Raw genomic sequence first — 57,115 nt, 5'->3', positions numbered from 1 at the left:
GCGCCGGGCTGGACGCGATCCCGGCGATCGTGCGGCAGACCGCGGACGACTCGATGCTCCGGGACGCGCTGCTGGAGAACATCCACCGCGCGCAGCTGAACCCGCTCGAAGAGGCGGCGGCCTACCAGCAGTTGCTGGACGAGTTCGAGGTGACGCACGAGGAGCTGGCGAGCCGGATCGGCCGCAGCCGACCGGTCATCACCAACACGATCCGACTGCTGAAGCTGCCGCTGCCCGTGCAGCGCCGGGTGGCCGCGGGCGTGCTCTCGGCGGGCCATGCCCGCGCGCTGCTCGGGCTGGAGGAGTCGGGGGCGCAGGAGGACCTGGCGACGAAGATCGTCGCGGAGGGGCTGTCGGTGCGGGCCACCGAGGAGGCCGTCACGCTCGCGAAGAGCGAGGCCCCGGCGAAGCCGAAGGCCGCTCCCCGCAAGCCGATCCAGGCGCCCGGTCTTCAGGACCTGGCGGAGCGGCTGTCCGATGCGTTCGACACCCGGGTGAAGGTCGACCTCGGCCGTCGCAAGGGGCGGATCGTGGTCGAGTTCGGCTCGGTGGACGACCTGGAGCGCATCGTCTCGCTGATCGCGCCCGATGCGACAAAACGGACACGTTCAACGGACAACCTCTAACCCCAGGTACTTACGTCACGGTGACGAAGGCGTTCGGGGCGGGTCAGCGCCCGCCCCGGGCCACCGCTCGCTCGACCAGTTCGGCGAAGGCCTCCCCCAGTGATCGGCCCGCCGCCTCCAGCGCCATCGGCAGCAGCGAGGTCTCGGTGAGTCCGGGCGAGACGTTCACCTGGATGAAGTTCACCGCCCCGTCCTCGCCGACGATCGCGGTCGTGCGGGACACGTCGCGCAGACCGAGCAGCCGGTGCGCGGCCACCGCGAGCGCGCCGACCTCCTCGGCCGCGGCGGGGCTCAGCCGGGCCGGGGCGTGGAACTCGGTGAGCCCTGCGGTGTAGCGAGCGGTGTAGTCGTAGACCCCGCACTGCGGGCTGATCTCCACCGCGGGCAGCGCCTCGGGACCACCCGGCCCCTCGAGCACGCCCACGGCCACCTCCACCCCCGGCACGAACCGCTCGGCGAGCACGGTGTCCCCGTAGGCGAGGCAACCCACCATCGCCGCGGGCAGCTCGGCGGCCTCGCGCACCACCTGGGTGCCCAGCGCCGAGCCGCCCTGGTCCGGCTTGAGGATCAGCGGCAGGCCGAGCCGCTCCACCAGTGCGTCCAGCACGGCCTGCGCGCCCAGTTCGCGGAACGTGCTGTGCGGCAGCACCACCCAGTCCGGGGTGTTCAGCCCGACCCTGGCCAGCTCCGACTTGGCGGTGGGCTTGTCCCACGCGCGACGGCAGGACCGCGAGTCGGTGCCCACGTAGGGCACGTCCAGCATCTCCAGGATCGACTGCACGGAGCCGTTCTCGCCCTCGCCACCGTGCATGGCGACCACCACGGCGTCCGGCCGGTTGGCGCGCAGCCGGTCGAGCAGTCCGCCGTCGGCGTCCCACTCCTCCACGGTGAGCCCGGCGGTGCGCAGCGCGGCGGACAGCCGCCGACCGGAGCGCAGCGACACGTCACGCTCGTGCGAGAGCCCACCCGACAACACGGCAACCCAGCGATCCGACATGCCGGTCACCGTAATGGAGGATCAGGCGGTGTCCGGAGTCGGCGTCTGCGGCCCACTCAGGTTCCGGCGGTGCACCGTGCCGAAGGTGCTCAGCAGCTCCATCTCGCCCTCCAGCACGGCCGCCAGGCGACGAACGCCCTCGCGGATGCGCTCCGGGGTCGGGTAGCAGTACGACAGGCGCATCTGCCTGCTGCCGAAGCTGTCCGCGTAGAACGCCGTGCCGGGCACGTACGCCACGCGCTGGGTGACCGCCCTGGGCAGCATCGCCTTGGTGTCCAGGCCTTCCGGCACGGTCAGCCACACGTAGAAGCCGCCGTCCGGCTTGGTCCAGGTGCAGCCCGAGGGCAGGTGCTGCTCCATCGCCGACAGGGTGGCGTCCCGGCGCTCCCGGTACGCCTCCTGGTAGGTCTTGATCTGGCCCTTCCAGTCGTGCTGGGTCAGGTAGCGGGTCACCACGGCCTGGGTGAACGCGGGCGGGCACAGGGTCGCCGACTCGGCGGCCAGCACCAGCTTCTCGCGCACCGCGTGCGGGGCGAGCACCCAGCCCACCCGAAGTCCCGGCGCGAAGGTCTTGGAGAACGAGCCCAGGTACACCACGTTGTCGGCCTCGACCGAGCGCAGCGCCGGGTAGGTCTGCCCGTCGAAGCCGAGCAGGCCGTACGGGTTGTCCTCCACCACGAGCACGTCGTGCTGGGCGCAGATCTCCAGGACCTCGGTCCTGCGCTGCACCGAGAGCGTGACGCCTGCGGGGTTCTGGAAGTTCGGGATCGTGTAGAGGAACTTCACGCGGCGCCCGGAGGCGGCCACGGCGGCCAGCGCGGCCCGCAGCGCCTCGGGCACCAGGCCCGCGTCGTCCATCTCCACGTGCACGACCTGCGCCTGGTAGGCCGAGAAGGTGCCCAGCGCGCCCACGTACGACGGGGCCTCGGCCAGCACCACGTCGCCCGGGTCGCAGAACACCCTGGTGACCATGTCCAGGCCCATCTGCGAGCCCACGGTCACCACCACGTCGTCGGGGTGCGCGCGGATGCCCTCCAGGGCCATGACCTCGCAGATCTGCTCGCGCAGCTCGGGCATGCCCTGCGCGGAGCCGTACTGCAGCGCGGTGAGGCCCTCGGTGGCCATCAGTCGGCCGATGTCCGCCGACAGCGCGTCCAGCGGCAGGGCGGCCAGGTAGGGCATGCCACCGGCCAGGGAGACGACCTCGGGGCGGCTCGCCACCGCGAAGAGCGCTCGGATCTCAGATGCCGTCATGCCCGCGGTGCGCGCCGCGTAGCGGCTCAGGTGCGGGTCAAGGCTGCGGGCGCCCTGCTGGGCGGGCTGAGAACCGGGGGCTGTCACCGTCGCACTCCATCCGGAGGGTATAGATCAGTCGAGTGTAACCGCCGTCCCGATCGGGGCCGCCTGCTTCCGACGCTCGTCACATCGGCCTATGCTGGTCCGGGTTCCCGTGGGTGACACGGGCGGTGAAGTCTGCTTGCTGTCCTTGCTCAGGGAGGTCTTGTGTCGCGGCGCGTCGTGGGCGTCACACTGGACAACCTGGAGCACCTGCCCAAGCGGTGCCGCAAGTGCGTGTTCTGGGAGCTCGCGCCGCACCTGAAGGAGCAGGCCGAGGAGTACGGCCAGACCGACTTCGAGAAGGAGGCCTGGATCTCCAGCGTGCTGCTGGAGTGGGGCTCCTGCGGCCGGGTCATCTACGTGGACGGCGTGCCCGCCGGGTACGCGCTCTACGCCCCGCCCAGTGCCGTGCCCAGGGCTGTGGCCTTCCCCACCGCCCCGGTCTCCGCCGACGCGGTGCTGCTGACCTCCCTGCACGTGCTGCCCGAGTTCGCCGGTGGCGGGCTGGGCCGGGTGCTGGTGCAGGCGGTGGCCAAGGACCTCACCAAGCGCGGGGTGAAGGCCGTCGAGGCCTTCGGCGACGGCTCGATCGACGAGCCCAACGGCTGCGTCATCCCGGCGAACTTCCTGCTCTCCGTGGGCTTCAAGACGGTGCGCCCGCACCCGCGCTGGCCCAGGCTGCGCCTGGAGCTGCGTACCGCGCTGTCCTGGAAGGAAGACGTGGAGGCCGCGCTGGAGCGCCTGCTCGGCACCGTCACGATCACCGGGGTGGGCAGCTCCGAGCCCACGCTGCGCCCGGCCTGAGCACGAACAAGGCCCCCGCGCCGCAGCACGGGGGCCTTGTCGACAAATCTACCTACTCGGCCTTGGCCAGCTCGTGCTTGAGCAGGTCGCCGAAGGTGAAGGTGCCGGTCGGCTGGTCGTTCTCACCCAGCAGGTACAGCCGCTTCACGGCCACGAGGATGCCCTCGGCCACGGTGTCCCGGAAGGTCGGGTCGGACAGCAGCGCCCGGTCCAGCTCGTTGGTCAGGTAGCCCACCTCGACCCGCACCGCCGTGCAGCGGGTGGACCGCAGGATGTCCCAGGTCCTCGGGTGCGAGCGGCAGTCCGGCATGCCGGTGCGGGCGACCAGCTCGCGCTGGATGAACCCGGCGAGGGCCTCACCCACCGTGGAGGTCGTGCCGTTGCCGGTGCCGAAGTGGAAGCTGGCCAGGCCGCGCGCGTTGGGCGAGCGGTTGGCGTCCACGTGCAGGGACAGGATCAGGTCCGCGCCCGCCTCGTTGGCGAAACGGGCCCGCTCCGACTCGGGCGGGCACTGGTTGGGCCCGCGGGACAGCAGCGCCTCCATGCCGGTGGCCTGCATGCGGCCCTCCAGCCTGCGCGCCAGGTCCCAGACCAGGTCGGCCTCGCTGAGGCTGCCGACCACCACGCCGCGGTCCCGGCCGCCGTGGCCCGGGTCGATGACGATCCGCTTGCCGCGCAGCCTCGGACCGGCCCTGCGGACCTGCTCCTGCTCGCGCAGGAACACCGGCCGCCCGCCACGCACCTTCGGCTTGAGCTGGCGCAGCGCGCGCACCGTCTCGGCCCCGCAGATGCCGTCCACGGTCAGCCCGTACTCGCGCTGGAAGTTGCGCAACGCCTGCTCGCTGCGCAGGTCGAAGACGCCACTGTGCCGCCCGGCGTCGAAGCCGAGCTCCAGCAGCCGTTCCTGCAACGTGGCCACGTCGTCCCCGGACATCGGGTGCGAGACCAGGTAGGCCAGTGGACGGTCACCCAGCTGGAAGGTGGCGGCACGCAGCGCGGAATAGGTCGCCGTGCCGACGAGGCCGTCGGTGATCAGGCCCCGCTGCTGCTGGAAAGCCCGAACCGCGTGTTCGACGTCCACGTCGAACACCTCAGCTCCAGCACTGGTCTCGGGCAGCAGCCCGAGCGCGGTGAGAGTCGTCCTGATCTCGGCGACAGCCGGACCGACGTCACCGCGGCGGAGTACCTGCATGCACCCCTCGCTCGATCGGGCGCCGGATACACCGGCGCGGTTTGCGACGCTTTATTGTGCCCTGCCCGTGACAATGCTCCACACAGGGCTACGCAGAGCGTTCGGACCACTACCGACCTAGCCCGAATGGCCGCGTGGCCTGTACGTCGATGGTAAGACGCACAGGCCACGCGGTCGGGTTGCTCCCAGGTGTGTCACAGCACGTCGGACAACTCCGCCAGCATCGCGGCCTTCGGCTTGGCGCCGACGATCTGCTTGGCCGGCTTGCCGCCCTGGAACAGGATCATCGTCGGCACGGACATGATCTGGTAGTCCCTGGCGATGGTGGGGTTGGCGTCGATGTCCAGCTTGGCGACGGTGAGCTTGTCGCCGTGCTCGGCGGCGATCTCCTCCAGCACCGGCGCGACCATCTTGCACGGGCCACACCAGGTGGCCCAGAAGTCGACCAGCACGGGCTTGTCGCTCTGCAGGACGTCCTCGACGAACGACTTGTCCGTGACGGTCACGGTGTTGCCGGCCATGGTTCTCTCCTCGTCGTACTGCGTGGTGATCAGGTCAGTTGGCGGCGGCCGCTGCCGCGGGCTCGTCGCTCGCGGCGTGCTCGGCCAGCCAGCGCTCGGCGTCGATGGCCGCGGCGCAGCCGGAGCCCGCCGCGGTGATCGCCTGCCGGTAGGTGTGGTCCACCAGGTCGCCAGCGGCGAACACGCCGTCCAGGTTGGTGTACGTGGACTGCTCGCGCACCTTGACGTAGCCCTCCCCGTCCACGTCGACCTGGCCGGTGACCAGCGCGCTGCGCGGGTCGTGGCCGATCGCCATGAACAGGCCGGTCACGTCGAGCCTGGACTCGGCGCCGGTCACGGTGTCGCGCACCGTGGCCCCGGTGACGGTGGTCTCGCCCAGCACCTCGGTGACCTCGGCGTTGAGCAGCCACTTGATCTTCTCGTTGGCCTTGGCGCGCTCCAGCATGATGCGCGAGGCGCGGAACTCCTCGCGCCGGTGCACGATGGTCACGCTGCGCGCGAAGCGGGTCAGGAAGGTGGCCTCCTCCATCGCGGAGTCGCCCCCACCGACCACGGCGATGTCCTGGTCCCGGAAGAAGAAGCCGTCACAGGTGGCACAGGCGGACACGCCCCGGCCCAGCAGCCGCTGCTCCCCCGGCACGTCCAGGTAGCGCGCCGCGGCGCCCATGGCCAGCACGACGGCCCTGGCCGCGTAGCGCACGCCGTTCGCGGTGACGTACTTGACCTCACCGGCCAGCTGCACGTCCTCCACGTCCTCGGCGCGCAGCTCGGCGCCGAACCGCTCGGCCTGGGCGCGCATTTGCTCCATCAGCTCGGGCCCCATGATCCCGTCGCGGAAGCCCGGGTAGTTCTCCACCTCGGTGGTGGTCATCAGTGCGCCGCCGTACTGGGTGCCCTCGAACACCAGCGGTTCCAGCTGGGCACGAGCCGCGTATACCGCCGCCGTGTACCCCGCGGGACCGGACCCGACGACGATCAGGTTCCGGATGCCTTCCGACTCCGCAGCCACTGGCAGGACCTCCGTATCAGCTTTGTCTTCGTCAACGCGATGGTAGGTGCCCAGAATTCCGCCGCCGCCGTCCGGAGTGACACGGCCGACAGGAGGGGGGCTGTTCAAGTCCTGGTAATGATCTCGCGGATCGCGTGCGCGCTGCCTCTGGGCTGCCTGCCCAGGTCGAACAGCCCGTACTGGACCCGGTGGCCGTGCAGCCACTCGTAGTTGTCGATCCCGGTCCAGAAGAACACCCCGCGCAGGTCCAGCCCGCGCCCGAGCGCCCCGCGCACCTCGGCCAGCGCCGCACGCAGGTACTTCGTACGGGCCAGGTCATCGGTTCCGCCCCAGCCCAGCTCGCTGACCAGGAAGCTCCGGCCGGGCAGTTCCTCACCCAGCCTGCGCAGCACCAGGCCCAGCCCCTCCGCCCACCGCACGTAGCCCTGCGGGCCGACAGGCAGCCCGGACGGGTGCGGGTGCAGGCCGCCCGCGGCGTCCACCGCCATGGCGTAGTAGTACGAGAAGCCGTAGTGGTCGAACGCCTCGGCGAACGCGTCGCTGCGGGCCAGCGCCAGCCAGGAGCCCCACACGACCCCGTCCAGGGCCCGTGCGGCGTCCGCGGCGCCGGGTGAGGGGTCGGCGGGCGAGATCGGCGCCAGCGCGTGCACGCTGGCCACCGGCTGACCCCCGCCGCGCAGGCGCAGGGCGGCGTGCACGGTGGCCAGGTGGACCGCCCGCAGTGCGGCGGCGAACTCCTGGCGGGACACGTGGCCGGGCGGGAACTGGTCGGTCAGGTAGCGGCGGGCCGCGAAGCTGGCCGGGGCGTTCACCGGCTTCCAGCCGAACACGAGGTCGCCGAAGGTGTCCGCGACGAAGTCCACGTGCCGCGCCCAGACCTGGCTCGCGTCCGGGGCGAGGAAGCCGCCCGCCTCGGCGAACCACCGCGGCAGCACCGAGTGCAGCAGGCAGACCCAGATCCGCAGCCCGGCGGACCTGCCCGCGGCGAGCACCTCGCGGTAGTACTCGACGGCGGCCCGGTCGTACTGCCCGCGCACCGGCTCCAGCCGAGCCCAGTCCAGGGACAGCCGGTGGTGGGTCAGCCCCCAGCCGGCCAGCAGCGCGAAGTCCTCGCGGTAGCGGGTGGCGAAGCCGTTGCCGTCCCCGGACTCGGGTGCCCGCCCGGCCAGCTCCCACGCGCGCCAGTCCGATGCGGGCGCGGCGCCCTCGGTCTGGGTGGCCGAGGCCGCGGTCCCCCACCAGAACGAGCCGGGGAATCCGCTCACCCTGCCTCCCCGCGTCGGCGTGCTGCTCGAAGGTGTCTACGCCGACGGTGCCACACGCGTTCACGAGCACGTTGACCAGGTGGGAACAGTGAACAGACAGCGCTCCACCCCGGCCGGATCAGGACTAAGCTCGACAAACGCGACTTCACCGGCCGCTCTCCGGCCTGGGGGTGTGCAGCTGGGCCGGGACCGCCGGTCCTGGCCCAGCTGTGCGTCAACCGTTCAGCCTCCGATGACGCTGTTCGCGATCGTGGCCGGGTTGCCCGCCGCGCAGGTCGGCTCCACCACGAGCACCTGGGTGCGCATGACCTTGCCGGTCGGCAGCAGGAACATCACGCCCTGCTTGCCCTTGACCTCCACGCGGCGCACGCCCAGCGGGCTGACCTGCGGGTTGACCCCGTTGGCCTGGAGGCAGGCGGTGATCTTCTGCGGGCTGTCCAGCGCACCCGCGTCCTTGGCGCCGAGCACCTTGGGCAGCGCGGCCCCGTAGTCCTCGTTCTGGAGCAGCAGCGGGCCGTTGGGCGGCTCCGTACGCGGTTCGGAGGAGGTGGCGTTGCCCGGGGTTGGCACGGCCTGCGGGAAGCCGCTGGTCGGCGTGCCGGTGGTGCTCACCAGCATGGTCACGCCCACCGCCACGGCCGCCGCCGCGACCAGCCCGGAACCCCAGCCCAGCCTGCGGTTTCGCCGCCTGCGGGCGGCCTCGATGTCCACCACGGGCGCGATCGGCGCCGGTCTGCTCGCGGCGACCTCGGCGGCCAGCGCCGCGTCGATCCGCGCGGCCACGTCCTCGGGCATGCGCATGGTCGGCAGGTTCGCCAGCTCGGCCTGGGTGGCGTCCAGCGCGCCGAGCACCGCCAGCGCCTCGGCGTCCCCGGCGACCAGCGCGCGCAACTCGGCCTCCTCGGCCTGGTCGAGCACGCCGGCGTGGAGGTCAGCCAGCAGGTCGACAGACCACGGCGGCCCGCTCCGCCGCTCATCCCCGGTCATCGGCCCTCCCAGTGACGTTGCTGATGCACAGCCCTTGTGTCACCTGGGACGTTCGCATCTGCACTCGGGTTCCGCAGGTGCCCCAGAAGTTTCGCCAGCTTCGCTCGGCCACGGGCACAGCGGCTCTTCACCGTGCCCTCCGCGATGCCCAGCAGCTTGGCCGTCTCGGCCACCGAGTAGCCCTCCACGTCGACCAGCACGATCGGCGCGCGCTGCTCGTCGGGCAGCTCGGCCAGCGCGTCCTGGACCACCATTCTGGTCTGCAGGTCCGACACGGCGTCTCTGGGCAGCGCGGGCTCGGCGGCCCCCGTACCCGGCTCGGGCAGCGGCACCGTCGGGCGGGCCTGCCTGCGCCGGATCCGGTCCAGGCAGGCGTTCACCACGATCCGGTGCAGCCAGGTGGTCACCTGCGACTCGGCGCGGAACGCACCGGCCGCGCGGAACGCGGAGATGAAGGCCTCCTGGAGCGCGTCAGCCGCTTCCTCGGGGTCGCGCAGGGTGCGCAGTGCCACTGCCCACATGCGGTCCCGATGTCGCCTGACCACCTCTGCGAAGGCATGCGGATCGCCGGCGGCGTGGGCCGCTATCAGGTCGGCGTCCGAGCTGGCGGCTGCGGTCACCGGCTGAGGATATAGGTCAGCCGATGATCGTCAGGCCGCTGCCGTGCACTTGAGCTCGTTGATCTGGGCGCTGTAGAACCTGCCGCCGTCGGTGAGCTTGGTCAGCCAGACGATCACGCGCTGGCCCGGCGCGGTCATCTTCACCGGGACCTGGGTCTCGCCCTTGCCGAGGGTCGCGTTGCCGACCACCTGGGTCTGGGACAGCTCCGGGTTGTCGGTGGCCGCGGTCCTGATCTCCACCACAGTGCCCTCGCTGGGCGAGGTGATCGTCACCTGGGCCAGCTTCACCGGCTGGGCGAAGGTCAGCATCAGCCCGATGCCGGGCTTGAGCGCGGGGAAGTTGCTCACGTACCGGTCGGTGCGCCAGGCGGTGTTCGGGTCCCCGTCGGTGGCCAGCGTCGCCTTGTTCTGGCTGTCCGGGTCCCCGGCCACGTTGAAGACCGCCACGCTGCTCGGCTTCACCGGACCGGCCTGGGCCGGCGCGCCGGTGCTGCTGGGCGTGCCCTGCTGGCTGGAGGGCACCACCGCCTGGGTGATCACCAGCGGGGGGCTGCCGTCGTTCTTGTTCGAGTCGCTGAAGAAGCCGATGATCGTCATCGCGATCCAGCCGAGCACCAGCAGGGTGGCCAGCGCCAGCACGCCCACGCCCACCGCGAGTTTGCGGCTGCGGGTCTTGTCCTTGACCGGGCGGCGGGTGGTCCACACCACGTCGTCCTCGGGCTCCTCCGGCACCGCGGGGATCAGCCCGGTCTCCGCCTCGGCCTCGGCGATCTCGTCGAGCACCTGGAGGATCGCGGCCCCGGTGCGGATGCCGCCGACGCTGGTGTCCTCCAGGCTGCGCACGGCCACCGTGGACAGCGCGTGCGGCACCACCGGGTGCAGGCTGCGCGGCGCGACCACGCTGCCATTCGGCCCGATCGGCGCCACAGGTATGCCCTCGGGGCCACCCGGCAGGGCCCAGCGGCCGGTCAGCAGCAGGTACAGGATCGCGCCGAGGCCCTTGACGTCGTCGCGGGAGACGGCCTCCGCACGCGGCCCCGGGAAGGCCAGCCGCAGTTGCCCCTCGGGCGTGACGCGGATGCGCTGCGGGTGCTCGGTGCCCAGCACCAGCCCCGCGTGGTGGGCACCCTCCACGGCGGCGGCCAGCGGCTCGAGCAGCCGGGACGCGGTGGCCGGGGGCAGCGGGCCGTCCGCGATCAGGTCGATCAGGTCGGTGCCGTTGGTCCACTCGGCGACCACGATGCCCAGCACGTGCTCCTTGCTGGACACGCCGCTGCCGGGGCTGAGCACGTCCAGGATGCGCGAGACCCCGGGGTGCGCGTAGCTGGCGGCGTGCGTGGCCCGCTCCAGGGTCCGTCGAACCCTGGCGGCCTGCGCCGCGTCTGACTGGGTGCCGACCAGTACGGTGAGTGCCACGTCACGGCCGAGTTGGCCGTCGCGGGCCCGCCACAGCTGGGCGTCGCAGCGCTGGTCCACGCCGGAGTAGCTGAGCAGGCGGTACCTGCCGTCGCCGACGACGCCGCCCGGCATCAGGGCAGGTCCCGGCTGCCCGGGCCCTCCCCTGCCTGGGACGGCTACCTCTGTCGGCCTGCTAGTCACGAACCCCGCGCTCTCTGCTGCTCCCGTTCGCAACGAGCGTACGTGAATCCGCCCCGGGAGGCCGGGGACGCCAGCACCCTCAGCGACGCACGAATCGGGTGATTCGGTTCAGCGCGGGCTGCATCTCGCTCACCCTGAGCAAGGTCATCATGCCGAAGGCGCACGCCAGGCCGACCAGTCCGCCGATGACCAGCGCCAGCCAGGCCCCGAGCACGTGGTGGATCCCGTTGGGCACGAAGTGGTTGACCGCCAGCGCAACACCCAGGGCCGCCGCGGCGCCCCAGACCGAGCTGACCGCGGTCTTGACGTAGGTCTTCACCACCCGCCTGCTGCCCAGCTTGCCGAACCTGCGACGCAGCCACAGCTCGCCGATGACCATGCCGAGCACGTAGCTCAGGCCGTTCACGCAGCAGATGCCGAAGATCACCAGGTTGGTGGGCAGCAGCACGCAGGCGAAGGTCGCGGGCACCTGGAAGACGACCATGATCGTGCGCAGCACGGTGGGCGTGCGCGCGTCGTTGAAGGCGTAGAACACGCGCAGTTGCAGCAGGGTGATCGCGTAGGGCAGCAGCAGGAAGGCCGAGGCGGTCAGGCCCAGCCCCAGTTGGAACGGGCCGTCGCCCTGCTGGCGCCAGCCGAACAGGCCCACCCCAACGGCGGGGCCGAGCACGGTCAGCACCCCGCTGATCGGCACCAGCAGCACCGCGCTGAGCCTGCTGCCCTGGGACAGGTAGTCCAGCACCGCCCCGTTGTCGCCCTCGGCCGCCGCCCTGCTCATCTTCGGCATGATCGCCGTGAGCAGGGAGACGCCGAGCACCCCGTAGGGCACCTGCAACAGGTTCCAGGACTGCAGGAAGATCGACAGGGAGCCGTCGGTGGCCCCGGTGGCCACCTTGGAGATCGCCCACATGGTGACCTGACTCACAGCCACGTAGCCGAAGGCCCAGAGCATCAGCCCGCCGAACTCACCGATCCGGCGGTCCCAGCCCCAGCGCCAGCGCAGCGCGAACCCGCTCCTGAGCAGGGCGGGCACCAGCACGAGGGCCTGTGCCGCCACACCAAGGGTGCTGCCGATGCCCAGCACCAGGAACTTGGCGTCGGTCATGTGGAACGGGTTGAGGTCCGGATTGCCCGGCACCACCACGTACGCGGCCAGCGTGCCGAACATGATCAGGTTGTTGGCCACCGGCGCCCAGGCGGGCGCCTTGAAGATGTTCTGGGCGTTGAGGATCGCGCTGAACAGGGCGCTGACCCCGTAGAACAGGATCTCCGGCAGCACCAGGTAGCTGAACGCGGTGACCAGCTCGGGCCGCTTGAAGTCCGAGTTGGTGAAGGTGGCCGTCAGCACGGGGGCCAGTGCCACCGCGAGCACGGTGACCACCAGCAGCATCACCGTGCCCATGGTGACCAGGCGCTGGGTGTACGCCTGGCCCTCGTCCTCGTCCTCGACGCGGGCCCGCACCAACACCGGGATGATCACGCTGCTCAGCACGTTGCCGACGAACAGCTCGTAGATCATGTTCGGGAAGGTGTTGGCCAGGTTGTAGGCGTCCTGGGTCGCCGAGATGCCCAGCAGCACGGTCAGCCCGAGCCGCCAGCCGAAACCGGTCACCCGGCTGATCAGCGTGGCCACGGCCATGGAGCCGCTGGCCTTGGCGATGGACGGTTCCTGCTCCGGCTTCTCGATCGGGGCCGTGACCTCGGCGGCGGCGCTCGCCGTCAACTCTGCTCCACGTGCTGCTTGGCGTGCACCGGGGCGGGCGCGAGCTCGCTGGGCACCGGTTCGACAGGGGCTGCGGCCTCGGCGCGGCGGGCCCGGGAGGCCTTGAGCCTGCGGTAGATGCGCAGGCCGGACAGGGCGAACAGGGCGGCGGCGGCGAAGCCGGTGATCACCAAGGTGGTGACGCCCACCGCCGTGGAGGACAGTTCGAACCGGCCGGAGGAGCCGAGCCGGTGGTTGCCGGTCTGGGTGTACACGGTGGCGTCCACGCTGAACTGCCCGGTGCGCACCACCTTGGACGGGATCTGCACGTCGCGGGAGTTGCGCGCCGGGATGAGCTGCACCGGCACCTCGTCCGGGTTGATGCCGGTGGTGTTGGACAGCCGCACCTTGACCTTCACCAGCACCGGCAGCCGGTTGGTGACCCGCACCGGCAGCGGGGCGTCCTCGGAGGCCAGGCTGATCGGGCTGGTCGGCTGCACCACGAACACGCCCTGGCGGACCCCGTCGATCAGCTCGTTCGCGTGCTCCAGGGACTGCCTGGCCCCCGCCTCGTCACCGGCCCACGCCCCGGAGGCGCTGCGCACCAGGTCGTTGACCACCGGCGCCATGAACGCCTGCGGGGTGACCGCCAGCGAGGCGTCCTGGTCCATCGAGTTGATCAGGTCGGTCGCCGCGGACGCCTTCTCCTGCACGGCGTCCATGTTCGGCGCGTACGGCGGGGTGTACTGGGGGTCCGCCACCTTGCCCGCCACGGCGCCAGCCAGCAGCGGGGACAGGCTGCCCGCGGCCAGGTACTGCTGGGACACCAGTGACTGCAAGCCGTCGAGCAGGCCCTTGGCGTCGGCGGAGGAGACGGTCCACTGGTGCGGCGGCGCCACGACCAGCGGCTGGCCCGAGGAGGCCCGCAGCTGGGCCGCGGCCAGCGCGGCCTGCACCGAACCCGAGCCGCTGGCCAGTGCCGCGGCCACCAGGTCGTCGGTGCGCACCGCACGCGGACCCTTGTCCGAGCCCAGTCGCACCGGGTCCGCACCCGGCACGACCGCGCCCGAGACCAGCACGTCCTGCACGCCCGCACCGGCCAGGTCGGTCACCGTCTTGGCGTCGACCTGCCCGTTGATCGGCCACACCAGGTGCTGCACCGGGCTGGCGCCCAGCAGGTCCTTGAGCAGGTTGCTGTTGCCCTCGGACACGGCCGAACCGATCAGGCCGTGCGCGTTGGCGGTGTTCAGCGCGGTGATGTCGGCGTCGGCGAAGGGCAGCGCGAAGAAGCACTTGCCCTGCACGTACTGCTTGAGGCGGCTGAGCCAGCTGCTCGCGGCGGCCTGCCCCTTGCCGGGGTGGTTCTCGCCGTCGGCGCCGCGCACCTGGTAGTCCCCGGTCATGCCGCGCACGGTGACCGCCAGGTCGGGGTCGACCGCCACGCACAGCGAGCCGGTCAGCCCGCTCGGCGCCGACTCCAGGGCACCCAGCAGCGCGTCCAGCCGCCCGCCGGGCGCCAGCGAGGTGGCCAGGTCGTCATCGGTGAGCACCGGGGCGTTCGGCTGGCTCTCGTCGAGCACCCTGGGCCGGTCCGCCAGCGGCCACAGCACCGTCAGCTTCGCCGGGCTCGCGGGCTTGGGCAGCGAGGGGCCGCCGGGCACGCCGAGCACCGGCAGCAGGGTCAGCGACTGGCCCACCTTGGCCCGCTGGCCGTAGTCCGGGGTGCCGTTGGCGTTGACCACGAGCGGGTACACGCCGGGCTCGTTGATCAGCAGGCTCTCCCCGGCCTGGCCGTGCAGCGACACGTTCAGGGTGAACGGCACGCTCTGGCCCGGCGCCAGCGAGGCGACCTGGTTCAGGAAGTTCGTGCTGACCTCGTTGGTCGGGGTGGGCTTCTGCAGCGCCCCGCGCAGGCCGTTCTCGTCCAGCTTGCCGCCGCGTTCCAGCCGCACGTCCAGCCGGTCCACCTTGCGGTCACCGACGTTGGTCAGCGTGCCGCTGACCGACAGCGTGTCCTGCTGGTCGCTGGTCACCAGCTGCGGGTGCAGCGGGTTGACGTCGATCCTGATCCGGTTCTGCTGGTCGGAGGCCTGCGGCGGCGCCGCGTACGCCCCGGGCGACAGCGCGACCGTGAAGGCGGCGGCCGCCAGTGCCGCCAGCACCCTTTTCACGCGGACTCCGGTTCGTCGGTGGAGGGCGTGCGCCCAGCCAGCAGGTCGAGCGCCAGCCGCACCAGGCGGCGTTCGTCGGCGTAGGCCAACCGCTCGTCCAGTTCACCCAGCGGCACCCAAGCCACCTCGGTGACCTCCACGTCCTCGTCTGACAGTTCTCCACCGACCGCCTGGAGCAGGAAGTGGTGGACGGTCTTGTGCACGCGCCGGTCCTCGGCCACGAACCAGTAGTCGATTGTGCCGAGCTTGCGGAGCACCCTGCTGTCGATCCCGGTCTCCTCGGAGACCTCGCGGACCGCGGTCTGCTCGGCGGTCTCCCCGGACTCGATGTGGCCCTTGGGGAGTGACCAGAGCAGTCTGCCCCGCCGGTCCAGCCGTCCGATCACCGCCGCGCTGCCGTGATCAACATCCAACACCAGGCCGCCCGCGGAGGTTTCGTCGACCGTCCGCAGGCGCCTGCCCCGGCGCCTGCTGCGGCGCCCCGGCTTGGTTCCGCCGGAGCGACCGGACGACGGGGACATGACGCGATGGTAGTGCGCTGCGCGGTGTGCTGGTCGTTGCGGCGCGACAGCGGTCGGTCACCGCGCGTCGTACCCGTACCCTGGTGCGTCGTGTCCGGTTCGAACTCGTCCAGCGCCGCGCGTCTCCGTGAGAACGCCGTGGTGGAACTCCTGCGCATCTCCCCCGTCGCCGAGGAACTGGCCAAGCGGTTCGCCGCGGCCGGTCACCAGCTCTACCTCGTCGGGGGCAGCGTGCGCGACGCCCTGCTCGGCAGGCTGGGCACCGACCTGGACTTCACCACCGACGCACGACCACAGCAGGTGCTGGCCATCCTGCGCGGCTGGGCCGACGCCGTGTGGGAGACCGGCATCGCCTTCGGCACCGTCGGCCTGACCAAGCACGGCACCACGCTGGAGATCACCACCTTCCGCGCGGACAGCTACGACCGGGTGACCCGCAACCCCGAGGTGACCTTCGGCGACTCCATCGAGGCGGACCTGCTGCGCAGGGACTTCACCGTGAACGCCATGGCGGTGGAGCTGACCGAGCGCCGCTTCGTCGACCCGTACGGGGGCATGGAGGCGCTCGCCGCCAAGGTGCTGGACACCCCGGCGACCCCGCAGGAGTCCTTCGCCGACGACCCGCTGCGCATGCTGCGGGCGGCCCGGTTCGTCAGCCAGCTCGGGTTCAGCCCGGCGCCACGCGTGGTCGAGGCGATGACGGCCATGTCGGAGGAGTTGTCCAGGATCACCGCCGAGCGCGTGCAGACCGAGCTGTCCAAGCTGCTCTGCGGGGCGCACCCGCGCCGGGGCGTCGAGCTGCTGGTGGACACCGGGCTGGCCCGGATCGTGCTGCCCGAGCTGCCCGAGATGCGGCTGGAGATCGACGAGCACCACCAGCACAAGGACGTGTACGAGCACTCGCTTGTCGTGCTGGAGCAGGCCGTCGACCTGGAGCAGGACGGGCCCGACCTGGTGCTGCGACTGGCCGCCCTGCTGCACGACATCGGCAAGCCGGCCACGCGCCGGTTCGAGTCGGGCGGCGGGGTGAGCTTCCACCACCACGAGGTGGTCGGGGCCAAGATGGTCCGCAAGCGTTTGCGCGAGCTGCGGTACAGCAAGGACGTCATCGCCGACGTGTCCCAGCTGGTGTTCCTGCACCTGCGGTTCCACGGCTACGGCAAGGGCGAGTGGACCGACTCCGCGGTGCGCCGCTACGTGACCGACGCGGGCCCGCTGCTGACCCGGCTGCACAAGCTGGTGCGGGCCGACTGCACCACGCGCAACCGGCGCAAGGCGCAGAACCTGCAGCGCTCCTACGACGAGCTGGAGCAGCGCATCGCGCGGATCGCGGCCGAGGAGGACCTGGCCCGCGTGCGCCCGGACCTGGACGGCAACGAGATCATGAAGCTGCTTGGGCTGCCGCCCGGCCCGCTGGTGGGCAAGGCGTGGAAGCACCTCAAGGACGTGCGCCTGGACCGCGGCCCGCTCAGCCACGAGGAGGCCGTGGCCGAACTGGTCAGCTGGGCGCGTGAGCAGGGCATCGAGGCCCCTGGCCAACCCTGAGGTTCAGCGCGGGCTGCTCGGGTGGGCGCGCAGCACCAGCAGGTAGCCGCCCAGCCCGAGCAGGTACAGCGCGGCGGCGCCGAGCACGATGCCCGGGGACCGGCCGTCCATCGGCACCAGCCAGGCGGCCAGCGCGGCGCCCGCGACCTGGGTGATGTTGAACAGCGTGTCGGACACGGAGAACACCCGGCCGCGTGAGTCGTCGTGCACGTCGCGCTGGATGGCGGCGTCCACGCTCAGCTTCACGACCTGGCCGCAGGCGGTGATCACGAAGGCCGCGACCAGGATCGTCGGCAGCAGCATGGGCAGGCCGAGCCCGAGCAGCGCGGCGCAGCCCAGCACCATCGCACCGGACACGACGGCGGCCCGGCCGAACCGCCGCACCAGGCGCGGGGTCAGCAGCCCGGCCGTCAGCAGCCCGGCCGCACCCGCGGCGACCGCCTCGGTCAGCCCGGCCGCCCCGGCGCGCAGCGGCCCCATGTTGTGGAAGCTGTACTTCATCAGCAGCACGATCACCAGCAGCGCGCCGCCGTACGCGATGCGGTGCGCCGCCAGCGCGATGAACCCGGCCGCCACCGAGGGCACGCGCAGCGCGGCCCGTCCGCCGTCGGCCAGCCCCCTGGCCACGGCGACCACCGTGGCCGCGGGCTCGTTGATCTCGTCCGGGCCGAGTTGCCCCACGGCGAACCTGGCCGCCAGCAGGCAGCACAGCGCCACCCCGAGCACCGCCGTGGAGGTCACCAGGGCCGAACCGAGGTTGCCCGAACCGAGCACGGCACGCAGTGCGAAGGCGCAGGCCCCGCCGATCGCCGCCGTGGCCGCGCCCAGGGTCGCCACGATCGAGTTGCCGCTGACCAGGTCGCGCGGCTCCACCACGTGCGGCAGCGCCGCGGACAGCCCGGAGCCGATGAACCGGCTGACCCCCATCACCAGCAGGGCCGCCGCGTAGATCAGCCCGTTCTCCAGCCCGAACCCGTCCGCGGCGGCGGCCAGCAGCACCAGCACGGCCCGCACCAGGTTGGCGATGATCAGCAGTTTGCGCCGGTCCCAGCGGTCCAGCAGGGCGCCCGCGAACGGTCCGATCACCGAGTACGGGCCCAGGATCACCGCGAACCCGGCGGCGATCGCCAGCGGGTCGGCCTGCCGCTCGGGGTTGAACAGCACCGCACCGGCGAGCCCGGCCTGGAACACGCCGTCGGCCCACTGCGAGGCGAGCCTGCACAGCAGAAGGCGCCGGAAGTCCGCGCTGGCCAGCATTCTGCGCACCGCGTGCGGATCGGTTCTCGTGGTGGACGCCACACGAGGAGCCTACGTGCCCGGCGGGCTGCCACCGGATCACACGTCGGCAGTGGGATCATGGCCTGGTGCGACCAGACCGCGACGTGGAGCCGGGCTCACTGCTGGTTGCCGCACCGAGCCTGCTCGACTCGAACTTCCGCCGAACCGTGGTGTACATCATCGATCACCGCGATGAGGGCACGCTCGGTGTGGTGTTGAACCGGCCCAGCGAGGTCGCCGTACACGACGTGCTGCCCGCCTGGGGCCCGCACGTCACCAAGCCGCAGGCGGTGTTCGTCGGCGGACCGGTGGACCAGAAGACCGCGCTGTGCCTGGCCGCGCTGAACACCGGGCAGGACGCGGGCAGTACCGAGGGCGTGATCGCCGTGCGCGGCCCGGTGGCCATGGTGGACCTGGACTCCGACCCCGAGGCGCTGGCCTCGAAGGTGCGCGGCCTGCGGGTGTTCGCCGGGTACGCGGGCTGGGACAGCAACCAGTTGGCCGGGGAGATCGAGCGCGGGGACTGGTTCGTGGTGGCCGGGCTGCCCGCGGACGTGCTCACCCCGCCCAACGTGGACCTGTGGGGCCGCGTGCTGCGCCGCCAGGGCATGCCGCTCGCACTGCACGCCACCCACCCCGGCGACGTGCTGCGCAACTGAGCCACCTACTCAGTGCATCCCCCGCCACTCCCTGGGGGGCGTCCCCGTCACCAGTCTACCGCCCCACCCCGACAGTTGATCTTGCTGAAGATCCAGGTGTGGACAACTCGGCGGCTGTGGACAACTAGCGCTTGACCAGGCTGCAGCCGCCGCAGGCGCAGCCCGAGCAGCCCGCGGGCAGGGCCGGTTCCGGCTCGGGCATCGCGGCGGCGGCCCTGGCGCCGAGCCCGGCACCGGCCAGCACGATGACGGCCATGCCGACCAGTCCGATCAGCAGCGGCAGCAGCGAGCCGCCCAGCGCGATGGCGGCGGCGGAGCCGAGCACGCCCACCGCGCCGCCGACCAGGACGGGCAGCCCGGCGACCTGGTTGGCCAGCAGGAACGCCTCCTCGCTGGCGAGGGCGGCGGGGGTGCGCACACCGAGGAAGCGGTTGCGCTTGAGACCGCCGCGCAGCCCCAGGAAACCGACCACGACCAGTGCCGCGCCGACCAGCGCGACCACGCCTGACACCGTGCCCACTGCGAGGTTCACACGAAGGAGGGTAGGCGTTATCGGATGTCCACCCATCCTTCACCCCGGTCGTATGTGCTGCACGCCATGTTCAGACGTTGCCTCACCGTCACGGTGACCGCCCTGCTGGTGGCCGGGCTCAGCTCGGCGGCCGCCGAGGCGAGCGCCCCCAGGGTGCGCCTGCTCGGCGAGCAGATCGTGCCGTTCAACCTGCCGTTCCAGGGCACCACCGTGGGCGGCCTGTCCAGCATCGACCGGGACCCGCGCACCGGCGACTACGTCTTCATCAGTGACGACCGCTCGGCGATCAACCCGGCCCGCTTCTACCGGGCCCGCATCGACGTGGACGCCCGGGGCGTGCACGCGGTGGACTTCACCGAGACACACCCGTTCCTGCGACCGGACGGCAAGACCTACCCGCCGCTGAAGGACTGCCAGGCCACGCCCTGCTCCCAGGCCGACGCCACGGTGGACCCGGAGGAGGCCAGGGTCGACCCCTGGACCGGCAACATCACGTGGAGCCAGGAGGGCGACCGGGTCCCGCCGAACCTGCTGCTGGACCCCTCGATCCGGCAGGCGGGCCGGGACGGCTACTTCGTGAGCCAGCTGCCGCTGCCCGCCAACGAGCACATGAGCGCACAGCAGACCGGCCCGCAGCGCAACCTCACGCTGGAGGGCATCACCTACGCGGCGGGCGGCTCGCTGCTGGTCAGCGAGTTGGAGGACCCGCTGATCCAGGACGGGCCGAACCCCACGCCGAGCGCGGGCGCGCTGAGCCGGATCACCGTGCAGACCCGGTTCGGGCACGTACTCGCGCAGTACGCGTACCCGATCGAGCCGCTGTTCGCCACGCCGAAGCCGCCGAACACCACCGACACCAACGGGGTGTCCAGCATGGTGGCGGTCGACCCCTGGGACCCGACCCGCTACCTGATGGTCGAGCGGGCCTACGCCACCGGCGTGGGCAACAAGGTGCGGGTGTACGAGATCAACACCGCCGGGGCCACGAACATCAAGGACGTGGACTCGATCGCGGGCAGGAAGGTCCGGCCGGTGAGCAAGAAGCTGCTGGTGGACCTGGACCAGGTGGGCCTGGCCAAGGTGGACAACGTGGAGGGCATCACCTGGGGGCCCAGGCTGCCCAGCGGTGAGCGGACGTTGCTGCTGGTCAGCGACAACAACTTCAGCTCGGGCCAGATCACGCAGGTGATCGCGCTGGCGGTCCGCTAGCGGGGCACGGGTCGACCGGACATGAGCCGGTCGACCCGTGCGCTACCCTTGCTGGCATGAGCACGGTCCGCCTGCTCCTTATCCAGCCGCGCTGACCTACTGGCGAGAAGGTCGGCGCGGCAGCCCCTCATGCCCATCGGGCTGGGGGGTTTTGTGTTGTTCCGGGGCAGGTACGACGAGAGGGTTGTCGCGATGAGCAGCGAGGTCGGCACCGAAGAGGTGCCCGCGCACCGGTACACCGCCGCGCTGGCGGACGCGGTGGAGAAGCGCTGGCAGGAGTACTGGGAGGACAACGGCACGTTCTACGCGCCGAACCCGGTCGGCAAGCTGAGCGCGGGCGACGGGGTGCCCGCGGACAAGCTGTTCGTGCAGGACATGTTCCCGTACCCCTCGGGCGCCGGGCTGCACGTGGGCCACCCGCTGGGCTTCATCGGCACCGACGTGTTCGCGCGCTACCACCGGATGGCCGGCCGCAACGTGCTGCACACCATGGGTTTCGACGCCTTTGGCCTGCCCGCCGAGCAGTACGCGGTGCAGACCGGGCAGCACCCGCGCAAGACCACCGAGGACAACATCGCCACCTACCTGCGGCAGATCCGCAGGCTGGGGCTGGGCCACGACGAGCGGCGCCGGATCTCCACCATCGACCCGGACTACTACCGCTGGACCCAGTGGATCTTCCTGCAGATCTACAACTCCTGGTACGACACCGAGCAGGGCAGGGCCCGGCCGATCGCCGAGCTGGCGGCGAAGTACGCCGACCTGCCTGCGGACGAGCGGCGCCGCCTGGTCGACTCGCAGCGGCTGGCCTACCTGTCCGAGGCCCCGGTGAACTGGTGCCCCGGCCTGGGCACGGTGCTGTCCAACGAGGAGGTCACCTCCGAGGGGCGCAGCGAGCGCGGCAACTTCCCGGTGTTCCGGCGCAACCTGCGCCAGTGGATGATGCGTATCACCGCCTACGCCGACCGGCTGGTGGACGACCTGGACCGGCTGGACTGGCCGGAGAAGGTCAAGTCCATGCAGCGCAACTGGATCGGCCGCTCCTACGGCGCGCGGGTCCGCTTCGACGCCATCGAGGTGTTCACCACCCGGCCCGACACCCTGTTCGGCGCGACCTACCTGGTGCTGGCCCCCGAGCACCCGCTGGTGGACGAGCTGGCCACCGCCGAGTGGCCGTCCGATGTGGACAGTCGCTGGACCGGCGGCGCGGCGACCCCGGCGCAGGCCGTGGCGGCGTACCGGAAGGCGGCCTCGCGCAAGTCCGAGCTGGACCGCCAGGAGAACAAGGAGAAGACCGGGGTCTTCACCGGCTCCTACGCCACCAACCCGGTCAACGGCACGAAGATCCCGGTGTTCGTGGCCGACTACGTGCTGATGGGCTACGGCACCGGCGCGATCATGGCCGTGCCCGGCCAGGACCAGCGCGACTGGGACTTCGCCGAGGTCTTCGGGCTGCCGATCATCCGCACGGTGCGGCCCACCGAGGGCTTCGAGGGCAAGGCGTTCACCGGTGAGGGACCCGCGGTCAACAGCGGGTTCCTGGACGGCATGGACGTGGTGGAGGCCAAGAAGGCCATCACCGAGTGGCTGACCGAGCAGGGCGCGGGCGAGGGCACCGTGCAGTTCAAGCTGCGTGACTGGCTGTTCTCCCGGCAGCGCTACTGGGGCGAGCCCTTCCCCGTCGTGTACGACGAGGACGGGGTGGCGCACGCCCTGCCGGAGAGCATGCTGCCCGTCGAGCTGCCCGAGGTGGACGACTACTCCCCCAGGACCTTCGACCCGGAGGACGCCGACAGCGAGCCCTCCCCGCCGCTGTCCCGCGCCACCGACTGGGTCGAGGTGGAACTGGACCTGGGTGACGGGCCGAAGACCTACCGGCGTGACGTCAACACCATGCCGAACTGGGCCGGTTCCTGCTGGTACCAGCTGCGCTACGTGGACCCGGACAACGCCGACCGCTTCGTGGACCCGGTCAACGAGCGCTACTGGCTGGGCCCGCGCACCGAGCAGCACGGGGCGAACGACCCCGGCGGTGTGGACCTGTACATCGGTGGTGTGGAGCACGCGGTGCTGCACCTGCTGTACTCCCGGTTCTGGCAGAAGGTGCTGTTCGACCTGGGCCACGTCACCGGGGACGAGCCGTACCGCAAGCTGTTCAACCAGGGCTACGTCCAGGCCTACGCCTACAAGGACGCGCGCGGGGTGTACGTGCCCGCCGAGCGCGTCGAGGAGCGGGACGGCAAGTTCTTCTTCGAGGGCGAAGAGGTCAGCCGCGAGTACGGCAAGATGGGCAAGAGCCTGAAGAACGTCGTCACCCCGGACGAGATGTGCGAGCGGTACGGGGCCGACACCTTCCGGCTGTACGAGATGTCCATGGGGCCGATGGACGTGTCCCGGCCCTGGGCCACCAAGGACGTGGTCGGCGCGCAGCGCTTCCTGCAACGGCTGTGGCGCAACCTGGTCGACGAGGAGACCGGCGAGCTGCGGGTCAGCGAGGACCCGGCCGACGAGGACACGCTGCGGCTGCTGCACAGGACGATCGCGGGCGTGCACGAGGACTACTCGGAGATGCGCTACAACACCGCGGGCGCCAAGCTGATCGAGCTGAACAACCACCTGACCAAGTCCGGTGCGGTCACCCCGCGCTCGGTGGCCGAGCCGCTGGTGCTGATGCTGGCCCCGCTGTGCCCGCACGTGGCCGAGGAGCTGTGGTCCCGGCTGGGCCACGGCGAGTCCCTGGCACACGGCCCGTTCCCGGTCGCCGAGCAGCGCTACCTGGTCGCGGCCACCGTGGAGTACCCGATCCAGGTCAACGGCAAGGTGCGCGCCCGGGTCGTGGTGCCCGCCGACGCCGACCAGGAGCAGGTCAAGGCGGCGGCGCTGGCCGAGGAGAAGATCGCCGAGCAGCTGGGCGGCAAGGAGCCGCGCAAGGTCATCGTGGTGCCGGGCCGACTGGTCAACATCGTCGCCTGATCCGTCGTGTCATGGCTGGTGGGTAGTCTGCGCGGATGAAGTGGCAAACGTTCGTCGGCCCGCCCAAGCGGAGGGTTTTCCACTTCACCAAGGTCGACAACCTACCGGCCATGATCCAGCGTGGTGCGTTGCTCTCGGACTGTGCGTTACGCCAGAGCGGGACCTCCTTCGCTGAGACAGGCAACCCTGCCATCAAACAGCGGCGTCGTGACACGCCGGTTTCCGTTGAACCGGGCGGCGTGGTGGGTGACTACGTCCTTTTCTACTTCGCCCCGCAGTCACCGATGCTCTTCGAGGTGGCCCGGAAGGCATTCGCGCGGTTCGGTCGGGTGCAAGACCAGCTCATCTACCTCGTCACCGAGGCAGATATGCTGGCTGCACGCGGTGAGGTCGTCGTCACCGACCGGAACGCCGCGAAGATGACCGCTGCTTTCAGCCCCGGTGTTGGGGCTATCGACGACTTGGTCGACTGGTCGCTCATGAGCGACCAGTTCTGGCGCAACACCCTTGACGAACTCGATCGCAAAGAACGCCGAATGGCGGAACTGCTGGTACACGGCAGCGTTCCGCTGGAACTGTTGACCGCCATCGTCGTGCGAACCCGGTTGACCGAGCAGCTTGTGCAGCGTCACATCAGCGGATCGTTGCTGAGCCGGATACCGTTGTGCGTCTTCCCGAACTGGTACTTCGACGAGACCGGGTGGTGAGCGTGATCAGATTTGGCGAGGGCAACCTCCTGCGCCAGGACGTCGAGGCGCTTGTCAACCCGGTGAACTGCGTTGGCGTGCTCGGCAAGGGCTTGGCGCTCCAGTTCAAGCGGGCGTTCCCCGAGATCGTCGGTCCGTACGAGCGGGCATGTGCCGCAGGTGAGGTGACACCTGGCTCGGTGCATGTCGTGGATCGTGGAGAGGGGCAGCGTCCTCGGTGGGTACTCAACGTGCCCACCAAGCGCCACTGGCGTAATCCGAGTCAGTTCGAGGACGTTGTGTCGGGCGCCTCAGCGCTTGCTGACACGGTGCGTGCTCTGGGGATCCGCTCCGTAGCGGTCCCGCCGCTCGGCTGCGGCAATGGTGGCTTGGAGTGGGCAGACGTGCGGCCGGCTCTTGTCGCGGCTCTTGGTGATCTTGACGTTGACGTGGTCCTCTTTGCTCCTGCTGGAGCCCCCGCTCCCGCAGACATGCCCAACCGCAGTCAGGCACCCGAGCTCACCACTGAGCGGGCTGCGCTTCTGGCGTTGATGGCGGACTTCCTGCGCGGATCGGCACCGTTTCGCATTGCCGATCGTTCAGATGCGCTGGCCCGCATCGAGATCCAGAAGCTGGTCTACCTCGCGCAAGTGCACGAAGGAAAGTCGCGGTACACCTTCGTGCGGGCCCGGTACGGCCCCTTCTCCCACGGCTTGGAGCGTGAGCTCAAGGAGTGGGAGGGCCACTACGTGCTCGGATACGGCGACGCCACGGACAAGGTCCTCGAACTGCGTCCCATCGTGCTCATACCGGAGGCCGTGCAGAAGGCGGACGCGGCTGTCGACGAGGCCACCGCGAGGACGATCAAGGAGGTGCTCCGGCTCGTCGAGGGCTGGGAGAGCACCTACGAGCTCGAACTGCTCGCGACCACCCTGTTCACCTTCCTCGAAGGATCAGCCGGGAGTTCTGCGGAAGCGCACGCGGTGATCTCCGGATGGAGCCACATTCCTGCCCAGGTGTTCACGTCGAGGCACGTCGATCTCGCTTGGAACCACCTGCGTCAGGCCGGGTGGCTGGCCGAGTCGGTACCAGCGGTCTGATCAGGCCGCCTGGATGGCGCCGGCCAGCTCGGTCAGCATGGACTCGAACAGCGGCTCGGCGTTGGACACCGCGAACGGGAAGCGACCGAAGACCTCCAGGGCCACGTGCCCGTACAGGCGCACCCAGAACTGCAACATGAAGTAGACCGTGCCCAGGCTCAGTGCCTGGTCCGGCAGCTCGATGCCCTGCTGGACCAGGGTGTGCACCAGCGTGTCCCGGAACCCGCTGAGGTCCGCGCGCAGCTGTTCGGGCACCTCCTCGTCGGACGGGGCGGGCAGCTGGTGGGTGGCCAGCACCTTGCTCGCCACGCTCAGGAAGATCCGCCCGAACTGGTCCTTGGCCGGCTGCACCAGCTTGCCCGCGCCACCGAACGCGCAGGGTGCGGCCTCGGGCTCCTGCTCGGCGGGTGAGGCGAACACCAGGGTGAACTCCTGCGGGTGGGCCAGCGCCCAGCGGCGGAAGCCCCGGCAGACCGCGAACACCCCGCCGAGCATGTCCTCCTCGCCGACGGCGACCAGGTCGGCGGTCAGCTCGGCGGCCAGGTCCAGGCAGACGTCGTCGATCACGCGCTGCAACAGGTCCTCGCGCGAGTCGTAGTAGCGGTACAGCGCGGGCGCGGTGATGCCGAGGTGCCGGGCGATGGCACGCAGGGTCACGGCCTCCCGGCCCTGCTCCACGAGCAGGCGACGCGCCTCCCTGCGGATCTCGCGCTCAGTGTCGACGCGAGGGCGGTCACGGCGCGTGGCCTCCGTCATAGTTCACCCCATCGGGTTGTAAACGCCGTTAACTCTCCGTACCGTCGTGCTGGTTAACGGTGTTCACCGGCTGCGGTAACGCAGGCAACGGTACATCCAAGGAGGCCGAATGTTCGCGTCCTGGGGAGCGCTCGCGCACCGGCGGCGGTGGGTGGTGATCATCGCCGTGGTGTTGCTGACCGTGATCGGTGGCGCCTGGGGAGCCGGGGTCTTCGGCAAGCTCACCCAGGGCGGCTACGACGACCCGGGCAGCCAGGCCGCGCACGTGGACAAGGTCATCGAGGACTCGATCGGCAAGCAGGGCGGGGACGTGGTGGTGCTCTACACCGCGCCCGATGGCAGGACCGTCGACGACCCGCAGCTGGCGCAGAAGATCAACGACAGGCTGTCGGCACTGCCCGGCTCGGACGTGGGCAAGGTCGTCTCGTACTGGAACACCCACGTGCCGCAGCTTGCCGACGCGACCAAGCAGCACGGCCTGGCCACCATCACGCTGGCGTCGACCAACCAGTCCGAGCAGATCACCCAGTACGCGGCGATCGCCGACAAGCTGGCCGTGGACGGGGTGCAGACCCAGGTCGGCGGTCTGATCCCGTTGCAGAAGGCGATCACCGACCGGTCCATGTCCGATGTGGAGCTGGCCGAGCTGATCTCCCTGCCGGTGGTCCTGGCCCTGCTCGTGATCATCTTCGGCAGTGCCGTCGCCGCCCTGCTCCCGGTGCTGGTCGGCGGCCTGTCCATCCTGGGCGCGCTGGCCGTGCTGCGGCTGATGTCCCTGGGCCTGGACGTGAACACCTTCGCCGTCAACGTGGCCTCGTTGCTCGGGCTCGGCCTGGCCATCGACTACGGCCTGTTCACGGTGGGCCGGTTTCGCGAGGAGCTGGCGGCCGGTCGCGGCACCGCGGAGGCCGTGCGGCGGACCGTGGCCACCGCGGGCCGTACCGTCGCGTTCTCGGCGACCCTGCTGGTGATCGCGCTGGCCGGGCTGATGGTGTTCCCGCTGGACTTCCTCAAGTCGGTGGCCTACGGCGGCATGTCCGCGGTGGCCATCGCGGCACTGGTGTCGCTGACCCTGCTGCCCGCGCTGCTCGGCGTGCTGGGCAAGAACGTGGACCGGCTCGCCGTGCCGTGGCGCAGGAGCGCCGACAGCGAGCCGGGCTGGCTGAACAAGCTCGCGGGCACCGTGATGAAGCGGCCCACCCTGTTCGTGCTGCCCATCGTGGCGGTGCTGCTCGTGCTCGGCTCGCCCTTCCTGAACGTCAAGTTCGGCGCCGCCGACGAGAAGCAACTGCCGCCAAGCGACTCCGGCCGCCAGGCCATCGAGTCGATCAACTCGGCGTTCCCGTCCACCAGCAACAGCATTGCCCAGGTCGTGCTGCGCAGCACCAACGGCGCCGCCCCGGACCAGGCCGCGGTGGGCAAGCTGGTCACCGACGCGGGTGGGATCGCCAGCGACGTGCACCCGGTCGGCGCCAAGGGCGACGTGGTGGTGCTCAGCGTGAAGCTGCCCGGTGACCCGCTCAGCGACCAGGCCCGAGACGCGGTGACCTCGCTGCGCGCCCTGCCGCACCCGGCGAACACCGAGCTGATGGTCGGCGGCTTCACCGCCAAGCTGGCCGACAGCACGCAGGCCATCTTCGACCGGCTGCCCTGGATGATCGCCATCCTGGTCGGCGCCACCCTGCTGCTGATGTTCCTGGCCTTCGGCTCGGTGCTGCTGCCGATCAAGGCGGTGGTGATGAGCGCGCTGAGCCTGTCGGCCACCTTCGGCGTACTGACCTTCGTCTTCCAGGAGGGCCACGGCGCGGGCTGGCTGAACGTGACCCCCGCGCCCATGCAGATCGGCGTCATGGTGCTGATCGGTGCCCTGGTGTTCGGGCTGTCCACCGACTACGAGACCTTCCTGCTCTCCCGCATGGTGGAGGCCCGCAACAAGGGCATGTCCACCCCGGACGCGGTGCGCACCGGGTTGGTGCGCACCGGCCGGATGATCTCCGCCGCCGCCCTGCTGCTGATCGTGGTGACCGGAGCCTTCGGCCTGTCCGAGATCGTCACCATGCGGTTCATCGGGATCGGCATGATCGTGGCGCTGGTGCTCGACGCCACCGTGGTGCGGATGCTGCTGGTGCCCGCGGTGCTGCGGCTGTTCGGTGACGCATCCTGGTGGGCGCCGGGTCCGCTGCGCAGGTTCCAGGAGCGGGTCGGCATCAAGGAGTCCGAGGATGCCGAAGATGAGCCTGCCTCGCACTCCCGTGAACCCGAACCCGTGCACTGACGTTACCGTTTCCCCTGCGAGTCGCTCGATCGAGTGACTCGCAGGGGGTGGCACATACCGGTCTCGTTCTGTTTGATCACAAAGCGTTCGACATGTTCAGCTTGAGTGACACGTCAGGGTGAAGCCCTTCTTTCGGGTTATATTTTTAATGTGTGGACCGATAGCATTTCGCCTCGTTCCACTCGATCGGGTGTCAGTGCCGACACCCCTATTCCCTGGAGCCACCCCTCATGCTTCGCAAGACGTTTGCCGCCGGTATCGCGGGCGTTGCCCTTCTGTTCGCCACTGCCGTTCCCGCGTTCGCTTCACCTGTTTCCCACACTCCGTCCCACGGTTCCGGTATCGCCTCGCTGTGCTATCTGGGCGTCTACGGCGACCTGACCAGGCTGTGTGACCTGGACACCCTCAACGACCCCAAGCAGTACTGCGACCTGGGGATCTACGGGGACTTCACGCGGATCTGCGACCCGGCCAACCTGGCCCACCCCGCTGAGTACCTCGACCTCGGAACCTACGGCGACTACCGCGGCCTGCTCGGCCTGACCCACCTCGGCTGATTGGAGCGCGAGAAAGGCGTCCCACGCTCCCCGGCGCGTGGGACGCCTTTCTTGTACCGGTCGAATCGTTCAGCGGCAATTATGTTCTTCTCGGTATGAATGAGGTTGGCGATGCGAGAGGATCACGCGTTCGAGTGGGCTGGCGAACTGGGCAGGAATGTTCGCAGAATGCGCATCGAACGTGGCTGGACGCAGGCCGAGCTGGCGGCCGCGGCGGACATGACCCAACCGGCGATCGCCCGGTTCGAACGAGCCAACGCGATCCCCACCCTGCGTGTGCTGGAACGGATCGCGCAGGCGCTGGGGGTCGAGTTGGTGGTCTCGCTGCGGCAGCCGCAGAACCGGCCGGACACCAGGATCGCCGTGGCGGCGGCGCGCGATCAGCCCTGGGGCTGAGCCCAGGTGGCGCTCGTCGTGGTGAGCAGGCGCTGCACCTGGCCGACCAGTCGCCGGTTGTCCGCGGGCGCCACCGTGGTCCAGCCGCGGCCGTCCATCGCCCGGCTGTCCTCCATCAGGTACCGGCCGCGCTCGGTGTCCGACCAGGCCACGACGTGGTCCGCGCGGTGCTCGCGACCCAGCTCGTCGGCCACGGTGACGCCGAACGTGCCGCGCCTCACCACCCCGTCCAGCATCAGCCGCAGCTCGCGCGCGTCCTCCGCCGGCACACCCTGTGCGCGCAACGCCACCTCGAAGCCCTTGCCGTCCACGGTCCCGCCGCCACACCCGGCGGCCCGCAGGATCGTGCTGGGCAGGGACACCGACCGGCCCGGCCCCGCGGGCACCACCGGCAGCAGGTCCACGGCCGCGCGGGCCACCGCCCCGCCGGGCAGCGGGTCCAGCCCGAGCTGGCCCTCGTGCAGCACCGCCAGCACCCCGGCCTCGCCGCGGGCCGCCGCCAGCGCGCGGATCGGGCCGTCCACGTACATGCGCACGTCCACCGCACGACTCGGCCTGTGCAGCAGGGCCACCAGCTCCGCGGTGCGCGCATCGGCACCGGCCAGCTCGCGCTGCGCCTCCCGCACCACCGCACGGCGGTCCCGCTCGGTGAAGCCGCGCGGCGGCACGGTCAGCACGGTGGGCATGTCCGGCAGGCCCAGTTGCTCCCACAACACCTGGTACGCGGCGGTGCTCAGCACGGCGGTCACTCGTCCTCACCGCCCTCGCCGATCACCGTGGGGGCCACCAGTTCGTCGTGGTGGAACAGCTCGTCCCCGGCCATGCCGTACTTGTTGTCGTGCTCGGCGTCCTCCGCACGGTGCCGACCGCTGGCCGGTTGCATGATGCCGCCGCCCCCATCGGAGTGCCGGGAGCCGACCGCCTGCTGGACCTCCCGCACGTTGGCGGTGCTCGTCGCGCCACCGGCCTGCTTGCGCGTGGAGTTGTCCTCGCCACGAGCCCGTGCCGCCGACCCGAGCACCCCGCCGATCAGCCCGCCGCCGATGGCACCCGCCGCGACGCCCACCTGCGGGCCCGCGCCCAGCCCGGGGCCCTGCGTGGGCACGTGCGGCTGGGATGCGCCCCCGGCGTGCGCGGCCATGGCGGCGGCGTGGCTCAGGTCCGTGGAGGTGTGCGCCGCGGGCACCTGCTGGCCGGGGATCAGCGGGCTCGCCGCCGAGGAGCGGGTGCGGTCCTCGGCAGGCCCGCCCAGCGGCCCGGCGCCCATCGCGTGCCCGCTCGAGGTGGAGCCGCCCGCCACGACCGTGCTGGTGCCGACCAGCACCGCGAAGTCCGGCGCGGGCCCGTAGTCCGGCAGCGCGCCCACGGTCTCCGCGGACTGCGCCTGGTAGGTGGCCATCGCCTCGGCCGCCTTGCGGTGCGCGTCGGCCTGCCCCTTCTCCACCGCGTCGTGATCGGCGTTGTTGGCCACCGCCACCCCCGGCCCCGTGGTCGTCGGCTGCGCCGCGGCCCCGTTGGGCGCCGGGATCTTGCTCCGCGCGTCCGAGTAGTGCTGCGCCTGCTGGGCCGCCGCGCTGCCGGCCGCCGCCATGCCCTGCTGCACGGCGCCCGCCCAGTCGTGCAGGCGCTGCACCGCAGCCGCCGCCTCGCTCGCCGCCGCGCCCTGCCAGCCCGCCGTGAGCCGGGTCAGCCCGTCCTGCAAGCACTGCTGGGCCTCGGCCACCGCCTGGCCCGCGCGCCGGTAGAAGTCCTCGGCTGGCAGCACGGCCCCCGGCCCCGGCCCGGTGTTGATCTCGCGCCACAACTGCTCGTGCGGCACCGCCAACCAGTTCAGCTGCTCGGTGAGCTCGGGCAGGTCAGCCACGGAAGGTCCTCGCGATCTCGTCCTCGGTGTGCCCGTACTGGCGGGCGGCCGTGGTCAGCGCCTCCACCACCGCCTGCAGGCGGTCCTGGTAGCTGGTCAGCGCGAGCAGTGCCGAGTCCTGGCCGTGCGCGGTGAACGCGCGCGCTGCCGCCCTGCTCACCGGGTCGGCGGCCACCGGGTCCATGCGCGGTGCGTGTCGCGCGTCCCTGACCTGCGGCTGCACTGTCCGCAGCGCCTGGCGGAACAACGTCAACGCGGGCAGGACCTCGTCGGCCGAGAATCGGAACGCGGCGGTCGGCGCCACGATGATCACCCCCTGTGCCGGCGGCGATCCCCAGCGTAACGAGGCGCCGGAATAACGCCAGTCGGAACCTGGTTGGGGTTGGGCGTGAGCACTGAAGTCCTGGTACACGTCCGCCCCGGCTGCCCCTTCTGCGACATGCTGCGGGCAGGTCTGCAGCGCAGCGGCCTGGCCTACCGCGAGCTCGACATCTGGCAGGACCCGGACGCCGCCGCCGCGGTGCGGGCGGCGGCCAACGGCAACGAGACCGTGCCGACGGTCAACGTGGGCAGCACGTGGATGGTCAACCCCTCCGCGGCCGAGGTGCTCGCGGCGGTCGCCAGGGAGGCGCCCGAACTGCTGCCGCAGGCCCGCTGACAGCTCAGCTCAGCCGGTGCCGCCGAGCACGATGGTGCTCGCGGTGAACGGGCGTCCGGCCAGACCCACCAGGTCCAGCTGGCCGCCGACCAGGCCGGTGTCCCCGTCCAGCACCGTGGCCGAACTGCCCGTCGCCAGGTAGACGTGGCGGTCCCCGGCCGCGGTGGCGATCCCGCGCGCCCGCAGCAGCACGCTGTCCTGCACGGTCCGGCTCACCGCGTCCAGCACGGTCACCGTGCCGTCCTGGAGGTTCGACACGTAGACCTGGCGCCCGTCCGCGCTGACCGCGATCCCGAAGGCGCCCACGCCCACCGCCACGTCGTCGAGCACGCGGTTCCTCGCGTTGTCGATCACCGTGACCGCCCCGTTCCCGGTGGGCGAGCCACCCGCGTGGGTCACGTAGGCGGTGCCCCCGTCCGGGCTCAGCGCCACCTGTTGCGGCAGGTCGGGTACTGGGATCGTGGCCAAAGGCGTGGCCACCCTGGTGTCCACGACGGTGATGCTCGCGCCCTGGTTGTTCACCACGTAGAGCCGGCTGCCGTCCTGGCTGATCGCCAGCCCGGTGGGGCTGGCACCGACCTGCACCGCCGCCGCCAGCGTGTTGGTGTGGGTGTCCACCGACAGCACGTAGCCCTGGCCGCTGATGGTCCCGGTGACATAGAGCCGCTGCCCGTCCGGGCGCACCACCGCGGAGTCCAGCTGGGCGTTGGTCTTGATCCGGCGCGCCACCCGTGCGGCCACCGTGTCCACCACCGTGATGGTGCCGATCCAGCCGTTGACCACGTAGGCGGTGCGGCCGTCCCCGCTGACCGCGAGCCCGGTGGTCATCGCGTTGGTGTCCACCGTGGCCAGCACCCGGCCGCTGGTCAGGTCCAGGACCTTCAGCTCGCTGCCCTGCCCGACCAGGTAGGCCCGCTGCGCGCTGGTGCTGCTCACCGCGGCCCGCACGTCGGTGGCCTGCGAGGTCTCCTGGCTCGCCGTGGCGCCGAACGCGAGCAGGGCGACCGCCAGCACGACCTGTACCCGGCGGGTGACGCGCATGGGTGCATTGTCCAGACCGGGCTGATCGAGCGCCGCGCCAGGCCACCGTTCTGGGTGATGCCCGGACAGAGGTAGGCCCCGGCGTCAGTCGCTCGGGGGGCTACGCGACCGGCACCGGGGCCCTGGTTGAGGTCCCTCTCATGGATCCATCTGCCACGACTGGACCCAGGGGATGAACCCCACCACAGAGGATTTCCTCCGTGGTCCACACCTGCATATCAGTCCTGCGCCTGGATTGTTACACCCTGCGACTCATCCGTTATGACTCGTCCACCTGAGACCAAACGGGCGTACCGGGTGCCTGCCAGTAGCAGTAGCAAACCGGCGACGAGGAAAGCGGCGACCCGGGCCATGCCGTCCAGTGCCGCCAGATCGAACAGCACCAACTTCAGCACAGCGGCTCCGACCAGCACCAACCCGGTCGCACGCAGGGCCGCCGAGGCGATCCCGCGCAGCAGCAGGAGCACGGCACCAACTGTCCACGAAACCGTGACCACAGCGTGTCCGAACAGGAACCCGGTGCGGTCCGGGGAGACGAGAAGTGCGCAACAGATCACAGTGCCCGCCGCCCCGTAGAGGCCGACCAACCCGGCGAGGACCCAGGGCACCGGCTCGCGGGTCGCGGTACCGATCAGTCCGCTGCGCACACCGGCGACGGGCAGCAGCACGGCGGTGGCCAGGGTGAGCGCGCCGAGCAGCGCGCCGGAGGCCACCACGTCCAGCGGGTGGCCGAGCAGGAGCAGGGTCGGCGGCACCCGGCCGAAGCCGACGAGCACCCCGATGGCGCCGAGGATCGCGCTGGCCAGCACGACCTCGCGGCGGCGCACCACCGTGGCCAGCACGGCCAGTGCCGCGGCCTCGGCGACCAGCAACACCGCCTTGGTCGCGCCATCGGTGGCGATCACCGTGGCCTGCACCAGCGCGAGCGCACCCACGATGGTGCCGATCAGCGTGCTGGCCCTGGTCAGCCACCGGTCGGCCAGCGCGATCCCGGCCATCGCCAGCACGACGATCCCGGCCAGCCCGGCGGCCTCCCAGCGTGGCAGCAGTACGGCGGCGGCCATCGGCGTGAGCGGGGCCGTGGTCATCAGCACCAGCGGCACCGCGTCCTCGGTGCGGCGACGCAGCGTGATCACCGCGACGACCAGTCCGACCAGCATCGCGACCAGTGCGGCCGCGGCGATGGCGTGCCCGTCGGCGGGCTGGCGCAGCGAGCTCACGGTGCTGAAGAGGGCGCCGATCAGCGGGGGCAGGCCGGTGGCCAGGGCGAGTCCCGGCCAGCTGCGCAGCAGGTGCACCGGCAGGGCGCCGACCTGGAGCACGATCAGGAAGGCCACCAGCAGCGGGGTGAAGCCCTGGGTGAGGATCGGGTCGCACACCGCGCAGCCCAGGGCCACGAAGGCGGCCAGCGGCTGGGAGTCCCAGCGGGCGGCCAACGCCAGACCCGCCGCGGCGACGACCAGTCCGACCAGCAGCCCGGCCCAGTTCGGCAGGAACTCGTACAGCGAGGTGGCCGCGACCACGTCCAGGTAGAGCACGCCGAACCCGGTCGCGGCCAGCGCGAACGCCCCGGCCCGGCCTGCCGGGGAGCGGTGCACCCACAGCCCCGCGGCGACCAGCACCCCGCCGAGCCCCGCCCCACACAGCACGCGGGGCAGCGGGCCGAGCCAGCCGCGCTGCACGGCCAGCACCAGCAGCAGCACCATGCCGAACAGGGTCACCGCCCCGCCGACCCAGGCCAGCACCTTGCTGCCCGCGCCGTCCTTGCTCAACCGCTCGTACACGGACTCCTGCGGCGGTGCGGGCGGCAGCGTCGGGTAGTGCACCACCGGCGGCACGGGCTGGGGCGCGGGCATGACGGCAGGCTGGGCCACGGGCGCGGGCATGACGGGCGGCGGGGCCATCGGCTGCACGGGTGGTGCCACCGGCCGCGCGGCGAGTTGCTGCTGGCGGCGCAGTTCCTGGCTCACCGCGTACAGGCGGTGGCCGATCTGGTCCAACTCCGCGGCGAGTGCGGCCAGCGGGTCAGGAGTGGTCATGGCAGACAGGATGAGGCCACGGCGTCCAAAATGGATGCGTATGCCTACCTAGCTCCGATCACGGTTCGGCCGACATCCGTGGCAGGCTCGGACCTGTGACAGCGCAGATCGTGGTCGTGGGCTCGGCCAACGTGGACGTGGTGGTGCGGGTCGAGCGCAGACCCGGTGCGGGCGAGACCGTGCTGGGTTCGGACACCGTGCTGGCCTCGGGCGGCAAGGGCGCGAACGCGGCGGTGGCCGCGGCCCTGCTGGCGGCCGAGGTCGCGCTGCTCGGCGCGGTCGGTGACGACCAGAACGGCGAGCTGCTGCGCACCGCCATGGGCAAGGCCGGGGTCCGGATGGACCTGGTGCGGGTGACCGACCGCGCCAGCGGGGCCGCCTACATCACGGTCACCCCGGACGGGGAGAACACGATCGTCGTCTCGCCGGGGGCCAACTCGGACGTGACGGTGCGGCAGGTGGACTCGGCGGCCGACGCGATCGCGGCGGCCCGGGTGCTGCTGGCCTCGCTGGAGGTGCCGATCCCCGCGGTGGAGCGCGCGGTGGAGATCGCCGCCGAGGCCGGGGTTCGTCCGGTGCTGAACCTGTCACCGGTGGCGGAACTGTCCCCGCAAACGCTTGCGGCGCTGGATCCGCTGGTGGTCAACGAGCACGAGGCGCAGTGGCTGCTCAACGGTCCGCTGGAGCCGGAGCGGCTGCTCGGGCTCGGGCCGAAGTCGGTCGTGGTCACGCTGGGCGGGCGCGGGGCGCTGGTCGTCGAGGCGGGCGGCAGCACCGAGGTGGCCTCCCCACAGGTGCGGGTCGTGGACACCACCGGCGCGGGCGACTCGTTCGTCGGCGCACTGGTGACCCGGCTCGCCGAGGGGGCGGACCTGGTGACGGCCGCGCGCTACGCGGTGCGCGTGGCGGCCGTGTCCGTCACCCGACCCGGCACACAACGGTCCTATCCAACCCGTGGTGAGGTCCCCGACTCGGAGGGTATGGTCTAGACCATGTCGAGCACGCGGCTCAAGGGTGTCGGTGTGAGTGCGGGGCGGGCTTCGGGCCCCGTTGTCCAGGTGGCGGACCCGCTGCCGGAACCGGCGTCCACACCGGCCCCCACCGATCCGGCGGCCGAGGCCGCGCGCATCCGACCGGCCACCGAGGCCGTCGCGGCCCGGCTCACCGAGCGAGCCGAGGCCGCCTCGGGAGACGCCAAGGCGGTGCTGGAGACCACCGCCGCCATGGCCGCCGACCCGGCGCTGATCTCCCAGGCGGAGAAGCTGGTCACCGGCCGCTCGCTGCCCGCGGCGCGCGCCGTGCACGAGGCCGCCGAGACCTTCGCGACCGCGCTGGCCGCCGCCGGTGGCTATATGGCCGAACGCGTCCGGGACATCCGTGACGTCCGCGACCGGGTGGTCGCCGAACTGCTCGGCGTGGACCCGCCCGGCGTGCCCGCGCTGACCGGTCCGAGCGTGCTGGTCGCCCGCGACCTGGCCCCGGCCGACACGGCAGGACTGGACCCGAGCAAGGTGCTCGCGCTGGTCACCGAGGAGGGCGGGCCCACCAGCCACACCGCGATCCTGGCCCGCGCACTGGGCATCCCCGCCGTCGTCGCCTGCACCGGCCTGCTCTCCGTCGGCGAGCTGCGCGGGCTCGTCGTGGACGGGGACACCGGCGTGGTCGAGGTGCCCTCGGGACGGGTCGAGGTGCTGGCCGCCTCCTCGGGGAGGAAGGCCGTCTGGAACGGGATCGGCATCACCGCCGACGGCTCGCGGGTCAAGGTGCTGGCCAACGTGGGCTCGGCCGCCGACGCGAGGGCAGCCGCCGAGGCCGGTGCCGAGGGCGTCGGCCTGTTCCGCACCGAGTTCTGCTACCTGTCGGCCACCAACGAGCCCACGGTCGAAGAGCAGGTCAAGGCGTACAGCGCGGTGCTGGCGCCGTTCCCCGGCAAGCAGGTCGTGGTGCGCACCCTGGACGCCGGTGCCGACAAGCCGCTGGCCTTCCTCGCCCCCGAGCCGGAGCCGAACCCGGCGCTGGGCGTGCGCGGGCTGCGCGTGGCCTTCACCAACAACGGGGTGCTGGACCGCCAGCTCGAAGCGATCGCCAGGGCCGCCGAGCAGACCGGCGCCGAGGTGTCGGTGATGGCGCCGATGGTGGCCACCGCCGAGGAGGCCGACTGGTTCGTCAAGCGCGCGCGGGCCGCCGGGCTGCGCCGGGCGGGCGTGATGATCGAGGTGCCCGCCGCGGCGCTGACCGCCCGCGAGGTCTTCGACGCCGTGGACTTCGTCAGCCTCGGCACCAACGACCTGGCCCAGTACACCTTCGCCGCGGACCGCCAGGTCGGCGCCGTGGCCGCGCTGAACGACCCGTGGCAGCCCGCGCTGCTGCGGCTGATCGCGCTGGTCGGCAAGGCGGCGACCGAGGTGGGCAAGCCCGCGGGCGTCTGCGGTGAGGCCGCGGCCGACCCGCACCTGGCCGCCGTGCTCGTCGGGCTTGGCGTCACCAGCCTGTCCATGAACGCCGCGGCGCTGACCCGCGTCGGCGCCGGACTGGCCGAGGTGCACTCCGACCAGTGCCAGCTCGCCGCGAAGGCAGCGCTGGCCGCGCACGACCCGGAGCACGCCAGGCTCGCGGCGCGGGCAGCGCTGACCCCGCGGCGCGCGCACTAGCCGCGGTCGGCGGCGTCGTACGCGGCGTGCGCCTCCCAGCCGTAGTACGGGTGGTACTCGGAGTCGCCCGCGCTGATGCTGATGTTGCCGATCTGGGTGCCGACTCCGGTGGCGGGGTCGAAGTTCTGCAGGAACGGCCCGCCACTGGAGCCCCCGGTCTGCACGCACGGGATGCCCCACACCCCGCCGCCCGCGTGACCGCCGGGGTTGAACTCGGTGCCGGTGCACCAGTTCAGCTGCTCACCGCGCCCCTCGGCGTCCGAGCCGCCGTAGCCGAAGGAGTAGACCTGCTGGCCGGGGGCCTGGTCGAAGCCGATGCCCTGGCCGCCGACGGTGTCCACCAGCTTGCGCCCGTTCACGGTGCCCACCGTGGCGAAGGCCGCGTCCCAGGCCGCGTCCGAGTCACCGATGCGCTGCGACTCCCAGTGCAGGGAGGTCGCCGCGAACGTGCCGTGCGGCCGGTTGCCGTGGTCGTAGCCGGGGATGAACACCCAGTTGTCGTAAGCCGTGCCGTCGGTGTCCACCACGCAGTGCCCCGCCGTGGCGACGATCGACCTGTTGCCGCTGTTCACCGCGTCGCCGGAGCACGCGTAGGTGCCGTTGGTCTTCGGGTTGTGGAAGAACACCTTGCCCGCGGTGCTGCTGATCAGCCCGCCGCCGGTCCAGCGCTGGGGTGAGGTGGCCGCGATCGCCGCACCGGTGTCGGCGCCCGTCGCCGAGGCGAGCCGTTGCGGGGTCCAGAAGGCCAGCGCCGCGCTCTGCTGCTCGGCGCTGAACTCGGCCGATCCGACCGGGGCGGCCTGCGCCGCCTGTGCCGATGCACCGAGCAGGAGCAGGGTGGCCAGCGTTGCGGGGACGAGTCGTCGAAGGAACATGAGCCCTCACAGGGACAGGGCCTGCCGCAACCGGTGACAACGTTGTCAGGGGTCGACACCAGCCGAGCAGGGAATCGGCAGGGACTGTGGCGGCCCACCCACGGTATTGAGCCCCGGCCGAGCCCGGCAAGGACACAACCGGACAGGTCTCAGCCCTCGGCGTCCAGCCCGTGCTCGATGGCGTAGCGGGCCAGCTCGACCCGGTTGTGCAGCTGGAGCTTGCGCAGGGTGGACTGCACGTGGTTCTCCACCGTCCGGTGTGAGATCGTCAGCCGGGTGGCGATCTGCCGGGCCGTCATGCCCTTGGCCACCAGCCGCAGCACCTCGGTCTCCCGCTCGGTCAGCTCCGGGGCTGGCTCGCTCCCGGCCGGTGCCGCCGCCATGCGCCGGTACTCGCCGAGCACCAGCCCCGCCAGTCCCGGGGTGAACACGGCGTTGCCCGCCGCCGTCTCCCGCACCGCCGCCACCAGGTCCGCCGCGGAGGCCGACTTCACCAGGTAGCCCGAGGCCCCGGCCTTCACCGCCTCCAGCACGTCGTTGTGCTCCCCGCTGGCGGAGAGCACCAGCACCCTGGTGTCCGGCAGCGCCGCGGTGATGCCCTGCGTGGCGCTCACCCCGGACTGCTCGCCCAGGTTCAGGTCCATCAGCACCACCTCGGGCCGCACCGCCTTGGCGATGCGCACCGCCGACTCGGCGTCGGCCGCGGTGGCCACCACCTCGAACCCCCGCTCGGCCAGGTCCCGCGCCACGCCGTCCCGCCACATCGGGTGGTCGTCCACGACCATCACCGACACGCTCACTTCGTCCTCCCCACGGGAACGCGCAGCTCCCACTCCGTGCCCTCGCCGGGACCGGTCGTCAGGTCAACGGTGCCACCCAGGTCCACCACCCGTCCCCGGATCGACTGACTCACACCCAGATGGCCCTCGGCCTCGGCCGCGGCGAGCCTGCCCTCCGGGATGCCCCCGCCGTCGTCGCGGATGCTGAGCACCAGCTCCCCGCCGAGGTCCTCCAGCAGCACCCAGGCGCGGGCACCCTCCCCGGCATGTTTATCCACATTGGACAGAGCTTCGCGCACCGCGGCGTCCAGTTCGGTGGCCGTGCTCACCGGGACCAGCACCTGGGTCGGCGGCACCGAGATCTGCGTCCGCCCCGTGGTCAGCAACTGCAACCTGGGCCGCAGGTCGGTCTCCCCGTCCGGGGTCGTCGCCACCGGCCCGGTCGCGATCAGCGCCCGCAGCGCGATCTCCTGCTCCCCCGCCAGCACCGCGAGCTCCGCGGCCTCACCGCCCACCTCCAGCCCGCGCCTGCGCACCCTGGCCAGCACCTGCAGCACCCCGTCGTGGATGGACCTGGCCAGCCGTTCCCGCTCGGCCGCCGCAGCCTCCGCCCGCAGCGCCTGCCGCACCCGCTCCGCCGACCTCCTCGCCCCGTCCGCCGCGATGCCCACCACCAGGCCCGCGCCGATCAGCAGCACCGTGTCCTCGGCCAGGTAGACGTCGAAGTAGCCGCGCGGGAACAGGTTCGAGGCCGCGACCAGGCAGCCGAACACGATGCCCCAGGTGCGCCCGCCGTGCACGGCGCCCGCGACCACCGGCCCGCTGGACCACAGGGTGGTGATCAGCGGTGCCTGCAACCGCAACTGGTCGGCGCCCACGATCGGGATGGAGGAGAACATCAGGGCACAGCTGAGCACCAGATCGGTCACGACCAGCCAACCCCGGCGGCCGTCCTCACGGCCGTAGAAATAGGTCAGCACACCCGTCCACACCGTCATCACCCCGGCGACGAGCCAGGCGAGGCCGGGCATTTTGTAGTCGTTCTGGTGAAACCAGATGGTGTTCACCGCGAACACCAACGTGACAATCCGTAGTAGAACGGTGCCGCGCCAGAACGGTGTCGCCGGATCCTCCTGGCGAACTGTCCCCGGAACGGATGGGTGTTCTCTCACGGTGTGCTCCCTCCCGGGCCAATAGTGCCGTGACCGGGTGGTCTGGGCTAACCCCTGGGTGGGCGTCTTCTGCCCCGTGGTCCGATGTGTCAGGCTCAAGATGATCTGGTGGCGCGGTGTCGGACGCGATCCCCACCAGCAGTCGTTGCTTCCGGTACGTCCCCGCACGGGGAGGGTGAGTACTTGCGCGAGTGGCCGTTGTGGAGATTGCGGAAAACCGCACTGCTCTACTGGCTCGTCGTCGACGCAGCCGCGGTGGCGGTCGGCGCGTACGTGCTCGTCTCCACACCGAGGCCCAACGCCGAACAGGTCGTCCGGTTCTCGGTGATCGCGGGAACCGGTCTGGTCGTGATCGTCGGCACCGCGGTCGCCGCGCTGCTGTCCAAGGACAGTCAGCGCAATCCCTGGGCACTGCACATCAGCTACCTGTCGGCGGGCGTGCTCGCCCTACCGCCGAACCTGCTCGCGCTGCTGCTGCTCGGGCCCGCGCTGTACGGGGTGCTCGGGGTACGGCCCGACTCGCACCGCTGGCTGTTCACCATGGCCGCGACCACCCTGGCCACGTTCGCGGCGCGGGCCGTGCTCGGCTGGGAGCGGCCCAGCTGGAACCTCGGCATGTTGCTGCTCAGCGGGACGGTGCTGCTGCTGGCCCGCGCCCTGCTGGTGGCCTTCGGCCTCTGGCTGCGCGCGCCCTCCTCGGCCGCTGACGAGGTGCTCGGTGTGCCGATCGACGTGGTGCTGGGCATCGTCGCGTGCAGCATCGGCACGCTGATGGCCTTCGCCGTGGCGGTGGAGCCCGCGCGCGGCCTGCTCGCCGCGCCACCGATGTTCCTGTTGGAGCGGGCCGCGCAGTTGCCGCAGTGGCGCCGGTTCGCGCAGCGCGACGCCAAGACCGGGCTGGCCAACGCCGTGCACTGGGACCGGATGGCCCGCGAGGAACTGGCCAGGGCACGTCAGCGCAAGCAGTCCACCGCGATGCTGCTGCTGGACCTGGACCACTTCAAGCGGGTCAACGACGAAATCGGCCACCTCGCCGGTGACGCCGTGCTCGCCGCCGTCGCACTGGAACTGCGCGGCAACGTGCGCCGCGGCGACCTGGTCGGCCGCTTCGGCGGTGAGGAGTTCGTCGTGCTGCTGCCCGACACCTGCCCCGAGGTCGCCGAGTCCGTGGCCGAGCGGGTCCGCATGGCCATCGCCCAGTTGCGCGTGCCGACCACCGCCACCGACGGCTACGCCCACGAGCTGTCCGGGCTGACCGTCAGCATCGGCGTCTCCACTTCGGACCGGTTCGGCTACGACGTGGCCGACCTGCTGGTCGCCGCCGACTCGGCGCTGCTGTCCGCCAAGGGCTTCGGCCGCAACCTCGTCGCCATGGCCTGAGATTCCCCAGCTGACTGGTGCATCCCCCGCCACTCCCAGGGGGCGTCCCCGTCACCAGTCTACCGCCCCATCCCGACAGTTGATCTTGCTGAAGATCCACATGTGGATAACTCGGCGGTGGGCGCTACTGCTTTTCGCCCGGCTCCGTGTCCGTGGACCGGATCGGGTCCACCTCGGCGGGGTCCACGCCCTGGTCGTGCAGCAGCGAGCGGATGCCGGAGTTGAGCACGGCCAGCACCGGCACGGACATCAGCGCGCCCGCGATGCCGCCGAAGGTGAAACCGCTGGCGATGACCAGGATCACGGCGAGCGGGTGCAGCTTCACGGCGCGGCCAAGCAGCAGCGGCTGGAGGATGTGGCTCTCCAGTTGCATGACGGCCACCACGATGGCGAGCACGATCAGCGCCGACACGAAGCTCTTGGCCACGAGGGCGACGAGCACGGCGACGGTGCCCGCGATGACCGCGCCGATGATCGGGATGAACGCGCCGAGGAACACCAGTGCGGCCAGCGGCACGGCCAGCGGCACGCCCACGATGCCAAGGCCGATGCCGATGCCGACGGCGTCGACCACGGCCACGGCCGCGGTGGCGCGCACGTAGCGGACCAGTGAGGAGAAGCCGCGGCGGCCCGCCACGTCCACGCGGGGGCGCACGTCGGCGGGCACGACCCGGATCAGGAAGGACCAGATGCCCGCGCCGTCGTGCAGGAAGAAGATCAGTGTGAACAGCACGAGCAGCGCGCCGGTCACCAGCTCACCCAGCGTGGCGGCGGTGCTCAGCGCCCCGGTGGTGATGGTCAGCTGGTTGTCCTTGATCAGGCCGATCAGCTTCTCCGGCAGGTTCAGGAACTGGTCGTGCGACAGTTTCAGCGGGGGGCCCTCGAGCCAGGCCTGGATCGCGTTCACGCTGTCGGCCACCTTGGACTGCAACTCCGGCAGACCGGACACGAACGCGCTGATGACCCCGTAGAGCACGCCGACCACGATGACGACCCCGCCGACCACGACCACGGTGGTGGCCAGCCCGCGCGGCACCTTCCAGCGCACCAGCTGGCCGACCGCGGGCGCCAGCAGCGCGGCGAGCAGCAGGGCGACGGCCACCGGGATCACGACCACGCCCAGGTAGCCGATCACCCAGCCCAGCAACCAGATCGCCCCCGCGATCACGAGCACTCGCCAGCTCAGCGCGGCGCTCACGCGCAGCGCCTTCGGGACTAGGGGACTGACGTCCTCGGAGCGGTTCGGCCGCGCAGAAGTCACCCGATCAAGGTATCCGCTGTGACCCAGCAGCGCTCGGTTCACACTTTCCGGGGATGTTGGCCGCACGGGGCTGTGCACGGCCCGCCGAGCTGACAAGGTGATCGTTGTCGACGGAGCGTGGTCGCTCGATCACCTCGAATCTTGTCGGCGAAATCTCAGTCCAGTGGTGACCCCGAGAGGAACCCGTGCCGGTGGAACAGCGTGCGAATGTGGAGGGCGGCCGCGTGCGGCGCGTGCTCTCCCGTGCACTGCTGACCATCGGCGGTGCGGTCGGCATCACCGCCGCCGCGTGGGCCTTCTCCGCGGCCACCGCGTCCGCGGGCACCGTCCACCAGGACGACCTGCTGGCACTGCCCGACGTGAACACCGCGACCAGCCACTCGCCGGAAACCGCATCAGCGGACGACGGGGTGCACGAGATGGCGCGCGCGGTCGCCACGGCGGCCAAGCCTGCGGTCAAGTCCACCGACGAGGCCCTGCACGGACAGCACCAGGCGCTGGCGGCACCGGGGCAGTTGCCCGACGCCGCCGACGTGGAGCGGTTCACCAACCAGCTCAAGCAGGACTTCGACCGGGTCGGCCAGCACTTGGTCACCGGCGAGGCCGGAGAGCTGGTCGGCGACTCGGTCGACCTGGTGCAGCACGTGGTGCAGCTGCCCCTGGCCAAGCTTCCCGTGAAGGTGAAGCTGCCGATCCCCGTGATCAGCGGTGACCAGGTCGTTCCCGCACCCACCACCGGCCAGCAGGCCGTGCCCGCCGTGACCGGTGCTCCGGTCCAGCGCGTACTGCCGCAGGCCGTGCTCGGCGCCACCACTGGTGGTTTCTCCGCTGCGCACAAGCAGCACGGGCCGCACACGCTGCCCGCACGGAGCTCGGACCAGCCCGGCCCGAGGAACTCCGCACCCGTGCCCTCGGACCCGTCCTCGGTTCCCTCGGCACCGTGCTGTGCCGGTCACGGTGGTGCCGGTTCACCCGGTTCGCCCACCTCGACCGACCGGCTTTCGTTCGGTAACACCCTCGGCGCCGCTGCGATCCGTGCCATCAAGGCCATCTCGCAGTCGGTGTCCGTGATGCCCGGCAAGCAGCCCGGCATCACGCCTGACTGATTCCCGCGCGCGGCTGGCGGTAGCAGGACACTGTGTGTCCGCACCGTTTTCCGGTCCGTGCGCATTCTCCTGCGCCGTTCCAGCCGCGCTAGCGACCCGGGATGTACCCGTCCTCAGCCGAGGTGCATCCCACTTCCGAAAACGGTGGCCGTAGCCCCGGACTAACCCCCAAGTCCCGGCCACCTCGCTAGCTCCCGCAAGGGACAACCGAAGGAGATAAAATGCAGACGTGGGCGAAGCGTGGTTTCCAGGCCGCGCTCGTCACCGGTGGACTGCTGGTCATCGGTGCAGGCGTTGCCAACGCCTCCGAGGCCGGCACCTCGGTGAACCCGCTGGGTGTCCCCACCCCGAACTTGGCGGACGTCAACGTCAAGGTTCCGGTCCACATCGACCAGAACACCATCGGTACCGCGCTCGGTGGCGTCAGCACCCCGGCTGTCGACCAGACGATCAACACCCGCGACCTGACGAAGTCGCTGCAGGCGCACCCGCTGTCCTCGCAGAACAAGAACATCGCGGTGGACCCGGGGCAGAACATCAGCCGCGGCAACACGATCCCGGTCGACGTGTGCATCCCGATCGACATCTCGGGCAACGCCATCGCCGCCACCGGCAACGCCAGCTCGGTGAGCCACTCCACGATGGACTGCTCGGCCCAGTCGCCGACCGTCACCGACGGCCGCAAGGGCTCCATCGCGGGCAACGAGGTCGCCGTCGACCTGACCGCCCCGGTGCAGATCACCAACAACGCGATCGCCGCGCTTGGCAACGCCGAAGCCGAGGGCTCCTCGACTGTCGTCAGCCACGTCGGCACCACCCCGATCATCACCAGCGGTGAGAAGGGCACGCTCACCGGCAACGTGGTCAACGTCGCCGGGGCGATCCCGGTGCAGGCCGCGGTCAACGCCATCGCCGTGGGCGGCAACGCCGAGAGCAGGGGCTCGGCGCACGCCGACACCGCCGCGGGCAGCGTCATCCGCACCGATGGCAAGAGCTCCACCCTCGGCGGCAACGTCGTGGCGGTCCCGGTGGGCCTGCCCGTCGAGGCCAACGGCAACGGCATCGCCTTCGTGGGCAACGGGGACGCCGCCTCCAAGAGCGGCGCCGACGTGCTCGCCGGTGACAACACCGAGCTGGGCTGGATCCACACCAACGGCGACCCGGCCACCGGCGCGGGCAACATCGTCCAGGCCCCGATCGCCACCAAGGTGCTGCTCGCGGGCAACGCGATCGCCGGCGCGGGCAACACGATCGCCAAGGGCCTGACCGAGAACAACGTCGAGGCCGGCGGCACCTCGCACACCGACGGCACCAAGTCCACCATCTCCGGCAACCTGGTCGACCCCGAGGTCGCCCTGCCGGTCGAGGTGTTCGGCAACGGCGTCACCGCCATCGGCACCGCCGCGGGCAGCGACATCAACAAGGTCACGATGATGGCGGGTGGCGACACCTACACCGTCGGTGACAAGTCCACCCTGGGTGGCAACGACGCGGTGGCCCCGATCGCCGGTGCCGCCGACGTGTTCGGCAGCGGCGCCTCGCTGCTGGGCAACGCCTCGGGCACCGCCAGCAACGACTCCAAGGTCAACGACGGCGGCTACAACGGCACCCTGGGCAACGACGCGGTCGGCGGCGGCAACATCGCCTTCGTGCCGGTGGCTCTGCCCGCCGAGGTCTTCGGCGCCGGTGGCTCCCTTGGCGGCAACGCGGACGGCCTGGCCAAGGAGGTCAAGGACGTCGAGGCGGGCCACATCGCCAACACCAACGACGACCGCGGCACGGTCAGCAGCAACATCGCCGCCGTCCCGGTGTCGGCCCCGGTCCAGGTCTTCGGCGACGCCGTGGGCTGGGTCGCGAACGTGAGCGGCACCGCGAACTCCGACACCACCTCCACCGCGGGCAACGCCACGCACGCCAACGGTGCCAAGGGCAGCGCCTCGGGCAACATCGCCCAGGTGCCGGTGTCCCTGCCGACCCAGCTGTTCGGTGACACCGCCAACCTGGTGGGCAACGGCGACGCCATCGCCAAGGGCGTCACCACCTCCGTCGCCGGTGGCGGCGCGACGACCGACGGCCACGGCGGTGCCATCACCGGCAACGTCGCGGACGTGCCGGTGGCCGGTGCCATCCAGGGCACCGGGCTCTCGGCCGCCGCTGGTGCGGTGGACAACGCGCTGGCCAGCAACATGACCAGCTCCACCGCCGGTGGCGCCGACAAGACCACGGGCGAGTTCGGCTCGGTCGCGGGCAACCTCGCGCAGGTCCCGGCCGCTCCGGTCGTGCAGGTCTTCGGTGACGCCGTGTCCGCCGCGGGCATCGCGACCGCCAAGGACGACACCAAGGTGTGGGACACCGCGGGCAAGGACGCCGAGACCTCGGGCGTCGGTGGCGGCATCTCCGGCAACGTGGCCCGCGTGCCCGCCGCCGCGACCGCTGCCGTGTTCGGTGACTCGGTGACCGCGGGCGGCCTGGCCGCCTCCCTGACCAAGGGCTACATCGACCCGTCGGCCGGTGGCGACACCACCACCAGCGGTGCGCTGGGCTCGGTGTCCGGCAACGTGGCCAACGTGCCCGGCGCCGTGAACGCCGCGGTGAACGGCGACGCCGTGGGTGCCGCTGGCAACGCCGCCTCCGACGCGACCGCGTGGACCGGCAACTTCGCCGGTGGCGTGACCAAGACGGACGGCCACTTCAGCGCGGTGTCCGGCAACATCGCCCAGGTGCCCTACGTGGCCGACGCCCAGGTGCTGGCCGACTCCGTGGCCGCCGCCGGGCAGGCCGGGTCCAAGAGCGCGCTGACCCAGATCAGCACCGCCGGTGGCGACTCGGCCACCTCCGGGCTGGCCGGCTCGCTGGCCGGTGACGTGGTGTCCGTGCCCGCCGCGGTGAACGCCGAGGTCGTGCACGACGCCGTGGGTGGCGCTGGCAACGCGTTCCAGGCAGGCAACAACAAGACCGCCGACCTGGCCGGTGGGGACATCTTCACCAACGGCCTGAGCGGCTCCGGCGCCGGTGACATCGTGCAGGTGCCGGTGGCCGGTGTGGCGCAGGTCTTCGGCGACGCCGCCTCCGTGGTCGGCATCACCGGCACCGGTGGCACCAACCTGACCGACGTTGCCACCGCTGGTCGCCACGCGACCGCCGGTGCCTCGAACACGCTGTCCGGCGTGAACGGCAACGTGCCCGCGGGCGTCGTGGCGCAGATCGTCAACGTGCCGCTGCGCGTTCTGGGCCAGGCCGTGACCCACGAGAACAACCTGACCTCGGTCACCACCAGCAACGAGCACGCGCTGGTGGACCTGCCGGTCAGCGGCCAGGGCCTGATGGGCGCCCGCGAGCTGCCCAGCATGGGCGGGCTGTCCATCCTGGACCAGCTGGTGCACGTCGGTGAGCTGGCCAAGCTGCCGGGCGGTGCCCAGGAGCGCGACCTGCCGGGTGCCAACCTGCTGAACGGGATCAAGCTGCCGGGCGTGCCCGCCGCCGCCCCGAAGCAGGAGCGCGACCTGCCCTCGCTGTCCGGCGTGCTGCCGGGTGCCCCCGAGGGTGCCCAGCTGCTGCAGCTGCCCAAGACCGACGGCATCAAGGTCATCCCGCACGTGGCTGGCATGTGAGCTAGCTAGCTGAACGAACTGGGCCCGGGGAGCGATCCGCTCCCCGGGCCCAGCGGCATGTCCGGGATCAGCCGTTGCGCAGGCGGTTCTCCACGTAGCTGACCACGGCGTGCACCGGGGCCGACCCGTCGCTGGTCGCCCAGCAGACCCGCACCCTGGGGCGCAACCGCACCCGGCCAAGGCGCACCGCCCGCTCGGTCAGCTCCCGCACCCGCGCGGCGATCGGCTCCCCGGTGCCGTCCGGGTGCTCGGCCACCACGGCGAACTCGTCCCCGCCGTAGCGGGCGACCGTGTGGTCGGCGCGCAGGCCGGTGCGCAACCGGCCACCGAGCACGGTGAGCAGGTCGTCCCCGGTGTCGAAGCCGAACTCGGCGTTCACCTCGGCGAGCCGGTGCACGTCGACCAGCACCAGGCTGGTCAGCGAGCCGTTCGTGCGCGAGCGGGTCAGCGACTGGTCGAGCCGGTCCAGCAGCAGCGCGCGGCTGGGCAGACCGGTCAGCGGATCGAGCAGTCCCCTGCTGTGCGGCACGTCGGTGTGCACGGGTTGCAGCAGCACCAGCAGGCAGGGCCGCCCGCGGTGGCGGACCGGTTGGTAGTCCACCCACAGCCGGGCGTGCGGCAGGCCGTCGCGTAAGACCACCATCGGCACGGTCAGCCTGCCGGCGGCGCGTAACACCTGTGCGGTCATCTCGGCGCTGTGCGGAAGCGGTGCCCCGGAGTCGTCGCAGGCCACCCACCCGGCAGGTCTGCTGCCGTGCAGGAGGTCGTGGCGGCTGAGCCCGAGCAGGCTCCCGGCGAGGTCGTTCGCGGCGAGGACCCCGCCCTGTTCGTCCTGCAGCAGCACCCCGACCGGGAGTTCCGAGACCAACTCGTCCCAGATGGTCCCTGTCGTGGCAGGTGCCGCCGTGTCCACGGCACTCATCGTTCGCACCTTCCGCATCGGGGAGGCTTCGAGCGTTAGCCTGCTCCGCAGGTAGTACGCAGTTCAAGTGTCCGACCACACTCGTACCGGTGATCTTTGGTCACGATCCGGGCAGTTCAGGTCAACAGATCACCGAAAACGGCCTCGCTGACGATCGGCACCCCGTAGCGGCGGGCGGTGTTCGCCTTCACCGACATCGAGTCCGGGTCGGCGGCGACCAGCAGCCGGGTCTGCCTGGTGACGTACCCGGCGTTGACCCGCAGGCCGTGTGCCAGCGCGCGGTCCACCAGGTCCTGACGCGGGGCCTCGGTCTGCCCGGTGAACACCACCAGGTCGCCGACCCGCAGCGAGGGCAGGTCGGTGGGCGGGCTCCACTGCTCGGCCGCCCTGCGCCGACGCACCTGCTCGGCGAGTTCGGCGGGCAGCACTGGCCAGCGCCAGCCGCGCGCCGAGTCCAGCAGGTCCCGCCACGGCTCGGGCCTGCCCGCCATCCGCAGGTAGTGGCTGAGCAGGCCCGCCGCGGCATGGGCGTCGTACAGCGCGGAGTGGGCGTCGACGATGCGCACCCCCGCCGCGTCGCAGCTGGCCCGCAGCGAGCGGCCGGTGCGCTCCGGCAGGTACCGGCCGCCCAGCTCCATCGTGCACAGGCCGAGTTCGGCGGCCACCGGGACCGGCACGCCGAGCCGGTTGAACTCGGCGGCCAGGAAGCGCGCGTCGAAGGACAGGTTGTGCGCCACCACCACCCGGCCGGCCAGCTGCGCGGCGAGCGCGCCCGCGACCCGGTGGAAGGCGGGCGCCCGGCGCGCGTCGGCAGCGGTGATCCGGTGGATGTGCTGCGGGCCGAGGTCGCGACCGGGGTTGACCAGGGTGCACCACTCGGAGGTCACCTCGCCGGAGCGGTCCACCTGCACCACGGCCACCTCGATGACGCGATCCCGACCACTCGCCGCGAACCCCGTCGTCTCGACGTCCACGACCGCGTACCCATCCGACACGCCTCGACGTTACAAGCTGTGCGAGCATGGCCACCGTGAGGTGGCTTGAGGCGTCCACGCCGTGGCTGATCGGCATGATCATCGCTTGGGTCGCGGCCGGGGTCTTCGAGTTCCTGTTGGTGCGCAGGAAGACCAGGACCGACCTGGAGGCGAAGGGCTGCCCGTACTGCGGGGCGCCCTGGACCGGGCTGAAGATGTGCGCCCAGTGCAAGAACCTGCTGATCAAGGACGAGAACCACGTGGCGACCCGGGTGCTGTTCAGCGTGGGTGCGCTGGCGGCCTCGCCCGCGATCGGCATCCTCGTGGTGCACCTGGTCACGGGCAAGTGAGCGAGTAGGGCACCTCCTGCTGGCCCTCGGTCGCGTCGGCGACCAGCGTCCCGGTCCACCCGGTCAGGTCCCCGGTGGCGGAACCGGCGACCACCGCCATCTCGTCGTGGATCCCGTCGGGGCCGTAGTGGCCCCGGTGCGAGAGCACGAAGCTGCCCTGGCGGCCGTCGACCGTGCCGGTGACCTGTTCCAGGCCGATGAACGTGCCGGTGCCGTCCGGCCGGTAGTGCATCAGCAGGTTCGAGGTGCCGGTGCCGGTGATCGCCCCGGAGTAGACGAAGGTGACGGCGGCGTGGGCCACCGAGTGCCCGTCCTCGCTGCTGCTGGTCTTCTCGTCCCAGTTGGTGAACGTGTAGCTGTTCTCGCTCATGGGTACGACCCTGACAGGCTTACCTGACAGATCCTGTCAGGTTCCGGTACTGGGACGGCGAGATCCCGTAGCTGCCGACGAACGCCTGCCGCAGGGTCTCGGTGGAGCGGAACCCGCAGCGCCTGGCCACCGCGGCCAGCGGCAGGGTGGTGGACACCAGCAACTGCGCCGCGGCCTCGGTGCGGGTGGCCCGCACGTACTTCGCGGGCGGCATGCCCACCTGCTCCAGGAACAACCTGGTCAGGTGCCGCTCGCTGACGCCAGCGCGCTCGGCGAGCGCCGCCGTGCCCAGGTCCGCGTCCAGGTGCTGACCGATGTGCCCGACCAGGTTGCGCACCAGCCCGTCCTCGCGCGGCGGAGCGGACACGAACATGCTGACCTGCGCCTGGTTGCCGGGTCGTTGCAGGTAGGTCACCAGCATCCGCGCCACGCGGCGGGCCAGCTCCGCCCCGTGGTCGGCCTCCACCAGCGCCAGCGTCAGGTCCAGCGCGCTGGTCACGCCCGCCGCCGTGTAGACCTCGCCGTCCCGCACGTACAGCGGTTTCGGGTCCACCTCCACCGCCGGATACCGCTGCGCGAACAGCTCCGCGTAGATCCAGTGCGTGGTGGCCCGCCGCCCGTCCAACAGGCCCGCGGCGGCGAGCACCGTGGCCCCGCTGCACACCGAGGCCACCCGGCGGCTCTCCTTGGCCAGCCGCCGGACGTGCGCGAGCAGCCGGGGGTTCGCCGCAGCCGCGTCGTGCCCGGACCCGCCCGCGATCACCAGCGTGTCCAGCGGCCCGCGCACCCGTTCCAGCGCACCGTGTGCCGCCAGCACCAGGCCCGAGCAGCAGCGCACCGGCTTGCCGCCCATCGTCACGAACTCCACCGCGTAGCCCGGGTCGGCGCCGAGCCGGGTCGCCATGTCGAAGGAGTCGGTGACGCAGGCGATGTCCAGCAGCTCGGCCCCGTCGTACCCGAGCACCACGACTCTGCGCATGGCAGCCGACGGTAGCAGCGCCGTCCGGAAGACAGGGATACCAAGATTTCGGACACCGTGTGCGCGGGACGTTGCCGCCGGGTGCGGCGGCCCGGGAAGGTCGTGCCATGAAGGACATCGCGTTCGTGCTCTACCCCGGCTGCACCCCATTGGACCTGGTCGGACCGCTCCAGGTGCTCAACGCCCTCTCCCGGCTGGTGCCCGACCACCGCACGGTGGTGGTCGGCGAGTCGCTCGACCCGGTGTACACCGACCTGCCGCTACTGCTGGCGGCGAGCCACACCTACGAGCAGATCACCGACCCGTACGCGGTGGTCCTGCCGGGCGGCCTCCAGCCCACGCTGGAAGGGCTGGCCGACGAGCGGCTGCTGGCCAGGATCCGCGGGCTGGCCGAGGGCGCCGAGGTGATCGGCTCGGTGTGCACCGGCTCGCTGCTGCTGGCGGCGGCCGGTCTGCTGGCGGGTCGGCGGGCCACCACGCACTGGATGTTCCGCGACCTGCTGGCGAAGTACGGTGCCACGCCGGTGGCGCAGCGCTGGGTGGAGGACGGCCCCGTGATCACCGCGGCCGGGGTCGCCGCGGGCATCGACATGGCGCTGCACCTCGTGCAACGCCTGGCGGGCAAGGAGATCGCCGCCGAGGTCCAGCTGCTCATCGAGTACGACCCGCAGCCGCCGCTGGGCCCGATCGACTGGTCCACTGTGGACCTGGCGGCGCGCAAGCCCGTCAGCGACGCGATCCTCGCCCAGTCGCTGGCCGAGCACCCCGAGCTGCTCAGCAGGCTGTCGGGCTGAGCACCACCTTGCCCAGGTTCGCCCGGGACTCGATGATCCGGTGCGCCTGGGCGGCCTCGGCCAGCGGCAGCACCCCGTGCACCGCTGGCCGGAGCGCACCCCCGCGGACCAGGTCCCAGAGCCGCTCGCGGTTGGCCGCATAGACCTCGGGCCGGAGCCTGGCGAAGTGGGCCATGGCCAAACCGATCACCGAGATCGTGCGCATGCGCAGCTCGTTGACCTCCAGTGGGCCGCCGACCGCGTTGTAGGTCACCAGCCTGCCCAGTGGCCGCAGCGCCCGCAGCCCGTGCTGCAGCACCTCGCCGCCGACCCCGTCCAGCACCAGGTCCGCCGTGTCCCCGGCGATCTCCTGGTAGGTCAGCACCTCGTCGGCGCCGAGCCCGCGCAGGAACTCCGCCTTGCCCGCGCCGCCCACCGCGGCCAGCACCCGCTTGGCACCCAACGCCTTCGCGAGCTGCACCGCCACGTGGCCGACCCCACCCGCCGCGCCGGTGACCAGCACCTCGTCCCCGGCCCGCACCCCGCCCACGTGCAGGGCCGCGAACGCGACCTGGCCGCTGCGGACCAGGACCAGGGCGTCGGCCTCGGCGATGTCCTCGGGCACCGGCGTGGCGAAGGCCGCCGACACGGTCGCGAACTCGGCGTAGGCCCCGGCGAAGGCCAGGCCCACCACGCGCTGGCCGACCTGCCAGCCCTCGACTCCCGCGCCGATCGCCGCGACCCGGCCGACCACGTCCCCGCCCGGGGCGTGCGGCAGCTCCGGGCCGCCGTGGGTCAGCCGCACGGTCGGCAGCGTGACCCCCACCATGCCGACCTGCACCAGCAGCTCGCCCTGCCCCGGCTCCGGGCGCTCGACCTGCTCGGCGCGCAGCACCTCCGGGCCGCCGTACTGGTGAAAGCGAACGACGCGCATCCTGCCCCCTCCCGAACTTCAACGGTGTTGAAGTCTTGGTCATACTGGGTGCGGACGTCAACCCGAGTTCTGGAGGACCCGATGCGGCTGACGCGGGAACAGGTGCTCGCGGGCGCGCTCGACCTGCTCGACGAGGCGGGCATCGAGAACCTGACGATGCGCAGGCTGGCGCTGGCCCTCGGCGTGCAGAACGGCGCCACCTACTGGCACTTCCGCAGCAAGCAGGCGCTGCTGGAGGCGATGGCCGACGCCCTGCTGCACGGGGTGACCACCGGCCTGGACCCGGAACTGTCCTGGGACCGCAGGCTCGCCGAGTTGGCCGCCCGGCTGCGCCGCGCCCTGCTGTCCCGGCGCGACGGGGCCCGGCTGTTCTCCGGCTCCTTCTTCCCGCTGCCCAACGCCCTTGCCTACGGCGAGGCGATGATCGGCACCCTGCGCGCGGCCGGGTTCGCCGACCGGGACGCGGTGTGGGCCGTGGACACGATCACCCACTACGTGGTCGGCCACACCACCGAGGAGCAGATCGCCGACGACTCCGGCCCGGACCGGCTGATCGCCGCGATCGACCCAGGGCTGCACCCGAACCTGCACGCCACGGTCGGCCACATCCCGGGGCCGCACCCGGAGCAGCACTTCGAGCACGGACTGGAACTGGTCATCGCCGGGCTGCGGGTCAACTCGCCAGACCGGACATGAGTTCCTCCCTGCTGGACACCCCGGTCTTGCGGTAGATCGCCTTGAGGTGGTCGTTCACGGTGTGCGGGGACAGCTCCAGCCGACGCGCGATGTGCTTGGCGGGCAAGCCTTCCAGCACCTGGCGCACCACCTGCTGCTCGCGGGCGGTCAGGCCGAACCACGCGGAGACCGCGGGCAGCAACGCCACGCTGGACGCGGGCTGCACCGTCACCACCACCTCGCCGGGATCCGCCCCACCGGTCAGCTGGGCCTCCAGCGACAGCCAGCCCTCGGCGGTCGGGATCCGGCTGATCGCCGAGCCGTCCTCGGAACGCCTTGCCAGGCAGGCGATGTTCCACAGGTTGGCCACCAGCTCCTCGTCCGTGCGGCTCTCGTCCTGAGCCATCGCGCGCAGCATCTGCCGTCCAGCGGGGGTCACCGCCGTGGGCCGGTCCGACCCGTCCAGGACGACCACGCCCGGCGGCAGCTCGCACCGCGCCGAACGAAGTGGTTGGGCGGCAACAAAAGCACGCAGCTGCTCGGCCAGCGCCGGGATCAGCCGGACAGCGGACTGGCCCTCCGCCACGGAGAACGGCCTGCCGCCGACCTCGCGCAGCAGCACCAGCTCGCCCCAGCCCAGGCTGATGCGCAGCGCGCACTGGAAGCCTTCAGCCGCCATGAGTTCGCGCGTGTGCCGGGTGTAGGCGGGCCCCGGGGTGCGTGGCCCGAACCGGGCGATCGGGGCAGGTCGCACGCCGAGGTTGCCGTGCTGCTCGACCTCCAGTTGGTAGCGGGTCGGCAGCAGGAACTCGTGACCGCCAGCCATGAAGCAGCCCGCCCCACTGACCGGGTCCTGCCCCACCACGATGTAGCTCTCGTGCGGGATCACCCCGCCGATCCGTTCGGCGAGCTCGGCACCGAACTGCCCGACGCTGCTCACCCGCCCAGTATCGCCCCGGCCCACCCCCCAGATCTCGGGATTTCGCCCGCGGGCCGTCAGCCCGACAGTGAACTGGTGGAACCGCACGAGTACGCCAGCCGCGACGCCATCGGCCTCCGCGAGCTGATCCGCGCGGGCGAGGTCAGCCCGGCCGAGGTCGAGCGCACCGCACGCCACGCGCTGGACCTGGCCAACAAGCAGGTGAACGGGCTGGCGCTGCCCCTGTTCTCCCCCGCGCTCGAGCACAGCGCCGACGGCCCCTTCACCGGGGTGCCGTTCCTGATCAAGGACAGCGGGCCGGTCGCCGAGGGCGTGCCCTTCGCCATGGGCAGCCGCGGCGTGCGCCGGGCACTGGCCAGGCACGACAGCGACCTGATGACCAGGGTGCGCGCGGCGGGGCTGGTCACCCTCGGCCTGACCACCGCGCCCGAACTGGGCATCAGCTTCGCCACCGAGCCGGTCAAGCACGGCCCCACCCGCAACCCCTGGCACCTCGACCACGGGGTCGGCGGGTCCAGTGGTGGCGCCGCCGCACTGGTCGCCGCCGGGGCCGTGCCGGTGGCGCACGGCAACGACAGCGCGGGCTCGGTGCGCGTGCCCGCCTCCTGCTGCGGGCTGGTCGGGCTCAAGCCCAGCCGCGGTCGCACACCCTGCGGCCCCGACCTGGGCGAGCCGGTGTTCGGCCTGTCCTACGAGTTCGCGCTGACCCGCACGGTGCGCGACGCCGCACACTTCCTGGACGCCATCCACGGGCCCGGCGTCGGCGACAAGTACACCGCCCCGCCGCCGGTCCGGCCCTACGCCGAGGAGCTGTCCGCCGACCTGGCCCCGCTGCGGGTCGCGCTCAGCACCGAGGCGTGGTCCGGGGTGGCCGTGGACCCCGAGGTCGCCGCGGCGGCGGTCGCGGCGGGCGAACTGCTGGCCGACCTGGGGCACGTGGTCAGCCAGGGCAGCCCCGCGCTGGACTGGGAGGACGTGATCACCAGCATGGTCCCGGCCGAGATGGCGTTCCTGGCCAGCACGTTCCGCCAGGCCCCGCGCCCGCCGGACCCCAACGAGATGGAGGCCGTGTCCCGGCGCCTGTTCGAGGAGGTCGCCGACCTCACCGTGTACGACCTGATGGACGCCTTCCACGCGCAGAACCGGGTGAGCCGGTCGGTCGGCGCCTTCTTCACCGGCCACGACCTGCTGGTGACGCCCACGCTCGGCCAACTGCCCGCCCCGCACGGCACGCTGCGCCAGGACGAGCCGGGCCAGACCGTGACCGGCTGGATCCGCTCGATCTTCGACTACGGGCCGTTCACCGCGGTGTTCAACATCGCCGGGCAGCCCGCGATCAGCCTGCCGCTGGGCCAGAGCCGGGACGGGCTGCCGATCGGCGTGCAGTTCGTCGCCGCCTACGGCCGGGAGGACCTGCTGTTCCGGATCGCCGCCCAGCTGGAGCAGGCCGCGCCCTGGCGGGACCGGGTGCCGCCGCACTCAGTGCGCGGGCTCGCGTGAGGCCCGGTACCGGGTGAACGCGGGCAGCGCCAAGCCGATCAGCGCCGACCCGAGCACGGTGGCCAGGCCGCCGCTGACCACGCTGAAGCCGGAGGAGGTCAGCGAGCCCACCGCGCCCGCCCGGAAGTTGCCCAGCTGCGGGCAGACCCCGCCCACCACGTACTCGGCGGCGCTGATCCGCCCCCGGTACCCGTCCGGGGTGCTGACCTGCACCATCGTCGAGCGGAACACCACCGAGAGCACGTCCGCCGCCCCGGCCAGCCCCAGCAGGGTCAGCGCGAGCCACAGGTCGTGGGCGAGCCCGAACCCGGCCAGCGCGAGACCCCACACCGACCCGGCTACCAGCATGCCAAGGCCGTGCCGGGACACGCGGCGCACCGGCCCGGACAGCACGGTGCCCAGCACACCGCCCGCCGCCACCGCCGCCGTCAACAGGCCCAGGGTCTGCGCCGAACCGCCGAACCGCTCCGCGTTGATCGCCGGGAACACCGCGATCGGGATGCCCAGCACCATGGCGTTCATGTCGGAAAGGAACGCCCCGGTGAGGACCTTGCTCCGGCGGATGAACCGCAGCCCGTCGCCCACCGAGCGCAGCGAGGCACGGGTGGCACCGCCCTCGGGCGGCATGGGCGGCAACCGGAACACCCCGTACAGCGCGGCCGCGAAGCTCACCGCGTCGAGCAGGTAGCAGAGCTTCAGGCCCCAGGCCGCGGTCACCAGCCCGGCGAGCGTGGGCCCCACCGTCACGCTCAGGTGGAAGGTGAACATGGACAGCACGATCCCGGCGGGCAACCGCTCCGGGGACAACAGCCTCGGCACGAACGTGCTGCGCGCCGGGGAGTTCACAGTGTTCAGCACGGACTGGACCGCGACCAGGGTGTACAGCGGCCACAGCTGGTTCAGCCCGGCGAAGGCCTGCACGGCCAGCAGCGCGGAGACCACC

General features: G+C 71.6%; 52 protein-coding genes (2 of these 52 only partly in view). 21 read left to right on the top strand and 31 right to left on the bottom strand.

The window, feature by feature from the left end; genetic code table 11:
* Positions 1-626, top strand: the 3' portion of a protein-coding gene (locus KALB_RS43480; RefSeq protein ID WP_025361966.1) for a ParB/RepB/Spo0J family partition protein. The gene continues 358 nt to the left of window position 1, outside the view; 626 of the gene's 984 nt are visible here — the last part of the coding sequence; its start codon lies off the left edge, out of view; the stop codon is at positions 624-626.
* A gap of 43 nt (positions 627-669) precedes the next feature.
* On the opposite strand, the gene KALB_RS43475 is transcribed toward KALB_RS43480, so the two are convergent.
* Together KALB_RS43475 and KALB_RS43470 are read right to left on the bottom strand one after the other, a co-directional pair.
* A complete protein-coding gene (locus KALB_RS43475) occupies positions 670-1,623 on the bottom strand; it encodes a D-alanine--D-alanine ligase family protein (RefSeq protein WP_025361965.1) in 954 nt (317 codons plus the stop codon).
* A 21-nt stretch (positions 1,624-1,644) separates the two neighbouring features.
* Positions 1,645-2,964, bottom strand: a complete 1,320-nt coding sequence (locus tag KALB_RS43470; RefSeq protein WP_025361964.1) for an aminotransferase-like domain-containing protein — start codon at positions 2,962-2,964, stop codon at positions 1,645-1,647.
* A gap of 162 nt (positions 2,965-3,126) precedes the next feature.
* Between KALB_RS43470 and KALB_RS43465 the strand changes: the two genes are divergently transcribed.
* Positions 3,127-3,765, top strand: a complete 639-nt coding sequence (locus KALB_RS43465) for a GNAT family N-acetyltransferase (RefSeq protein ID WP_025361963.1) — start codon at positions 3,127-3,129, stop codon at positions 3,763-3,765.
* Positions 3,766-3,817: 52 nt separating this feature from the next.
* Here KALB_RS43465 and KALB_RS43460 read toward each other — a convergent pair whose 3' ends face one another.
* From KALB_RS43460 to KALB_RS43415, 10 genes are all read right to left on the bottom strand, one after another.
* Positions 3,818-4,957, bottom strand: coding sequence for an N-acetylmuramoyl-L-alanine amidase (locus KALB_RS43460; RefSeq protein ID WP_025361962.1), 1,140 nt, complete (start codon positions 4,955-4,957; stop codon positions 3,818-3,820).
* A gap of 194 nt (positions 4,958-5,151) precedes the next feature.
* Positions 5,152-5,478, bottom strand: coding sequence for a thioredoxin (gene trxA / locus KALB_RS43455; RefSeq protein ID WP_025361961.1), 327 nt, complete (start codon positions 5,476-5,478; stop codon positions 5,152-5,154).
* A gap of 34 nt (positions 5,479-5,512) precedes the next feature.
* Positions 5,513-6,487, bottom strand: a complete 975-nt coding sequence (trxB, locus tag KALB_RS43450; RefSeq protein ID WP_025361960.1) for a thioredoxin-disulfide reductase — start codon at positions 6,485-6,487, stop codon at positions 5,513-5,515.
* Positions 6,488-6,591: 104 nt separating this feature from the next.
* The gene (locus KALB_RS43445) at positions 6,592-7,752 is read right to left on the bottom strand and encodes a family 1 glycosylhydrolase (protein WP_025361959.1); all 1,161 of its coding nucleotides are present in this window, start codon (positions 7,750-7,752) and stop codon (positions 6,592-6,594) included.
* Between the two features lie 222 nt (positions 7,753-7,974).
* Positions 7,975-8,739 (bottom strand): RsmA family anti-sigma factor, encoded by a 765-nt coding sequence (locus KALB_RS43440; RefSeq protein ID WP_025361958.1) that lies wholly within the window; start codon positions 8,737-8,739, stop codon positions 7,975-7,977.
* Positions 8,736-9,359 (bottom strand): RNA polymerase sigma factor SigM, encoded by a 624-nt coding sequence (gene sigM / locus KALB_RS43435; protein WP_025361957.1) that lies wholly within the window; start codon positions 9,357-9,359, stop codon positions 8,736-8,738. The genes KALB_RS43440 and sigM overlap by 4 nt, the downstream gene beginning before the upstream one ends.
* 30 nt (positions 9,360-9,389) lie before the next feature.
* On the bottom strand, positions 9,390-10,889 hold the full coding sequence (locus KALB_RS43430; RefSeq protein ID WP_025361956.1) for a protein kinase family protein: 1,500 nt from the start codon (positions 10,887-10,889) through the stop codon (positions 9,390-9,392).
* Positions 10,890-11,037: 148 nt separating this feature from the next.
* On the bottom strand, positions 11,038-12,681 hold the full coding sequence (gene murJ / locus KALB_RS43425) for a murein biosynthesis integral membrane protein MurJ (protein WP_025361955.1): 1,644 nt from the start codon (positions 12,679-12,681) through the stop codon (positions 11,038-11,040).
* Positions 12,678-14,831 (bottom strand): DUF6049 family protein, encoded by a 2,154-nt coding sequence (locus tag KALB_RS43420; protein WP_025361954.1) that lies wholly within the window; start codon positions 14,829-14,831, stop codon positions 12,678-12,680. Before KALB_RS43420 ends, murJ begins: the two co-directional genes overlap by 4 nt.
* Positions 14,828-15,352 (bottom strand): NUDIX hydrolase, encoded by a 525-nt coding sequence (locus tag KALB_RS43415; RefSeq protein WP_025361953.1) that lies wholly within the window; start codon positions 15,350-15,352, stop codon positions 14,828-14,830. The genes KALB_RS43420 and KALB_RS43415 overlap by 4 nt, the downstream gene beginning before the upstream one ends.
* A gap of 90 nt (positions 15,353-15,442) precedes the next feature.
* Here KALB_RS43415 and KALB_RS43410 point away from each other — a divergent pair, with 90 nt between their 5' ends.
* Positions 15,443-16,897, top strand: a complete 1,455-nt coding sequence (locus KALB_RS43410; RefSeq protein ID WP_025361952.1) for a CCA tRNA nucleotidyltransferase — start codon at positions 15,443-15,445, stop codon at positions 16,895-16,897.
* Between the two features lie 3 nt (positions 16,898-16,900).
* Here the strand turns inward: KALB_RS43410 and KALB_RS43405 are convergent, their stop codons facing one another.
* Entirely contained in the window at positions 16,901-18,154 is a 1,254-nt protein-coding gene (locus KALB_RS43405) for an MFS transporter (protein WP_025361951.1), read from the bottom strand.
* A gap of 107 nt (positions 18,155-18,261) precedes the next feature.
* Between KALB_RS43405 and KALB_RS43400 the strand changes: the two genes are divergently transcribed.
* The gene (locus KALB_RS43400) at positions 18,262-18,834 is read left to right on the top strand and encodes a YqgE/AlgH family protein (protein ID WP_025361950.1); all 573 of its coding nucleotides are present in this window, start codon (positions 18,262-18,264) and stop codon (positions 18,832-18,834) included.
* Between the two features lie 124 nt (positions 18,835-18,958).
* On the opposite strand, the gene KALB_RS43395 is transcribed toward KALB_RS43400, so the two are convergent.
* The gene (locus KALB_RS43395) at positions 18,959-19,366 is read right to left on the bottom strand and encodes an SdpI family protein (protein ID WP_236650143.1); all 408 of its coding nucleotides are present in this window, start codon (positions 19,364-19,366) and stop codon (positions 18,959-18,961) included.
* A 66-nt stretch (positions 19,367-19,432) separates the two neighbouring features.
* On the opposite strand from KALB_RS43395, the gene KALB_RS43390 reads away from it, so the two are divergent.
* The 4 genes from KALB_RS43390 (at position 19,433) to darG (ending at position 25,334) form a co-directional block, all read left to right on the top strand.
* The gene (locus tag KALB_RS43390) at positions 19,433-20,575 is read left to right on the top strand and encodes an esterase-like activity of phytase family protein (protein ID WP_025361948.1); all 1,143 of its coding nucleotides are present in this window, start codon (positions 19,433-19,435) and stop codon (positions 20,573-20,575) included.
* 192 nt (positions 20,576-20,767) lie between these two features.
* Entirely contained in the window at positions 20,768-23,548 is a 2,781-nt protein-coding gene (gene leuS, locus KALB_RS43385; RefSeq protein ID WP_025361947.1) for a leucine--tRNA ligase, read from the top strand.
* Positions 23,549-23,583: 35 nt separating this feature from the next.
* Complete coding sequence (gene darT, locus KALB_RS43380; RefSeq protein ID WP_025361946.1) at positions 23,584-24,255, top strand: type II toxin-antitoxin system toxin DNA ADP-ribosyl transferase DarT; 672 nt, start codon at positions 23,584-23,586, stop codon at positions 24,253-24,255.
* Positions 24,249-25,334 carry a type II toxin-antitoxin system antitoxin DNA ADP-ribosyl glycohydrolase DarG gene (darG, locus tag KALB_RS43375; protein ID WP_051912946.1) on the top strand — a complete coding sequence of 362 codons (1,086 nt, stop codon included), beginning with the start codon at positions 24,249-24,251 and terminating at the stop codon, positions 25,332-25,334. The genes darT and darG overlap by 7 nt, the downstream gene beginning before the upstream one ends.
* On the opposite strand, the gene KALB_RS43370 is transcribed toward darG, so the two are convergent.
* Positions 25,335-26,090, bottom strand: coding sequence for a TetR/AcrR family transcriptional regulator (locus KALB_RS43370; protein WP_025361944.1), 756 nt, complete (start codon positions 26,088-26,090; stop codon positions 25,335-25,337).
* A gap of 109 nt (positions 26,091-26,199) precedes the next feature.
* On the opposite strand from KALB_RS43370, the gene KALB_RS43365 reads away from it, so the two are divergent.
* The 3 genes from KALB_RS43365 to KALB_RS43355 all read left to right on the top strand — a co-directional run bounded on the left by KALB_RS43365 (position 26,200) and on the right by KALB_RS43355 (position 29,318).
* Complete coding sequence (locus tag KALB_RS43365) at positions 26,200-28,365, top strand: MMPL family transporter (protein WP_025361943.1); 2,166 nt, start codon at positions 26,200-26,202, stop codon at positions 28,363-28,365.
* A gap of 230 nt (positions 28,366-28,595) precedes the next feature.
* Positions 28,596-28,922, top strand: a complete 327-nt coding sequence (locus KALB_RS43360; RefSeq protein WP_025361942.1) for a hypothetical protein — start codon at positions 28,596-28,598, stop codon at positions 28,920-28,922.
* A gap of 99 nt (positions 28,923-29,021) precedes the next feature.
* Positions 29,022-29,318 carry a helix-turn-helix domain-containing protein gene (locus tag KALB_RS43355; RefSeq protein WP_338033840.1) on the top strand — a complete coding sequence of 99 codons (297 nt, stop codon included), beginning with the start codon at positions 29,022-29,024 and terminating at the stop codon, positions 29,316-29,318.
* On the opposite strand, the gene KALB_RS43350 is transcribed toward KALB_RS43355, so the two are convergent.
* Genes KALB_RS43350 through KALB_RS43340 form a run of 3 tightly spaced genes read right to left on the bottom strand, consistent with a single transcriptional unit; the run spans position 29,303 to position 31,486 of the window.
* Entirely contained in the window at positions 29,303-30,067 is a 765-nt protein-coding gene (locus KALB_RS43350) for an ESX secretion-associated protein EspG (RefSeq protein WP_025361940.1), read from the bottom strand. The genes KALB_RS43355 and KALB_RS43350 overlap by 16 nt on opposite strands.
* Positions 30,064-31,182 carry a PPE domain-containing protein gene (locus KALB_RS43345; protein ID WP_025361939.1) on the bottom strand — a complete coding sequence of 373 codons (1,119 nt, stop codon included), beginning with the start codon at positions 31,180-31,182 and terminating at the stop codon, positions 30,064-30,066. The genes KALB_RS43350 and KALB_RS43345 overlap by 4 nt, the downstream gene beginning before the upstream one ends.
* Entirely contained in the window at positions 31,175-31,486 is a 312-nt protein-coding gene (locus KALB_RS43340; RefSeq protein WP_148309885.1) for a PE domain-containing protein, read from the bottom strand. The genes KALB_RS43345 and KALB_RS43340 overlap by 8 nt, the downstream gene beginning before the upstream one ends.
* 84 nt (positions 31,487-31,570) lie before the next feature.
* Here KALB_RS43340 and KALB_RS43335 point away from each other — a divergent pair, with 84 nt between their 5' ends.
* Positions 31,571-31,840, top strand: coding sequence for a glutaredoxin domain-containing protein (locus tag KALB_RS43335; protein WP_025361937.1), 270 nt, complete (start codon positions 31,571-31,573; stop codon positions 31,838-31,840).
* Between the two features lie 9 nt (positions 31,841-31,849).
* Here the strand turns inward: KALB_RS43335 and KALB_RS44745 are convergent, their stop codons facing one another.
* A complete protein-coding gene (locus KALB_RS44745; protein WP_025361936.1) occupies positions 31,850-32,881 on the bottom strand; it encodes a YncE family protein in 1,032 nt (343 codons plus the stop codon).
* A gap of 218 nt (positions 32,882-33,099) precedes the next feature.
* Positions 33,100-34,920, bottom strand: coding sequence for a DUF2339 domain-containing protein (locus KALB_RS43325; protein ID WP_025361935.1), 1,821 nt, complete (start codon positions 34,918-34,920; stop codon positions 33,100-33,102).
* Between the two features lie 95 nt (positions 34,921-35,015).
* Between KALB_RS43325 and KALB_RS43320 the strand changes: the two genes are divergently transcribed.
* Positions 35,016-35,909, top strand: coding sequence for a ribokinase (locus tag KALB_RS43320; RefSeq protein WP_025361934.1), 894 nt, complete (start codon positions 35,016-35,018; stop codon positions 35,907-35,909).
* Between the two features lie 3 nt (positions 35,910-35,912).
* Positions 35,913-37,571 carry a phosphoenolpyruvate--protein phosphotransferase gene (gene ptsP, locus KALB_RS43315; protein WP_025361933.1) on the top strand — a complete coding sequence of 553 codons (1,659 nt, stop codon included), beginning with the start codon at positions 35,913-35,915 and terminating at the stop codon, positions 37,569-37,571.
* Here the strand turns inward: ptsP and KALB_RS43310 are convergent.
* From KALB_RS43310 to macS, 3 genes are all read right to left on the bottom strand, one after another.
* Positions 37,568-38,446: a trypsin-like serine peptidase gene (locus tag KALB_RS43310; protein ID WP_025361932.1), complete on the bottom strand. Its 879-nt coding sequence runs from the start codon at positions 38,444-38,446 to the stop codon at positions 37,568-37,570. The two genes, ptsP and KALB_RS43310, sit on opposite strands and share 4 nt — an antisense overlap.
* Positions 38,447-38,595: 149 nt before the next feature.
* Positions 38,596-39,246 (bottom strand): response regulator, encoded by a 651-nt coding sequence (locus KALB_RS43305; RefSeq protein ID WP_025361931.1) that lies wholly within the window; start codon positions 39,244-39,246, stop codon positions 38,596-38,598.
* Positions 39,243-40,397 (bottom strand): MacS family sensor histidine kinase, encoded by a 1,155-nt coding sequence (macS, locus tag KALB_RS43300; protein WP_025361930.1) that lies wholly within the window; start codon positions 40,395-40,397, stop codon positions 39,243-39,245. The genes KALB_RS43305 and macS overlap by 4 nt, the downstream gene beginning before the upstream one ends.
* Positions 40,398-40,604: 207 nt before the next feature.
* Here macS and KALB_RS43295 point away from each other — a divergent pair, with 207 nt between their 5' ends.
* Entirely contained in the window at positions 40,605-41,777 is a 1,173-nt protein-coding gene (locus tag KALB_RS43295; RefSeq protein ID WP_338033838.1) for a GGDEF domain-containing protein, read from the top strand.
* A gap of 124 nt (positions 41,778-41,901) precedes the next feature.
* Here the strand turns inward: KALB_RS43295 and KALB_RS43290 are convergent, their stop codons facing one another.
* Positions 41,902-43,038 carry an AI-2E family transporter gene (locus KALB_RS43290; protein ID WP_025361928.1) on the bottom strand — a complete coding sequence of 379 codons (1,137 nt, stop codon included), beginning with the start codon at positions 43,036-43,038 and terminating at the stop codon, positions 41,902-41,904.
* 191 nt (positions 43,039-43,229) lie between these two features.
* Between KALB_RS43290 and KALB_RS43285 the strand changes: the two genes are divergently transcribed.
* Positions 43,230-44,144 carry a hypothetical protein gene (locus KALB_RS43285; RefSeq protein WP_148309884.1) on the top strand — a complete coding sequence of 305 codons (915 nt, stop codon included), beginning with the start codon at positions 43,230-43,232 and terminating at the stop codon, positions 44,142-44,144.
* Positions 44,145-44,365: 221 nt separating this feature from the next.
* Positions 44,366-47,755 carry a beta strand repeat-containing protein gene (locus KALB_RS43280; RefSeq protein WP_025361926.1) on the top strand — a complete coding sequence of 1,130 codons (3,390 nt, stop codon included), beginning with the start codon at positions 44,366-44,368 and terminating at the stop codon, positions 47,753-47,755.
* A gap of 67 nt (positions 47,756-47,822) precedes the next feature.
* On the opposite strand, the gene KALB_RS43275 is transcribed toward KALB_RS43280, so the two are convergent.
* Entirely contained in the window at positions 47,823-48,677 is an 855-nt protein-coding gene (locus KALB_RS43275) for a diguanylate cyclase domain-containing protein (protein WP_025361925.1), read from the bottom strand.
* Between the two features lie 116 nt (positions 48,678-48,793).
* Positions 48,794-49,672 carry an exonuclease domain-containing protein gene (locus KALB_RS43270; protein WP_025361924.1) on the bottom strand — a complete coding sequence of 293 codons (879 nt, stop codon included), beginning with the start codon at positions 49,670-49,672 and terminating at the stop codon, positions 48,794-48,796.
* A gap of 26 nt (positions 49,673-49,698) precedes the next feature.
* Here KALB_RS43270 and KALB_RS43265 point away from each other — a divergent pair, with 26 nt between their 5' ends.
* Entirely contained in the window at positions 49,699-50,001 is a 303-nt protein-coding gene (locus KALB_RS43265) for a hypothetical protein (protein WP_025361923.1), read from the top strand.
* On the opposite strand, the gene KALB_RS43260 is transcribed toward KALB_RS43265, so the two are convergent.
* Both KALB_RS43260 and KALB_RS43255 read right to left on the bottom strand, forming a co-directional pair.
* A complete protein-coding gene (locus tag KALB_RS43260; RefSeq protein WP_025361922.1) occupies positions 49,988-50,371 on the bottom strand; it encodes a DUF3224 domain-containing protein in 384 nt (127 codons plus the stop codon). The two genes, KALB_RS43265 and KALB_RS43260, sit on opposite strands and share 14 nt — an antisense overlap.
* A gap of 19 nt (positions 50,372-50,390) precedes the next feature.
* Positions 50,391-51,350, bottom strand: coding sequence for a GlxA family transcriptional regulator (locus KALB_RS43255; RefSeq protein WP_025361921.1), 960 nt, complete (start codon positions 51,348-51,350; stop codon positions 50,391-50,393).
* A 107-nt stretch (positions 51,351-51,457) separates the two neighbouring features.
* Here KALB_RS43255 and KALB_RS43250 point away from each other — a divergent pair, with 107 nt between their 5' ends.
* Complete coding sequence (locus KALB_RS43250) at positions 51,458-52,144, top strand: DJ-1/PfpI family protein (RefSeq protein WP_025361920.1); 687 nt, start codon at positions 51,458-51,460, stop codon at positions 52,142-52,144.
* On the opposite strand, the gene KALB_RS43245 is transcribed toward KALB_RS43250, so the two are convergent.
* Complete coding sequence (locus KALB_RS43245) at positions 52,125-53,057, bottom strand: quinone oxidoreductase family protein (RefSeq protein WP_025361919.1); 933 nt, start codon at positions 53,055-53,057, stop codon at positions 52,125-52,127. The genes KALB_RS43250 and KALB_RS43245 overlap by 20 nt on opposite strands.
* Positions 53,058-53,138: 81 nt before the next feature.
* Here KALB_RS43245 and KALB_RS43240 point away from each other — a divergent pair, with 81 nt between their 5' ends.
* Positions 53,139-53,753 carry a TetR/AcrR family transcriptional regulator C-terminal domain-containing protein gene (locus KALB_RS43240; protein WP_025361918.1) on the top strand — a complete coding sequence of 205 codons (615 nt, stop codon included), beginning with the start codon at positions 53,139-53,141 and terminating at the stop codon, positions 53,751-53,753.
* Here KALB_RS43240 and KALB_RS44740 read toward each other — a convergent pair.
* Positions 53,731-54,672, bottom strand: a complete 942-nt coding sequence (locus KALB_RS44740; protein WP_051913052.1) for a helix-turn-helix transcriptional regulator — start codon at positions 54,670-54,672, stop codon at positions 53,731-53,733. The two genes, KALB_RS43240 and KALB_RS44740, sit on opposite strands and share 23 nt — an antisense overlap.
* Positions 54,673-54,747: 75 nt before the next feature.
* Here KALB_RS44740 and KALB_RS43230 point away from each other — a divergent pair, with 75 nt between their 5' ends.
* Positions 54,748-56,172 (top strand): amidase, encoded by a 1,425-nt coding sequence (locus KALB_RS43230; protein ID WP_025361916.1) that lies wholly within the window; start codon positions 54,748-54,750, stop codon positions 56,170-56,172.
* Here KALB_RS43230 and KALB_RS43225 read toward each other — a convergent pair.
* Positions 56,152-57,115 carry the 3' portion of an MFS transporter gene (locus tag KALB_RS43225; RefSeq protein ID WP_025361915.1) on the bottom strand. The gene runs 281 nt beyond the window's last position, so the window shows 964 of its 1,245 coding nt (coding positions 282-1,245); its start codon lies beyond the right edge, outside the window — the gene reads right to left on this strand; it ends in the stop codon at positions 56,152-56,154. The genes KALB_RS43230 and KALB_RS43225 overlap by 21 nt on opposite strands.

This window comes from Kutzneria viridogrisea DSM 43870 (genome assembly GCF_000525635.1).
In the GTDB taxonomy this organism is placed as follows: Bacteria; Actinomycetota; Actinomycetes; order Mycobacteriales; family Pseudonocardiaceae; genus Kutzneria; species Kutzneria viridogrisea.
This window is presented reverse-complemented; position numbering and strand designations above follow the sequence as displayed.

Excerpts from the sequence above, each read along its gene's own strand:
- KALB_RS43475 (WP_025361965.1), bottom strand. The coding sequence starts at position 1,623 with ATGTCGGATCGCTGGGTTGCCGTGTTGTCGGGTGGGCTCTCGCACGAG.
- KALB_RS43460 (WP_025361962.1), bottom strand. The coding sequence starts at position 4,957 with ATGCAGGTACTCCGCCGCGGTGACGTCGGTCCGGCTGTCGCCGAGATC.
- trxA (WP_025361961.1), bottom strand. The coding sequence starts at position 5,478 with ATGGCCGGCAACACCGTGACCGTCACGGACAAGTCGTTCGTCGAGGAC.
- KALB_RS43440 (WP_025361958.1), bottom strand. The coding sequence starts at position 8,739 with ATGACCGGGGATGAGCGGCGGAGCGGGCCGCCGTGGTCTGTCGACCTG.
- KALB_RS43430 (WP_025361956.1), bottom strand. The coding sequence starts at position 10,889 with ATGCCGGGCGGCGTCGTCGGCGACGGCAGGTACCGCCTGCTCAGCTAC.
- KALB_RS43415 (WP_025361953.1), bottom strand. The coding sequence starts at position 15,352 with ATGTCCCCGTCGTCCGGTCGCTCCGGCGGAACCAAGCCGGGGCGCCGC.
- KALB_RS43405 (WP_025361951.1), bottom strand. The coding sequence starts at position 18,154 with ATGCTGGCCAGCGCGGACTTCCGGCGCCTTCTGCTGTGCAGGCTCGCC.
- KALB_RS43390 (WP_025361948.1), top strand. The coding sequence starts at position 19,433 with ATGTTCAGACGTTGCCTCACCGTCACGGTGACCGCCCTGCTGGTGGCC.
- leuS (WP_025361947.1), top strand. The coding sequence starts at position 20,768 with ATGAGCAGCGAGGTCGGCACCGAAGAGGTGCCCGCGCACCGGTACACC.
- darT (WP_025361946.1), top strand. The coding sequence starts at position 23,584 with ATGAAGTGGCAAACGTTCGTCGGCCCGCCCAAGCGGAGGGTTTTCCAC.
- KALB_RS43370 (WP_025361944.1), bottom strand. The coding sequence starts at position 26,090 with ATGACGGAGGCCACGCGCCGTGACCGCCCTCGCGTCGACACTGAGCGC.
- KALB_RS43365 (WP_025361943.1), top strand. The coding sequence starts at position 26,200 with ATGTTCGCGTCCTGGGGAGCGCTCGCGCACCGGCGGCGGTGGGTGGTG.
- KALB_RS43360 (WP_025361942.1), top strand. The coding sequence starts at position 28,596 with ATGCTTCGCAAGACGTTTGCCGCCGGTATCGCGGGCGTTGCCCTTCTG.
- KALB_RS43355 (WP_338033840.1), top strand. The coding sequence starts at position 29,022 with ATGAGGTTGGCGATGCGAGAGGATCACGCGTTCGAGTGGGCTGGCGAA.
- KALB_RS44745 (WP_025361936.1), bottom strand. The coding sequence starts at position 32,881 with ATGCGCGTCACCCGCCGGGTACAGGTCGTGCTGGCGGTCGCCCTGCTC.
- KALB_RS43325 (WP_025361935.1), bottom strand. The coding sequence starts at position 34,920 with ATGACCACTCCTGACCCGCTGGCCGCACTCGCCGCGGAGTTGGACCAG.
- ptsP (WP_025361933.1), top strand. The coding sequence starts at position 35,913 with ATGTCGAGCACGCGGCTCAAGGGTGTCGGTGTGAGTGCGGGGCGGGCT.
- KALB_RS43310 (WP_025361932.1), bottom strand. The coding sequence starts at position 38,446 with ATGTTCCTTCGACGACTCGTCCCCGCAACGCTGGCCACCCTGCTCCTG.
- KALB_RS43280 (WP_025361926.1), top strand. The coding sequence starts at position 44,366 with ATGCAGACGTGGGCGAAGCGTGGTTTCCAGGCCGCGCTCGTCACCGGT.
- KALB_RS43275 (WP_025361925.1), bottom strand. The coding sequence starts at position 48,677 with ATGAGTGCCGTGGACACGGCGGCACCTGCCACGACAGGGACCATCTGG.
- KALB_RS43265 (WP_025361923.1), top strand. The coding sequence starts at position 49,699 with ATGGCCACCGTGAGGTGGCTTGAGGCGTCCACGCCGTGGCTGATCGGC.
- KALB_RS43260 (WP_025361922.1), bottom strand. The coding sequence starts at position 50,371 with ATGAGCGAGAACAGCTACACGTTCACCAACTGGGACGAGAAGACCAGC.
- KALB_RS43255 (WP_025361921.1), bottom strand. The coding sequence starts at position 51,350 with ATGCGCAGAGTCGTGGTGCTCGGGTACGACGGGGCCGAGCTGCTGGAC.
- KALB_RS43250 (WP_025361920.1), top strand. The coding sequence starts at position 51,458 with ATGAAGGACATCGCGTTCGTGCTCTACCCCGGCTGCACCCCATTGGAC.
- KALB_RS43245 (WP_025361919.1), bottom strand. The coding sequence starts at position 53,057 with ATGCGCGTCGTTCGCTTTCACCAGTACGGCGGCCCGGAGGTGCTGCGC.
- KALB_RS43240 (WP_025361918.1), top strand. The coding sequence starts at position 53,139 with ATGCGGCTGACGCGGGAACAGGTGCTCGCGGGCGCGCTCGACCTGCTC.